This is a genomic window from Enterococcus hailinensis (assembly GCF_045862035.1).
Taxonomy (GTDB): Bacteria; Bacillota; Bacilli; order Lactobacillales; family Enterococcaceae; genus Enterococcus_A; species Enterococcus_A hailinensis.
In genome coordinates this window covers 230,686-288,356 of sequence record NZ_BAAFRV010000001.1, presented here as the reverse complement: position 1 = coordinate 288,356, position 57,671 = coordinate 230,686, and the positions used below count along the sequence as shown (strand labels likewise).

Here is a 57,671-nt window from a genome sequence, read left to right as displayed (position 1 = left end):
ACTTTCTTAGCAAATCTACTTAGTTAAAATCCAGAAAGGATCTTAGAATGAATACGATTAGTTACGTTGTCTTGGCGATGCTGGTCCGTTCGCCGCTGACTGGTTACGAGTTGAAACGCTTTTTGAATCTATTTTGGGAAGCACACCACAGCCAGATCTATCCCACTTTAAAAGAATTACGCAAACAGGAATTGATCGAGATCGTCGATATTCCTGATGGCAAAAGAAAAATCTATGACATCACGCCAGCGGGAAAAAAAATCGTCAAAGAATGGGTCTTCTCTCCTAGCCACACCCCTTCACAAAAAGATGAATTTTTAGCCAAAGTCTTTACGATGTCCGCGCTTGATCGCGATACGGCTAAATTTTTAATCATGGAAAGACAACAATACTTTCATGAACAATTAAATGAATACTCTGGTGTCCTAAAAACACTTGATGCGCTATCGGATATTGAACGACGAAAAAATTTCGGCCGCGAATTGATCTTAGAACGGAAAATTCGCTTATGTAAAGAAGAGCTTGAATGGTGCACTTGGGCTGAAGAAAAAATCGAGCAATATTTTGCCGAATAATTAGTTTGAAGTAAGTCTTTTGAGGCTTGCTTCTTTTTTTCTGAAATTTTTATGTAAAAATTTTTATGTAAATATTGACATAAAATAATTTTATCAGTAGACTATAGAACGGAAAGTGGTGACATAATGGAAAATTTAAATGAAAACTCAGTTACAGAAAAAGAAAATGGCAAGGCCGCTTACGTTGTCGCCTTTGCCTGCATGATCGCCTTTATGGGGATCGGTTTAGTGGATCCAATTTTAAATTCGATCGCTAAATCATTACAAGCAACACCGGCACAAACAACTTTATTATTTACAAGCTATATGATGGTTACTGGTATTGTTATGTTGTTTACTGGTTTTGTGTCAAGTCGTATCGGAACAAAGAAAACGTTGATGTTAGGTCTAGTAATTATTATTTTATTTGCTCTATTTGCTGGTTTATCAAACACGATCGACGCTTTGATTTATTTCCGCGCAGGCTGGGGTCTTGGAAATGCGTTGTTTATCTCAACTGCTCTTTCAGCGATCGTCAGTGTTTTAGTAGGACAAACAGAAAAATCAATCATGCTTTATGAAGCAGCGATGGGTCTTGGGATGTCAATTGGACCACTAGTTGGCGGCTCACTTGGTTCAATCTCTTGGCGCTTACCTTTTGCAGGCGTGTCCGTTTTGATGTTTATTTCATTCTTATCGATCTTTATCATGTTCAAAGAACCAAAAGGCAAAACAGAAAAAGTTGCGTTCTTCGCTGGAGCGAAAGCGTTGAAAAACCACAAATTGCGTTCTGTTGGGTTGATCGCCTTACTTTATAACTTTGGCTTCTTTACATTATTAGCTTACGCACCATTCTTGATGCCGAACTTCTCAGAAATGCAAATCGGTCTGACTTTCTTTGGTTGGGGTATTTTATTAGCGATCTCATCGATTTTCTTAGCAACACGTTTTGAACGTGCGATCGGTACTTTTTATACCTTGATGATCGGCTTTGTCGGTTTTGTGATCTGTCTAGTATTAATGGGGATCAATGCTGATCAACCAACTTTAGTTGCCGCTGCGTTGATCGTTGCTGGTTTCTTCCAAGGGATCATCAATACATTGATGACGACCATCGCAATGGAAATCCCTGGAATCAAACGCAACATCGCATCATCTACTTATAGTTTCGTTCGTTTCTTCGGCGGTTCATTAGCACCGTTTGTAGCCGGTCTGATCGGTGCCAAATTTGGCGGTAATTATACCTTCTACTTTGCGAGTGCGATGGTCTTCATCGGTATCATTTTAGTAATTGTTCACTCACAATACTTTGATACAAAAGAAGAAATAGAAGCTGAAAAAGTTGAAGAAATGGAACAAATTTAATAAATAGCCCAGCTCAAATAAACCGAAAAAGTAGATTCTAGTCTCTAGGATCTGCTTTTTTAGCTTGTGTTCCAATAAATTCCTTGTTTGGCAAACAAATACCTTTTGATCTGCGCGACGATTTCTATTGCTCTTACATGCTTGATTAGCCTTATTTCTTGCACTTGTCTCAGCGCTTGTTCTGGCACCTCACTGATCGACTCTGATTCTTCATCTCTCAGATCAAAAATTGGTGTCTCGATCGTTTGGACCAATGTTGCTGAAAGGACTTTATCGAATAATCGCGCGCCGTTCTTTTCAAATAAGCCTAGCGTCGTCATTTGCTCTAACAATCGTTGGTATTCGTTAGCCGTTTTTGTTGGATCAACGTTTTTGAACTGCCATTTATGAATTTTTCCTGCACTAGTTTGAAACAATACCATTAAACAAAACATCGAACGACCTCCTTTTTTATCCATTGATTGCTTGTCACTTATACTAACGATCAAGCAAAAGAAAATGTTCAATCGACTTGCTAGATGGATACAAAAAAAGGTGCGGTAACTTATGCCTACACCTTTTATCGATTATTCCTGAACGACTTCGCAAGGAATTGATTCAGTTAGATATTCTGGTTCTTGTGAAAATAAACTTGGTATTTTACCTTCGATGATGGCTTGGCGATCTTTTAATTCAGTGATCTTAGCAGTGATCAGCGTGACGACTTGCGTCAATGTCTCGATTGTATCGACTTCACGTTCTATGATCGCGCGACAAAGCAGATTGATTTTATGTGTTTGCTCAAATAATTCTAAATACCGTTCTCTATATTTATCCTCAACTCGCATCGATTGCCAATCCGTTTGATGGTAATGGGAAACAAATAAAGAAAAATCTAGCCGATAGACTGCCAAGATAAATAATTCTCGGACCCGCGGACTTTCCTTTAATAATCTCCCTAATTCTGCCGATCCGCTCGTGATCTCATTTCCTAATTCTGTTAAGATCATGTAATTTTGATCGTATTCATTTTTTAGTTTATCGAATAATAATTGGGTCTGTTTGATTTCTTTACGTCGTTCTTGATAACGTAAAAACTGAAAGACCAATAATGCGGACAAAACCGAAAAGAAACATCCGAAAAAGGCTGTCGATGCATTCACATATGTTTTGATGATATCGATGTGGTCACTAAAAAATTGACGATTGAAATAAATCAAAAAAATACTGACGAACGCAAAAATTTCTCCGATAATAAAAATAGCCACCGCTACGACTGCTAGTTTTTGTTTTTCTGTACTCATACTCACCTATCCATTCGCTTTGAATGCTCTCCTTTGTTTGAATTCATGACAGCTACTTTACACAAATACTTTTTACACTTTAAATTAACATTAAAAATTATTTATAAAACAATTTATGTTCAATAACATTTATTATTGTATCATTTATTCAAGTTTTAATAAAGACTCTCTAAATATTTTGGGTATTATTTGCCTAAAAAAAAATAAAAAACCACGATCAGAACAAACTAATCGTGGTCTATAACTTATTTTAATTTCAATAGTTTTTCGATATTGCCGTGAGCAATTTTTTCTTTATCTTCTTCTGGGATCGGCGTATTCATCAGAAACGTTTTTGCATCCCCTTTAACATAAGGATAGTCTTGCGCCCAGATCACGTGATCGGCGCCCATTTCGGCTAAAACCAATTGCATTTGCGGCCAAGTGTACATTCCACTTGGTGTGATCCACACATTAAATACCTGCGTCAATTTCCTCTGAAATACAAAAAAGCTAAAGATCTAGATTTAGATCCTCAGCTTTTGTTCACTATTCGAGTAATTAGTTACTCGATTACTTCTTTTACTTTAAATTCTTTGGTCCTATCTGACGGTGCTTCTTGATCATTGACCTCAAATAAAATGTGGTCGCCATTTGTTTCATCTTCCACGATGACCAATTTACCTAAAGGACCGCGATTGTCTTTGACGATCTGCGCCTCTTTGATCAATTCTTTCGGGTCACGTTTTGCTGCAATCGCATTTCCTAGATTAAAGAATACTGTTTCTTCCATCCTATTCATCTCCCTTGTCATGCTTGCGTTTGAATAATGGTTCATCCTTACCATTATAATAATCCTTATTGAACTCGTCGTCGATATGCATGCCTAGCGCCGTACCGAACCAAGCACCAAACCCTAAAATCCCCATCACGATAGACATGGTCGTCGCCGCCCAACTCAGATACTTTATGAAGCTACTATTTCCTATTTACTTATTCCTCCTTCATTACATAGGATAAGGAATCAAGCTAAATAATTATTTTATCAAGCCTACCTTCCATGAGATGAAAATGTCCTTCATCAATAAATATGCGATAAAAATTTTTAGTTATAACAAAAGAAGCAACACTTATTTGATTTTCTAATTTTCAACATTCATATTATTTGTTTTACTGTCATTTATTCGTTAAACTAACATTGTAAACGTATTCAAAAATATCTACTAGGAGGCAATTCATATGATGGAAAGAAATCTAACGGTTATTGGTAGTTACAGTACTAGAGAAGAAGCTTTATCCGTTATTGAACAACTTCAAAGAGAAGGCTATAGTCGCGATGACATCATTATCTACACCACGAAAGATGCTGCAAAGAATTTTGGTTTTGCTGGATTGTCAGGAATCGATGTTGAAACAGACGTAAATGACGTAGAAACGACTCACGAAGATCGCTCACTATGGGAAAGAATAAAAGATACGTTTTCTGCTGATACTTATGAATATGATTCAACACTGAATGAAGAAGCCGACTATGCTGGCACAGACCCGCTTTACCAATATAGAGATGATATTTCAGCTGGAAAAATTATTATTACCGTCAATAATTATAAAAACGACACCGCTCAAACAACTGAAAATGTTGCAGGCAGACATGCAGCTGGCGCAACGCGCACAAATGATCTACATGCGTCAGACACTGCACGGGCAACTGATCTAGACACAGACACTGATAGCATCCAGCTTAAAGAAGAAAAATTAGATATTAATACTCACGATGTGACAACTGGTAAAGTTGATATCCATAAAAATGTCGTCAATGAAACAAAAACCGTCGAAGTACCCGTGAAACGAGAAGAAATCGTGATCGAAAGAAAACCGGTAAACGGCGATGTTGCAAATACAGACATCAATGATACTTTAGAAGACGATACGATCACTATCCCGATCAAAGAAGAACAAATCGATGTCAACAAACGTACAGTCGTCCGTGAAGAAGTCGATATTCATAAACAAGAACATGAAGACGTAAAAGAAGTGACTGAAAATGTAAGCCATGAAGAGCTAGATATCGATACTAGCGGCGATGTCCATGTTGAAGACCTTCGTGATAACCCACGGGAAAACCATGATAGACTTTAAAATGTACAGTTGAACAAAATAAAAAAGCTAGAAACACTTTTTCAAGTGCTTCTAGCTTTTTTTCTAGCCTACTGATCCTTCCATTTCGTACTGGATCAAGCGGTTTAATTCGACTGCGTATTCCATTGGTAATTCTTTGGTGAATGGTTCGACGAAGCCCATGACGATCATTTCAGTCGCTTCTTGTTCAGAGATACCGCGACTCATTAGATAGTACAATTGTTCTTCGGAGATTTTTGAGACTTTCGCTTCATGCTCCAGTGAAACATTCCCATTCAAGATTTCATTGTATGGAATCGTATCAGAACTTGATTGATCATCCATGATGATCGTATCGCACTCGATATGGCTGAATGAACCGGCACTATCGCGACCGAAACGAACAGTTCCACGGTAATCCACGGCACCGCCATCTTTGGCGATCGATTTTGAGACGATCGTGCTAGAGGTATTCGGTGCATTATGAATCATCCGGGCGCCATTATCTAAGACGATGTTCTTACCAGCAACGGCAATCGACAACATCGTTCCGCGAGCACCGCGACCTTCCATATAAACACTTGGATATTTCATCGTAACTTTTGATCCTAAGTTGCCGTCGACCCATTCCATCGTTGCGTTTTCTTGGGCTTGTCCCCGTTTTGTTTCCAAACTGTAAACATTGTTCGACCAGTTTTGGATCGTTGTATAACGACAATAGCCATCTTTTTTCACGAAAACTTCTACGACTGCCGCATGCAGACTATCTGAAGAATACGTTGGTGCCGTACACCCTTCAACATAGTTGATGCTGGCGCCTTCGTCCACGATGATCAATGTCCGTTCAAACTGACCGGTATTGGCTGAGTTGATACGGAAGTATGATTGAATCGGAATATCCGTCTTCACACCTTTTGGTACATAGATGAACGTTCCACCTGACCAAGCGGCTGAATTAAGGGCAGCCAATTTATTATCTGACGGCGGTACTAACGTTCCGAAATATTCTTTGAACAATTCTGGGTATTCTTTCAATGCTGAATCAGTATCAGTAAAGACGATTCCTAATTTTTTGAATTCATCTTTCATGTTGTGGTAAACCACTTCTGATTCATATTGAGCTGAAGCACCAGCTAAGTATGCTCGTTCTGCTTCAGGGATTCCCAAACGCTCGAAGGTCGTTTTGATTTCTTCTGGAACATCATCCCAATCACGCGCTGGTTTGTCACTTGATCGAATGAAATAGTTGATTTTATCGTAATCCAAACCAGATAAATCAGGACCATAATCAGGCATCTCTAATTTACGGAATGTTTCTAAGGATTTCAAACGGAAATCCAACATCCATTCTGGTTCTCCTTTTGCGCGGGAGATTTCGCGGATGACTTCTTCCGATAGACCTTCACCAGTCGTAAAGACGGGTTCAACATCATCATGGAAGCCAAATTGATATTCTTCGATTTCTGGTACACTACTCATAGTATCCCGCTCCTTATTCATATTTAAGTATTCATTTTTCTAAAGAACGAAAAATGAGTTTGATTTTCATGCCGTATATCACTCTGCTAAACATCTTTAGTTTCTAGAAAACTGTCAAAAGCAGAGCTGACATCCTTATTCATATTTAAGTATTCATTTTTCTAAAGAACGAAAAATGTTTTATTTAATCTTTATGCAATTGTCCTTCGCGAGCTTTTCCTTCTTCATCTGTCAAAGCTTTTCCTAAGGCTTTCCAAGCCAAAGTCGAGCATTTGATCCGTGCTGGGAATTTTGCCACGCCACTAAGCATCGCTGCATCGCCTAATTCGTTCTCGTCTGCTTCAGGAATCTCATTGCCTTGGACCATTTGAGCAAAAATCACCGCTAAGTGTTCTGCATCTGAAACAGGTTTGCCGATCACTGCATCCGTCATCATTGATGCACTAGCAGTTGAGATCGAACAACCGCTGCCAGTAAAAGCGATGTCTTTGATGATGCCCTCTTCAACGATCAATTCAAGTTCGATCACATCGCCGCACGTCGGGTTATTCATCTCGATCGTTTTAGTCGATTCATCTAATTTGCCATGATGATGAGGATGAGCTGAGTGATCCAAGATTACTTGTCGGTATAAGTTGTCTAATCTAGTTAGCGCCATCTTTGAAAAACTCCTTTGTCGCTTGGATTGCTTGGACTAAACGGTCCGCATCGGCTTTCGTATTATAGAAATAGAAGCTGGCCCGTGCTGTCGCAGGTACATCTAAATAATTCATTAATGGTTGCGCACAATGGTGGCCGGCTCTTACCGCTACGCCTTCCATATCTAGTGCTGTCGCAACATCATGCGGATGAATGCCATCTAAATTAAAAGCGATCACTCCTGTATGATGTTCAGGATCTTGCGGTCCATAGATCGTTACGCCGCCGATTGCTTGTAATTTTGGCAAGACATAAGCAACTAATTCTTGTTCGTACTGATGGATCGTATCCATCCCGATTTCATTCAAATAATCGATCGCACCACCTAAGGCGATTGCACCGGCGATATTTGGTGTGCCGGCTTCAAATTTCCAAGGCAGTTCTTTCCAAGTACTTTCATATAGACGGACAAAATCAATCATTTCACCGCCGAATTCGACCGGTTCCATCTGTTCTAACAATGAACGTTTGCCATATAATACACCGATTCCAGTTGGTCCGCACATTTTATGCCCGCTAAAGGCAAAGAAATCTGCGTCTAACGCTTGTACATCCACTTGCATATGCGGTGTTGCTTGAGCTCCATCGACGATCATGACTGCACCATTGCTATGAGCAAGAGTGGCCAATTCTTTAATTGGATTAATCACACCTAAGACATTTGAGACGTACGCTAAAGAGACGATCGCTGTCTTTTCATTAATAATTGTTTTGGCTTCGTCCAGATCGATAAAGCCTTCCGCTGTCAATGGCAGGTAACGCAGTGTTGCCCCACTTCGTTGCGCTAATTGTTGCCATGGAATAATGTTTGAATGGTGTTCCATATAAGAGATGACGATTTCATCTCCAGCTTTAATAAACGCATCGCCATAGCTGCGTGCCAACCAGTTCAAGCCCGTCGTTGTCCCGCGAGTAAAAAGAACTTCTGCGGTTTCTTTGGCATTGATGAACGCGCGAACTTTCTCACGACTATTTTCGTAGTCCGCAGTTGCACGTTCAGCAAGTGTATGGACACCGCGATGAACATTCGCATTATCTGTTTCGTAGTAATGACGTAAAACGTCCAATACTTGTTTCGGTTTTTGAGTAGTTGCCGCATTGTCCAAATAGACTAACGGTTCGTCATTGACTTCTTGAAAAAGAATCGGAAAATCATTTCTGATCGTAGCAAAATCTTTCATTAGTTCAACTTCCCTTCGATCCGATCAATCAATTGTTCTTGTGTAGCTTTCACTGGGATCGCTGTGATCACTGGCCCTAAGAACCCACGGATCACCAAACGTTCAGCTGCTGCTTTTTCTAAACCACGGCTCATCAAGTAGAATAATTCTTCTGGATCGACCCGACCAACACTGGCCGCGTGACCGGCAGTCACTTCATTTTCATCGATCAAAAGAATTGGATTGGCATCGCCGCGAGATTTTTCAGACAACATCAAGACACGACTTTCTTGTTGTGCATCTGCACCTTTTGCACCTTTTAAGATGTGGCCGATCCCGTTGAATGTTAAAGTTGATTTTTCAAGGATAACACCATGTTGCAAGATGTGACCGATCGTATGAGGCGCTTTGTTTGTTACCCGTGTATCGATTCCTTGGATTTGTTTTCCTGTGCTGATCGCCACGATTTTCACTTCTGAATGTGAACCTTCTCCGACTAGATCTGAATCAAAGTCTGCGATCACATTGCCATCATTCATGATCCCGATCGCCCAATCGATCATTGAGTCGCGCATCAAATAACCACGTCGATTCATATACGTTGCCACATTGGCGCCTAAAGCATCGATCGCTGAGAATTTCACACGTGCTCCTGGTTTAGCGATCACTTCGACAACCACATTCCCAGAAAGTTTTTTGGCTTCTGCACCTTGAGATTCAAAACGTTCTAAATAAGAAAATTCACTGTTGGCTTCCGCTACGATCAAAACATGTTTGAAGAAGTGAGCGTCATCGTTGCCGTTGTGTAAGAATAGACTTTCGATCGGTTCTTCGATCACAACATTTTTAGGTACATATAAGAACACACCGTTATTCATGAAAGCAGCATGTAAAGCGGTCATCGTATTTTCTTCGACCGGTACAGCTTTTTGCATATAATATTCTTGTACCAATTCAGGATATTCTTGAAGTGCCGTCACTAAATCAGTGAAGATCACTCCTTGTTCAACCAATTTTGGCGAGATTTGTTCAAAAATCGTTGTTTCACCAGCTTGGACAATGATCGGATTGTCTTTCATTTCATCAAAACTTGGGATCGTTCCGCCGATTTCTTGATGTTCTGGTTTCACGTTGTACAAATTCCAACGAGCGAATTTGACTTTTTCGATTACAGGCAATGGCAATTCGTCGATTTTATTCAACGCGTTGACACGTAAGTCGGTCATCCATTGAGGTTCGGCCCATTCAGCAGAGTATGCTTTGACGGCCTCAAGATATTCTGTCCATTTTTTCATCTATCTTGCCCTCCTAAACTTCTTCTTTGTATTCGATACCTAATTCAGCAGAGATCCCTGCATAACCTTCAGCTTCTAAACGGCGTGCAAGATCTGCATCTCCAGTTAAGACCACACGGCCTTCCATCATGATATGTACCACATCTGGTACGATGTAGTTCAATAGACGTTGGTAGTGCGTAATGATTAATGCGCCAAATTTTTCGCCGCGCATTTCGTTGATACCGCGAGAAACAACTTTCAACGCATCGATATCTAGACCTGAATCGATTTCATCTAAGATCGCAAATGTTGGTTCAATCATCAATAATTGTAAGATCTCATTACGTTTCTTTTCTCCACCTGAGAAGCCTTCATTTAAATAGCGTTCAGCCATTTCTTCTGGCATATTCAATAATTCCATTTTTTTATCTAATTTTTTCAAGAATTGCATCACTGAGATTTTATCATCTTCATCGCGACGTGCATTCATTGCCGCACGCATGAATTCAGCATTACTGATTCCTGGGATTTCACTTGGGTATTGCATCGCTAAGAACAAGCCTAGACGCGCGCGTTCATCAACTTCTAAGTCTAAAATATTTTTACCGTCAAACAAGATTTCGCCTTGTGTGACTTCATAATTTGGGTTGCCCATGATAGCAGCAGATAATGTTGATTTCCCTGTACCGTTTGGTCCCATGATGGCGTGGATTTCGCCAGTCTTCATTACTAGGTTAACGCCTTTTAAAATTTCTTTATCGTCAATGGCTACGTGTAAGTCTTTGATTTCTAAAACTGACATGAAAGTACCTCCAAATATTTTTTCTCGTTCTCAAACATTTTAATCTAAATGAGAATGGAATACAAATTGATTCGCATAATTTCTTTTCAAAAACGACTATTTATTTAGAATTATTATAATTATGTTCGCTTGCAATTTAAAGCTTCTGTAAGCAGTAAATTCCTTCATTAGTATAACGCTTATTTATGAACCAATTGTGACAAAAAAACACCGAAAGGAAGTTTCCCTTCGGTGTCAGCGATTCTTATTGTTCCACTGGTTTTACAGAACCGTCCCATTTTTTCAAGATCCAGTCTTGAACGTCTTTTTCAAGTAAAACTTTGATCAATTTTTTGATGCGTGCATCATTTTTGTCTTCGGTACGAACAGCGATGATGTTCGCATATGGTGAGTTATCTTTTTCAAGTAACAAAGCGTCGTTGACTGGATTTAGACCTGCACCGTAAGCAAAGTTAGCGTTGATAGCGACTAAGTCACCTTCGTCATTGTTGTAAGTCGTAGCAAGCAACGCTGGGTCGATTGAATGTTCAAATTTCAAGTTTTTAGGGTTTTCAGCAATGTCATCGAAAGTGGCTGTTTCTAGATCAACACCATCTTTAACTTTAACTAAATCAGCATCTTGTAAGATCGTGATGATACGGCCCCAGTCAGATTCAGAATTTGAAGTGATGATCGTTGCGCCATCTTTCAAGTCTTTGATGTCTTTGATTTTTTTAGAATATAAGCCCATTGGTTCGATATGGATCGCACCAGCATCCGTAAATTTGTAGTCATTTTCTTTTACGGCTTTATCAAAGAATGGTTTGTGTTGGAAGTAGTTCGCATCGATGTCGCCATCAGCTAATGCTTTGTTTGGTAAAACATAGTCATCAAATTTTTTGATTTCTAGTTTTACGCCTTCTTTTTCAAGTAAAGGTTTGATGTGTTCCAAGATTTCAGCATGCGGTGTTGGTGAAGCGCCGACGACTAGAGTGTCGCTTTCTTTACTGCTGCTGCTATCAGAAGAGCTTGAGCTGCTGTTCCCACAAGCGGCTAAGCCGACTGTTAATAATGCTACTGCTGCAAAACCTAAAAATTTCTTTTTCATTGCTGGTTCCCCCTAAATTGACTGTTTTTTATTTTTAATAAGAAATAATTCTTACTGTTACCCCACGGTTAAAATTAACGTTTGTCGGTTCTCTTCGTTAAGAAGTCCCCGATCCCTTGAACGATGAATACGATCAATAGAATGATCACGGTAGCCACTAATGTTACCGTATAGTTTCCGCGTTGATAGCCTTCTTGCCAAGCCAACGCTCCCAGACCGCCAGCACCGATCGCACCGGCCATAGCTGTGAATCCGATCATCGAAACCGATGTGACTGTCAAACCAGAAATCAATGCTGGCAGACTTTCAGGAATCAAGACTTTCCAAATCGTTTGGAAATAGCTAGCACCCATCGCATCTGCGGCTTCTAAAACACCCGAGTCGACTTCACGAAAGGCGATCTCAACTAAACGCGCATAAAATGGTGCTGCTGACAGAACTAATGCTGGGATCGCGGCTTTCGCGCCTAACATCGTACCGACCAGACTTTTGGTGAAAGGAATGATCAATACCATCAAAATCATAAATGGTGTTGATCGGAAAATATTACTGATGATTGAAACCAATCCGTATAATATGCTGCGGGCACTTGAATGTTTACGTCCTAGTGAGTAAAGCAGCAAGCCTAATAGTAAGCCTAATACGAAAACAATGATCATTGAAATGATCGTCATGAACAACGTATCATTGATCGCTTCTTTTAATGTATCCCACGATACTTGTTGGAAATTTAAATATGTCTCTGTAAAACTTTTATCCACGGTGCAGCACCTCCACGCCAACTTGTTGACTTTCTATAAAGCGAATCGCTTGATCGACTTCTTTTGGTTCGCCCGTCAATTGGACGGTCAATGTGCCAAAAGAACTTCCGGTTGCTCGCTCGATATTCCCGTAAACGATGCTGATGTTGATTGGGAATTGACGGATTGCTTGTGAAACGACGGGTTCGTTCGCATTATTTTCCAAGAAATTCAAGGTAGCTAAGGTTCCCGTTGGATTTTCTTTGATAAATTCTTCTAATAACGCGGATGGATCTGCTTTTGGTTCCAAATCTTGCTGAACAAAAATCTTTGTCACTTCCTGTTGTGGATGGCGGAAGACTTCGCGAACCGAACCTTCTTCAACGATTTTTCCAAGTTCCATCACAGCGACTTTGTTACAGATTTTACGGATCACGTTCATTTCATGAGTGATCAATACGATTGTTAAACCTAATTTTTTATTGATGTTGGCTAATAATTCCAAAACTTCTTCTGTTGTTTGTGGATCCAACGCACTCGTCGCTTCGTCACAAAGCAGAATATCTGGATCATTGGCTAATGCTCGCGCAATCCCGACCCGTTGTTTTTGTCCCCCGGATAATTGGGAAGGGTAAGCATCTCCTCGTCCATCAAGTCCAACCAGACTCAATAGTTCTTCCGCTTTTTTCTGACGTTGATCTTTAGGTACACCTGCTAATTCTAAAGGTAGCTGGATGTTTTCGATCACTGTCCGTGACCATAAAAGATTGAAATGTTGGAAGATCATCCCAACTTTTTTACGAAAGCTTCTTAATGAAGCCCCTTGTAATTTTGCGACATCTTCACCATTGACGATCACTTGACCGTCTGTTGGTGTTTCTAGTCCATTCAATAAGCGAACCAATGTACTTTTTCCTGCTCCGGAATAACCGACGATGCCATAAACATCTTTTTCCTCGATTGTTAAATTGATTCCATTGACTGCGTGGATCGTTCCTTTTTTTCCGGCGAAACTTTTCCCCACTTGATTTAATTCAATCAATGCCATGTTTCTGACTTCCCTTCTAGATAAGCGGATAGCTTACAGCTAACTCTTAATTATGTAACTATTTTACCAAGTTGTCGGAAAATAGTCCGTTCATTTGCATAAACCGTTTGATACTTGTCTGCCTAAGGCGAACAAAAAAAGCCCTCGTCCATCCATGTACAGCTTGTACACTTAGGACGAAAGCTTTTGACTTCCGTGTTACCACCTAAAATTTATCCTGACCTTGCGATCATGACCTCTGCCAGTACTTGCAACTTGCGCATACTGAGGTGCTATAACGGGCACTCCCGTGATAGACTTAACAGTGTCTCGTCTATCCCGCTCAAAGACCATTTTCCATCTCATTTCCATAACTCCCTCTCAGCATACAGGAGCTCTCTTTGTACTTTAATCAGATGTACTTTTCTTTTCATCGCTTTCTCATGTGTATGAAAGGATTATATCAGGCAATTATTAGCATGTCAAACACGAATTGAAAATTTTCTTTACAAATTTTCAAACTCTGATTCGTCTACTTCACGCAATGATACGATCCACGCATCTAGCTCTTCTTTCACATTCAATGCGGCAGGATCCGCTTGAACTTTTTCACTGACAGAAGATACGACGCCCGTTAATGGGCTTTTGAATTCTTGAACTGCTTTTTCTGCTTCGATTTCAATAAAAGGTTCGCCTGCTTTAACAGTTTGGCCAATTTTTGGCAAAGAGATGAACGTTACTTCACCTAATGTTTCTGACATTTCAGCTGTCAATCCCATGCAATAGTCTTTATCGTTATGTAAAATCCATAGTCCTTCTTGTTTCTTTAAGTAACTCATTTATTTAAACGCTCCTTCGTAAGTGTCTTCTTTGAATCCATTCATTAAAAATTGATCATTTTTAATCAGTAATGGACGCTTAACCAGCATCCCGTCACTTGCTAATAACTCACTTGCTTCGGCTATTGAAAGATCAGCGATTTTATCTTTCAGACCTAATTCACGGTACTTCATACCACTAGTATTAAAGAAACGACGGATCGGCAACTCACTTTGACTGATCCATCGTTCAAAATCCGCTTTTGACGGCGTCGCCTCAATCAAATCGATGGTTTCATATGCGACTTCTTGTTGATCCAGCCATGTTTTGGCTTTACGACAAGTCGAACATTTTGGGTACCAATAAAATTTAAGCACGTCGTGTCCTCCTGATAGGTTGTTTATCAGCGCTTTGGTAACGCATTGAAAGGATCAATCCGATTCCGATCATGTTTCCTAAAATCGAAGAACCCCCTTGACTGATAAATGGCAATGGAATCCCAGTCAATGGCAATAGACCGATGTTTGCCCCGATATTTTCAAATACGTGGAACAACATCATCATAACGATCCCAGATGCAATATAGGCATAAAACTCATTGTTCATATCAAAACATAAGCGAATCATGCGATAAATCAAAATAAAATAAAGCAAAATCACAAATGCCCCACCGACAAATCCAAAGTTTTCACCGATTACGGTAAAAATCATATCTGATTCACGGACAGGAACATAGACATGGCTGACATTATAGCCTGTTCCCAACATTCCACCAGAACCAATCGCCATCAAGGAATGCGCCAATTGGAAACTTTTTCCTTGAGGGTCGTGGAAAGGATCGATCCACGAATCGATTCGGGCAAATTGATAATTTTTAAAACCGACATGTGTCAACAATTCACGTCCAGCATCTGTTGTTACCAAAAAGATCACCGAACCTCCAAGAACCGCTGCTGCAACAATCACTGGAACAACGATCACCCATGAAATGCCTGACATCAAAAACATTCCAGCAAAAATTGCGAGAAAGACTAACATTGTCCCAAAGTCTTTTTGTGCCAAAACTAAGCCAAAGACAGGAATCGATACCAAAAGCATTTTAAAAATCAACCCAAAATCACTTTTCAGTGTCCGTAATTTATGAGCGACACTATGCTTGGTAATGATCAATGCCATCATCAAAATATAAGCGATCTTCATAAGTTCGGCTGGTTGAAAGGTCAATGACCCGATCTTGAACCAGTTTTTCGAACCGGTTGAAGCGGCTAATGTCGGATCATAATACTTCAATAACGCTAACATGACGGCTAAGCCAATCACATACAAAAAGGGCGTTATCCGCCATAAAAGCTTTGCATCAAAACGAATAATAATACCAACTGCTAAAGCTCCGACTACATACCATACACCTTGCATGACCATATTCCGAAAAATATTTGGATCTCTTGGGTCGTGGGACAACGCCACGTATAGGGAAAGCATCCCTATCAAACATAATATGAACACAGGTAAAATAACACCGTAATCAATACGGCTATCATTGTTTTTTCTTAAGCTATCCATTTGTCATCTCTTTTCCACAGTATACTCGCTTTATTATAGACACTTTTTCCAATAAAGAAAAGTCAGCATCGCTGACTTTGCAAAATCTTTATGCTTCTTTTGACATTTTTTGTAAAAAATAAATCAATCCCCAAATACTCACTTGAAGAAAGCTGTACATAAGCACAAATTGGACTTTCGCCTCGCTCCAATTTCCAACCAATAAAGACAGTATTTTTACAGGATGAATGAGTAATTCAATCGAATGGATCCGCTCGAAGCGTCCGATATAGATCGCCATTGCGGATAATACCGCGATAATCATCAAACTAATTACTTGTTTCTTAAAATCTTTGGTCACTGCTTTCAATAATAGGAAGACTTGACTCATCCCGATCAAGACCATGATCAAAATCGGCAACACTAATAATAGAAAAGACCACCAATCTGGAAAAGCCGTCGTGAACAAACCTTTCGGACGATAGATAGACAAACTAGTTAAATGAAAAAGATCGGTCAACAAATATGGGATATTCGGAAAAAATAATAGCCATAATAATCCGATCCCCCAACGTCGCTTACCAGTCACATAAATAAATAATTGACCGAAAACAATCGGCAACCAGGCTAAGAACACATTCAATCCCATAAAAGAGAACGTCACCTGAAAGAAAGTCATTCCTAGGATATAAAGGATGACGACTAAATGAAATCCATAACTCTTTTGCATAACGCTCCTTCGCTCTATTTCTTTTTCTATCTAATACGATAGCATACATTATAAAATTAGGCGCTAAAAATCACTAACAAAAAAACTCCCTACTATTTAAAGTAGAGAGTTGCTTGACTATTTATGCTGATCGACAATTTGTTGTGATTTATCAGCTGTAGTTTTAACGTCCGATTGCGCTTTTTCAAGTTTTTCGATATAACTTCTTAAATCCGTGTTTTCTTGAGTCGCTGTAGCTAATTGTTGTTTGGTTGTTTTTAATTCAGCTTCTACAGCACTTTTACTATTTATTGCTTGTTTCAATTGCTCATTCAATGAATCAATCGTTGTTTGAAGACTAGCTGCCTTAGCATTTCCTTCTTCGATTTTTTGTTGGATTTCTTTTTGTTTATTCGTAATTTCTGATTGTAATTGATTGTCTTTGTCTTTTAATTGATTGTCTTTGTCTTTTAATTGATTGTCTTTGTCTTTTAATTGATTATTTAAGCTGTCCATCACACTAGCTAATTGATCCTTTTCACTTTTCAACTTATCTAATTGTTGTTTATAGTCATCACGATCCTTATTAGCTTGTTCCAATTGTGTTTGAGCAGTTGATGATTGAGTCGTTAAATCTTTGATTTTTTCTTCTTTTGTCGTCAATGAAGTGCTTAATTTATCTAAGTTTTCATTGATCTTCGTGATATTGTCTTCGCCGCCCCAGATGATTATGTTATCTGCATAATTTTTTCCAGCCATACCAATCAATACCATCAACATTACAGCAGCAATCAAGACATAATATTTCTTTTTCATTATTCAGTTTTCTCCTTACAAATATCAAAATATTAAATAGCAAAGATTATATTATAGATATAGTTAGGAATAGTCAACAAAAAATATAATTTTTTAAACTTTTAATCGCTATAAAACATTGGAATAAGATTACTTTATGTTAATTTATACATAAATAAACTTAGACCATTAAAAAAAAGAAATTATTTATTAATTTATGAAAGTGATTTTTACTGCTAGTTTTCAAGAAAAGCTTTCTCATCTTAAATAAACAGCGTTTTTTATTCCTGAACACTTTCGATTCTATTATTAAATAAAAAAAATCGTTCGAATCAATAAATTATTGATTCGAACGATTCTAAAAAGATGCCAGCTGCAGGATTTGAACCTGTGACCTACGCGTTACGAGTGCGTTGCTCTACCAACTGAGCTAAGCTGGCCTTACGTACAAGAAAATTATAAAAAACTTTTGCTCAAAAGTAAAGTAATTTTAATATCAAAAAGCGATTACATGAAAAATTCTTGAAAATATGCTAAAATATATTATGTGATACAAAAGGAGGCGGTTTAGACAGATGGCTACATTTGGCAAAATTGAAACACACGTTGATCCTTCCGAAGCTGGAAAAGATTTTCCAGTCAAGACACACGTCATGTTCACTTTACGTGGCAAATCCCAAACTGGGATCGTCACGAAGCAATTGAAAAACGCAGCAATCGTTGAGATTGATGAAAAACAAGATAATGAAGACTTGATTGTTCATTCCAATGGTGTTGTGGTGGTCAATTACAAACAAATGGAAAAGATTTAATTTTTAAATAAAAAGCGAACCGCTTAGCGGCTCGCTTTTTTTTATTATTTTGTTCCGAATAAACGGTCGCCAGCATCGCCCAAACCAGGAACGATATATCCTTGTTCATTCAAACGTTCGTCTAATGATGCTGTATAGATATCTACATCTGGATGTGCTTCTTGTAAAGCTTTGACACCTTCTGGCGCGGCAACTAAACAAACAAATTTCATGTTTGAAGCACCACGTTTTTTCAATGAATCGATGGCCATAATTGCTGAACCACCAGTCGCTAACATTGGATCAACGATAAATAATTGACGACTGTCAATGTCTTCCGGCATTTTGAAGAAGTATTCATGTGGTTCAAACGTTTCTTCATCACGGAACATCCCGATGTGTCCTACTTTTGCAGCTGGGATCAATTCTAAGATGCCATCTACCATACCGATACCGGCACGTAAAATCGGTACGATTGCAACTTTTTTACCTGATAATGTTTTTTGTGTTGATGGTGTGATCGGTGTTTCGATCTCGATATCTTCTAATGGCATATCACGTGATACTTCATACGCCATCAACATCGCGATTTCATCAACGACTTCACGGAAAACTTTTGTTCCACAATTTTTATCGCGAATAATCGTTAATTTGTGTTGGATCAGTGGATGATCAATTACTTGAAACTTGCCCATAATTAATTGCTCCTTATTCATTTGATTAGTCAATTTTCTGAGCAGAACAAGCCACTCAGAAAGCTAACGTCCTTTATTCTGCATTTCTCCTATTATAAGACAATTATAGCAAGAAAACCAGTCTCTTTTATCCTTGAATTGGATGAGATTCTGTTAATGCTAAAACAGCTTGACGAATTTCCGCTAATTTTTCCTCGTCACCTTTTGAACGTAAAGTTTCGACGATCAATTCCGCCACTTGTTTCGCATCGGCTTCTTTAAACCCACGACTGGTAATAGCTGGTGTTCCGACACGGATCCCGCTTGTTTCTTTAAAACTCTTTGTTTCAAAAGGAATCGAATTTTTATTGACTGTGATATGAACCGTATCTAACAATTCTTCTGCCTCACGACCAGTGATATCAAACCCGCTGACTTCAACTAAGATCAAGTGGTTGTCACTAGCTCCTGAAATCACGCGTGTCTCTGGTGTTTGGTTAAATACTTTGACCATTGTTTGAGCATTTTTCAGCACTTGCTGACTATACTCTTTAAATGATGGTGTCAGAGCTTCTTTGAAAGCTACAGCTTTTGCGGCGATGACATGTTCTAATGGACCGCCTTGTAAACCAGGGAAAACAGCACTATTAATTTTTTTGGCTAACTCTGGATCATTTGTCAAAATCAATCCGCCTCGCGGACCACGTAATGTTTTATGAGTAGTTGATGTCACAATATCTGCATAAGGAACAGGATTTGGATGGAGACCCGTAGCAACTAAACCAGCGATATGCGCCATGTCGACCATCAATTTTGCCCCGATTTCGTCCGCGATTTCACGGAAAAGTGCAAAATCGATCGTCCGACTATAAGCACTAGCTCCAGCTACAATCAATTTTGGTTGATGTTTGCGCGCTAAAATACGCACGACTTCATAGTCGATCGTTTCTGTATGCGGGTCTACCCCATAACTAACAAAGTTATATAATTTTCCGCTGACATTGACTGGTGACCCATGGGTCAAGTGACCGCCTGCTGAAAGATCCATCCCCAAAACCGTGTCGCCTGGTTGGATCAATGCAAAGTAAGCCGCTTGATTGGCTTGAGAACCTGAATGTGCTTGAACATTGACATAATCAGCATCAAACAAAGTTTTTGCTCGATCGATCGCTAGATTTTCTACCACATCCACAAACTCACATCCGCCATAGTAGCGACGGCCAGGATAACCTTCTGCGTATTTATTTGTTAGCACACTGCCTTGTGCTGCTCGAACTGCTTCTGATACGATATTTTCAGAAGCAATCAACTCAATATTTTGCTCTTGCCGCTCTGCTTCTTTTTCAATTGCTCCCCATAGTTCGGGATCTAATGTTTTATAATCCATCCAAACGCCACCTTTTTCCTTTTTATGCTTTAAGTATACGAAAGATTGTTTAGATAATCGAATCTTTTGTCTGACTTTTGAACAAAATACTTGCTGATCTATTTTGTGAAATATTTTTGCCCTGCCGCTTTTTTCAAACGATTCATATAAGCCAAGCCTAAATGATCTTCAGGAAAAACTTGCGCAAAAATCAAATCGACTTTATCGGCCTCATCCAAGGCGCGTAGACCGCTGAATAGACCGCGTGTCGCTGCTTCGATCGTATCATCTTCAAAAACAAAACGATCCATTGAAGGATATTTATCCGCGATTTTTGGTGAAACCAATAAGCCAACTTTTTGATCATTTTCTTTTGCCCAGGCTATCGCTGCTTCCCAGTCCTTCGGTTGAACCATCAAAACATCGGTATCTGGAGAATAATGTTTATATTTCATCCCAGGTGCTTTGGGTGTTTCACTTTCTGATACTAAATGTTTATCCAGAGGGACTTCGATCCCTAAAACTTCTGACAATTTTTCTTGCGTCACCGCTCCTGGCCGCAAAATCGTCGGCAAATCGCCGCTTAGATCTAACACGGTCGATTCGACACCAATTGCCGTAGCACCATCATCTAAAATACCTGCAATTTTTCCTTTTAAGTCATGAAAGACGTGTAAAGCGGTGGTTGGACTTGGCTTACCTGAGGTATTTGCACTCGGACCAACTAAAGGCGCTTGTGTTTTTTCAATTAACGCCAATGTTTTTTTATTATCTGGCATTCGAAAGGCAGCTGTGGATAACCCACCTGTTACAATCGGGCTTAGACTGTCTTTTTTGATTTTAAAAATCAATGTCAACGGGCCCGGCCAAAAGTTTTTAATGATTGTTTCAGTTAACGGATGATAGCTTTCAACAAATTCTTGGGTCATTGCAAAATCTGAGACATGGACGATCAATGGATTGTCGCTCGGCCGTCCTTTGACCGCAAAAACTTGTTTTACCGCGGTTGGCAAAAGCGCATTGGCTCCTAATCCATAGACGGTTTCCGTTGGAAAAGCCACCAATTCTCCTTGGCGTAATAATTCTGCCGTTTTATCTAGTTGATCTGATTGAAAAATTTTCGTTTCCACAGTTTCTCCACAGCTCCTTTTTTTATTTTGATTGGTTTAAAAACATCTGTCTTTTACTTACCCCCACATTGTGGATAGAACAAAAGTCAAGTGTGCATAACCATGTTGATAACTTTTTAGACTTTGTAAGCCTTTTAAATCAATGTTCTTTTATCCTTTATTCTGCTAAAAATAATTTTAGCGAACAACGACCATCCGATCATTGCCCATCATATCAGGATATACGTTGACACTTTTTTCAGGAAATGCTTGTTGGAATAATTTTTTGACCGCTTTGCCTTGTTGAAAACCGATTTCGAGAAAAATCATGCCCTCAGGCTGTAACAATGCCTGACTTTCTTGCGCAATTTTTTGATAGATCGCTAAACCATCATTTTCAGCGAATAAGGCGGTCTTGGGTTCGTAAGTCCGAACACTCTCATCCATCAAATGCCATTCTGTTTGACTGATATAGGGGGGATTACTAATAATGATATCTTGTTTTTCAACGATTGCTGATAGAACATCACTGGATTTAAATGTGACCTCTACACCTATCGTGTCAGCATTTTCTTTGGCGACAGCCAGAGCAGATTCTGAAATATCGACTGCTGTGACTTGCCACTCTGGTCGTGCGGCTTTCAAACTGATAGCGATCGCTCCCGTTCCAGTCCCGATATCAACGACTTTTTTAAAGTCATTGGGATTGCTTTTTAGGCATAGATCCACTAATTCTTCGGTTTCAGGACGGGGAATCAATGTTGCTTCAGTCACTTTAAATCGATGATCAAAAAAATATTCGTACCCTAATAAATATTGTGGCGGAATATTTTTCATCAATGCTGCCACATCGGCCTCGATCTGCTGTTCATCGGCTGAAGAGATTTCTTCTCGCATATGAATCAGCCATTGCGTTTTGTCCCAATGTTTACGTGCCAAAAATAAATATTCGATCGCGTAACCTTCTTTACCCGCAGCTTCTAAAAAAGAAGAAGCCCCTGACAGGACTTCTACATAAGTTTTAGCCATTTTGCATATCTTCCAATTTTTTGGTTTGATCATACATAATCAAGGCATCAATAATCTCATCTAGCTTGCCTGCTAGGATTTGATCTAATTTTTGGATCGTTAAACCGATACGGTGATCAGTCACACGATTTTGCGGGAAGTTATACGTACGGATACGTTCAGAACGATCGCCAGTACCTACCGCTGATTTACGATTAGCATCGTATTCGCTTTGTGCTTCTTGTTGGATCTTATCATAAACCCGTGCGCGCAAGATTTTCATTGCTTTCTCACGGTTTTTGATTTGTGAACGTTCATCTTGCATAGCTACAGCGATCCCGGTTGGCAAGTGAGTCAAACGAACAGCAGAAGCTGTTTTATTGACGTGCTGTCCGCCGGCACCAGATGCATGGTAAATATCTGTACGAATATCTTTGTCCGCCATTTCGATTTCGACTTCTTCAGCTTCCGGCATGATAACGACAGTCGCAGTAGATGTATGGATACGGCCTTGTGATTCTGTTGAAGGAACGCGTTGAACACGATGTGCGCCACTTTCGTATTTTAATTTTGAATAAACATTATCGCCAGAGATCATCATAATGACTTCTTTATAACCACCGATTCCTGTGACGTTGGCTTCCATCACTTCCGTTTTCCAACCTTGGTTTTCAGCATAACGTTGGTACATGTTGAATAGGTCACCCGCAAATAATGCAGCCTCGTCTCCGCCGGCAGCTCCACGGATTTCCATGATGATGTTTTTATCATCGTTAGGATCTTTCGGTAATAAAAGAATTTTGATTTCTTCTTCTAAGACTTCTTTTTCTTTTTTCAAATCAGACAATTCTTCTTTGGCCATTTCAGCCATGTCTGCATCTAGATTTTCCCCTAATAATTCTTCAGTGTCGCTGATACCTTCGACAACTTTTTTATAACGACGATACGTTGCGACCGTATCACGCGTATTCGCTTCTTCTTTTGATAACTGCATGAAGCGTTTTGTATCTGAGATGACTTCCGGGTCGCTTAACAATTCGCCAAGCTCTTCGTAGCGATCTTCGATTGATTGTAATTGATCATACATGGATAAATTTCCTCCTAATTCATTTTCATTTCGATTAAAGACTCTCTAAAAAACAAATGGACTTTCGCCATCAGTATCCTTCACGATCGATTATACGTTAATCAGTGATTTCAGGATGTGAATAATGTTTCCGACAAACAGGGTAATAGGCTTCATTACCACCGATTTGAACTTGGTCGCCTTCGTAGACGGGACGGCCATCGATATAGTGAAGATTCATCGTTGCCTTCTTGTGGCAGAACCAACAAATCGTTTTTAATTCTTCTAATTTATCAGCATACAAGATTAGATACTTTGAACCTTCGAACATTTCATTACGAAAGTCATTTTTCAAACCAAATGCCATTACAGGGATATCTAACTCATCCACTACTTTAGCCAATTGTACGACATGTTCTTTCGATAAAAATTGCGATTCATCGATCAAAATACAATAAGGTTTGTAATCTAGACTTTTGATAAATGTAAAAATATCTGTTTCAGTAAAAATCGGGACAGCTGGACGGCTCAATCCGATTCGACTAGAAATCGTTCCTACACCATCGCGCGTATCTAAACCACTAGTCATCAGTACTACCGGTTTATTTTGTTCTTCATAGTTATGGGCGACTTTTAAGATCTCGATCGTCTTACCACTATTCATCGCACCGTATTTAAAAAAAAGCTGGGCCATTTCTTGTCACCTTTCCCTTTTGTTCCTATCGTATTATAGCGGAAAAGACCAATTATTTACAGTAATAATTTTCATAGAATCCATACTAATCAGAAAATTTCTAACAATTTAAATAGAAGCATCAGTTATCTTTTAAGTTAATAATCCATCAATGATATAATTTAATCGTAATTATTTTTTATTTAATCCCTATTTTTAGGAACTATTTTCATTTTTTTATCTTCCAAGACGCTGAAGATAAAGTTTTTAGTCTTTTTAATAAAAAATAATTGCCACAAACTAACTTAGGAGGTTTTTTTCATGGAACAAACGGCTAAAAAGAAACGCCGCAGTTTCCCTTCCGCGTATACGGTCATCATCATCGTACTGATTTTGGTCCAAGCACTTACATTTTTTATTCCATCAGGAAAATACAGTACCCTGACTTATGATAGCGGAAAAGATCAGTTTGCGATTACGGATGCTCATGACAAAACAACTATGAAGCCCGCGACGCAACAAACACTAGACGATTACAAAATTCGGATCGACGTCAGTAAATTTAGAGATGGTACGATTTATCGTCCAGCAGCGATCCCAAATTCTTATGAACAAATCAATAAACCAAAGCGTGGCGTGACAGGCACGATCGCTCAATTTTTACGTTCACAGGTTGAAGGGATCACCGAAAGTGTCGACATCATGATCTTCATCTTGATCCTAGGTGGTGTCATCGGGATCGTCAACGCTACCGGTGCAATGGATGCCGGAATGATGCGCTTATCTGAAAAGTTAAAAGGCAAGCAAAAATGGCTGATCGTAATCGTGACGACCTTGATCGCGATCGGTGGTACAACTTTTGGTTTAGCCGAAGAAACGATCGCTTTTTACCCGATCTTGATTCCGATTTTCTTACTGGCCGGCTATGATACCTTGACTGCCGTCGCCTCGATTTATTTAGGAACAGCGATTGGAACCATGAGTTCCACGATCAACCCCTTCTCTACGGTGATCGCCTCCAATGCTGCTGGGATCAATTTCACTGATGGTATGCCTTTACGTATTATTATGTGGGTCGCAGCAGTAGGTATCTCGATCATCTATACGATCCGTTATGCAGAAAAAGTGCGTTTAAATCCAGAAGCTTCATTGGTAGCGGACCAAGCTGAAAGTGCTCGCAAGCATTTCTTAGGCGATCAAACAAAATTAGCTAAAGTAGATTTCACCGGCAGACAAAAATTCTCATTGCTTGTTTTTGCTTTAGGTTTTGTCGTTATGATCTATGGGGTACAACAATTGGGTTGGTACTTCACTGAAATCGCCGTTGTCTTCTTAGCAGTGACGTATATTTTGGCATTTGTTTCTGGTCTTGGTGAAAAGAAATTCATCGACAGTTTTGTGACTGGGGCAGCGGATCTTTTAGGCGTGGCGCTGATCGTTGGTCTCGCACGTTCCGTTGGTATCGTCATGGAAAATAGCTTTATCAGTGACACGATCATGAACTTCTTCAGTAATGCGATCAGCGGGATGAATAATGTGATCTTTATCTGGTTCATGTTCTTAGTTTATATCGTATTAGGTTTCTTCATCCAATCTTCTTCTGGTTTAGCCGTTCTTTCGATGCCGATCATGGCACCATTGGCGGATGTCGTAGGAATCGATCGTGCTTTGATCGTCAATGCCTATAACTGGGGACAAGGATTGATTGGCTTAGTCGCTCCTACTGGTTTGATTTTAGTTTCATTATCCGTTGTGAATATCGGATTTGATAAATGGATCAAATTTGTCAGCAAACTGCTAGGAATCATCATCGTCTTGATTTTGGTTCTATTAGCGGTCGGCGTATTGATTTAAATGAAAGAAGCTGAAGCAAAAGTAAAAATTACTTTTGTTTCAGCTTCTTTTTAGCGATTCAAATATTTTTCATGCCACTTGTCATCGACTTGATGTGTCCCCGGTTTGAAAAAGATACTTTCTGTCCCTGCTTCATTGGCCGTTTGGTAATACCATTTTTTCCAGCGTAAAAAGTCGAGCTGGACTTGCAGTTCTTGGATTTTTTTCTCTAAGGCTGCTTCTTGTTCGAGCATAAAGGTATAACGTTGCGGCAAGGTTTGATCCCCTTCCACACACCAAGCCATAAATTTGGCGATTTCTTTGACCGGAATGCCTGAACGTTTCAAGCAATCGATCACTTCGATATAGCCTAGATCATCTTCTGTGAATTCTCTGCGCCCGGCAGCATTCTTTTTTACAAAGGGCAGCAAGCCCGCTTTATCGTAATAGCGTAATGTATCTTGAGAGATACCATATTTCGCTGCAATTTCACCAATCAAATATTTTTTCATTTTTTTCGCTCTTCCTTCTTGACTTGGAGTCAACTCCAAGTAGTACAGTAAGTCTATCATAAATTTGAAAGAAGGCAATCTCTATGGAAAAATCATTAGTCGTAATCACAGGAGCAAGTTCTGGTTTTGGTGCCGAAGTCGCCAAACTTTTTAATCAAGCAGGATTTCCGCTATTACTTTTAGGTCGTCGAGTGGAAAAAATTCAAGCATTACCATTAAACTTTGACAATGTGATGGTAGAAGCAGTCGACGTTACCGACTATCAAGCATTTGAAGCAAGTATTAAAAAAGCAGAAGCTGTTTATGGACCCGTTGATCTCTTAGTCAACAACGCTGGAGTGATGCTATTAGGAAACGTCTTGAACCAAGATCCAAAAGAATGGCAAACAATGATGAATACCAATGTTATGGGTGTGTTAAATGGGATGCAGATCGTTCTTCCTAGCATGAAAGATCGTAAACATGGTACAGTCATCAATATGTCTTCATTAGCTGGTAAGAAAACATTTAACAATCATGCTGCTTACGTTGCTTCAAAATTTGGTGTCCACGGTTTGAGTGAAACAATCCGTGAAGAAGTTTCAAAAGACAATGTCCGCATTGCTTTAGTTGCTCCGGGTGCTACTGAAACGGAATTACTAACACATGTAACGGATCAAGGAGCGTTAACTGATTATGAAGCATGGAAACAAAGCATGGGCGGGATTACATTAAATCCTGTTCACGTCGCTGAAACAGTCAAATTCATCTATGATATGCCGCAAGAAGTAAACATTCGTGAAATCGATATTGCGGCCACTGCTCAAGATGCCTAAACGTTCACTCTTCTTTTCTACTCCTGCCGAAGCGGCGGGAGTTTTTTTTATGGAAGCGTGCTATACTGATTTTATCGATAAAAATCACCTGCAGCTTTGCAGATTTTCTAGATTGCATAAGGAGACGCTATGAATTTTGAACGACGTATCAGTTTTCTAAAAAAAAGTTGGCGCAAGCTCAACAACCGCTTTTCTTCCATTCAAATCATCGTGTTTTATTATTTTGCGATGACAGTCCTAGCAATGATTCTATTCAGTTTACCGGTCTTTCGTGAACCAGGATACCATGTATCTTTTTTAGATATGCTGTTTATGGCGATCTCTACGATCTCAGTGACCGGACTGACAACCTTTGATATCAATTCGGTGTTTAATGATGCCGGGGTCGTCATGCTCGAAGTCTTATTTCATATCGGCGGGCTCGGCATCATGATGATCACGACGTTTTTCTTTATTTTGTCTAAGCGACGGATCACATTAAAACAGCGCCAACTAATCATGACCGATATGAACCAGCCTCGCTTGAGCGGGATCGTCAATTTGATCAAAATCACTTTTACGATGATTTTAGTAGTTGAAGTTTTATTCGGGACGATTTTTGCTTTTTACTTTTATCTGATGGGGTATTACCATAAACTCTCGCAAGCCTTTTTTTACGGTTTTTATCAGTCGATTTCAGCGGTCACCAACTCTGGTTTTGATGTGACCGGAGACTCGATCATCCCTTTTTCTCACGATGCCTTTTTTATTTTGACGATCATGCTATTGATCTTTATCGGCGGAATCGGCTTTCCAGTCTTGATGGATTTCCATGGCTGGCTGTTGCATAAACGCTCTAAGGCGAAAATCCCTTTTCGTTTCAGTCTGTTCTCAAAGATCGCTCTTTTAGCATTCGTGATTCTATTTGTCGGCGGAACGATCATTATTTGGTTATTGGAAAAAGACCACAGCTTTATTGATATGAGCTTCTTTGATCAATGGTTAAACTCCGCTTTCTATTCGATGACGACCCGAAATGCCGGATTACAGATCCATGATTTGAATAATTTTCAAAATACGACTCTGATTATTTTCTCATTGCTGATGTTCATCGGGGCTTCACCAAGTTCTGTCGGTGGCGGGATTCGAACGACAACGATCGCAATCATCGGCTTATACCTTTACTCTTTCTTGAAAAATGAGAATGACATCAATATCTTTGGCCGCAAAATCGCTCCCGAAGATGTCCGTAAATCGGTTGTCGTCTTCATGCTTTCAGCGGGCATGTGTTTATTCAGTATTTTATTTTTGACTGCGACCGAGGATCATTCCTTGATCTCGATCATTGTCGAAGTCACTTCCGCGTTTGGGACGACCGGTTTGTCCCTCGGAATCACTCCAGATCTTTCAAATACGGGAAAAATCATGATCGCTATCTTGATGTTCATCGGACGAGTCGGCATGTTGTATACATTGATGCTGTTCGTTCCTAAAGAAACCCGTGACTTAGGCTATGAATTCCCAGAAGAAAAGATTATTATTGGCTAGGAGCTTTTGCTCCAGCCTTTTTTTGTCGGTTCATTGATATCCTTCAATGAATTTTGGTATCATTAGAGAGTTCCCACTGAAATACAGTTGAAACATTAAGAAAAAGGAAAGCTATTTAAACTTTTTTTTTAAATATGATAAGATAAATTAAATTTGTAACAGACATGGAGGATGTGTAATGGGGTTAAGAAGTCAACTGGCGATCTCTGCCGGCAAGACCGCCCAATGGGTATTAAAAACTTTCTTTAAAGGTGGTTCTAGCTACCCAGGACAACTGGCGTTGAAATTAGATCCAAATATTTTAGATACTTTAGTCAAAGACTATCAAGTCGTCGTCGTTACCGGAACCAACGGCAAGACCTTAACGACTGCTTTGACTGTAAATATTTTAAAACAAGAATACGATTACGTTTTGACCAATCCGACTGGGGCCAATATGGCTCAAGGGATCGTCTCAACGTTTCTAAATGCTAAAGCTAAAAAAGGCGACAAAAAAATTGCCGTTTTAGAAATCGACGAAGCTAGTTTAAGCAAAGTCACGGAATATGTGAAACCAGAACTCTTTTTATTCACCAACATTTTCCGCGATCAAATGGATCGTTACGGCGAAATCTATACGACCTATAAATTGATCGTTGATGGAGCTGCCAAATCACCGAATGCGCCGATTCTTTGCAATGGAGATTCTCCGATCTTTAACTCATTAGAAACCGTCAATCCAAGAAAATATTATGGTTTTGACCACCTACCCGATCAAGAACAAGATGCTCATTACAATACGGACGGATTACTGTGCCCTAATTGTCAGCACATCTTAAAATACAAAATGATCACCTATGCAAACTTAGGGAAATATTATTGTCCAAACTGCGGCTTCCATCGTCCAGCGTTGGATTACAAATTAACTGAGATGAAAGCAATGGATAATAAGTCTTCTGAATTTGTGATCGACGGCCAAGACTACAAGATCGAAGTCGGTGGGATGTACAATGTTTACAATGCCTTAGCTGCAACAGCTGTAGCCGAGTATTACGGCATTTCAAAAGAAAATATCAAACGCGGTCTTGGTTACGATGAAAAAGTTTTTGGTCGCCAAGAAGAATTCGAGATTGATGGAAAAAAATGTACATTAGTCTTAGTCAAAAATCCGGTTGGTTTGAATCAAGTCATCGATATGATCGGCCTTGCGCCTTATCCCTTCTCTCTTGTTTCATTATTGAATGCCAACTATGCCGACGGGATCGATATCAGCTGGATCTGGGATGGTAATCATGAAGCCTTTGCTGAAATGGATGTCCCTGCAGTAATCGCTGGCGGCGATCGTCACATGGATATGGCTTTGCGTTTGCGTGTAGCAGGTATTCCTGATGAAAAACTAACTGAAGTTGAAGGTTTAACTGGCGTAATCGATGAAATCAAAAAATTACCGACCGAACATGTCTACATTTTAGCAACCTACACGGCAGTCTTACAATTACGAAAAGAATTAGCTCAAAAAGGCTATATCAATGGAGGGATGGATCGTGGCTAAATATGAATTGAACTTGGCACATTTATATGGAAATCTACTAAACACTTACGGTGATAATGGAAATTTGCTGACATTGAATTATTATGCCAAGCAAATGGGCATTGAGATCCATTCAGAAATTGTCAGCATCTATCAAGAATTTGATCCTGACAAATATGACTTTGTCTTTATCGGCGGCGGTCAAGATTATGAACAAGTGATCGTTTCAAAAGATATCCAAGACAAAAAAGAAGCGTTGACGCAATACATTGAGAACGATGGTGTGATTTTGTCGATCTGCGGCGGCTATCAATTACTTGGCCACTATTATATCGGTGCAAATGGCGAAAAGATCGAAGGCATCGGTGCCTTGGACCACTATACATTAAGCCAAGATAATAATCGCTTTATTGGCGATATCGAAATCTACAATGAAGAATTCAACGAAACTTATTATGGCTTTGAAAATCATAATGGTCGGACATTTCTAGGTAAGGGTGAACGTCCGTTAGGGACTTTAGTAAAAGGCAATGGGAACAACGGTGAGGACCAAGGTGAAGGTGTGATCTACAAAAACACTTACGGTTCGTATTTCCATGGACCGATCTTAGCTCGTAACAAAAGCTTAGCTGTTCGCTTGCTGCATACAGCTTTGCAAAACAAATATGGTAAAGAGATCGAATTACCACAATTACCTTAAATAAAAAAGCGCTCAGCCTGACAACAGACTGAGCGCTTTTTCTTTCACTTTATTTTGTTCCTGGTGTTGAGGCAATGATTTTCATTTCGCCTTCAACTTTCCATTCATTGATTTGAGCTGGCAAGATACAACTTGTCCCAGGTTTCATTTCATAACTTTGACCATCAACGATCAAATGACCATAACCTTCTACAACCGTTACTAAGGTGTAATCCCCATCTTTTTTCAATGACAATTCACCAACAACGTCCCATTCATACACATTGAAGAAATCCGTTTTTAAGTACGTGATCACTGATGACGAACCTTTTTTCGTTTCAGTCATTTCAAGTGCTGGACTGATAGCTGGAACAGTCGTCACATCGATTGATTGTTGGATATGCAATTCACGGGTATTGCCTTGATCATCTTTACGATCATAATCATACACGCGGTAAGTCGTATCCGAACTTTGTTGAGTTTCTAAAATCATGATTCCTTTTCCGATCGCATGAATCGTACCACTTGGCACATAGAAGAAGTCACCTTTTTTTACTGGCACACGACGTAATAAATCATCCCAACGTTCATCTTTGATCATTTCAGCTAACTCTTCACGTGAATTAGCATTGTGACCGTAGACGATTTCTGAACCTGGTTTTGCATTGATGATATACCAGCATTCTGTTTTTCCTAATTCGCCTTCGTGTTTTAACCCATAACTGTCATCTGGATGGACTTGAACTGACAAATCATCTTCTGCATCCAAAATTTTTGTTAGCAATGGGAAAGCATCTCCCTGAGCATCACCAAACAATTCACGGTGTTCACTCCAAAGGTCGCTGACTTTCCAACCTTTGTATGGTCCGTTTTCAACGGTACTGACACCGTGGGGATGACCGCTGATCGCCCAATCTTCTCCGATTTTATCGTTAGGGATATCAAAACCAAAAACCGTATGTAATTGGTTGCCTCCCCAAATTTTTTCTTGAAAAACTGGTTTTAGAAATAGTGGTTCCATAAAAGTATTGCTCCTTTATTTTTGATAGATTTTTGTTCGCTCATTCAAATAACATGCTAAAATCTCATCGCGCTGTTTTACATAGCTTGCTCGATGATCATTTGGATGGACACGATTCGACAGAAAAATGAAGGCCGATTTTTTTTCGACATCCAATAAAAGAAAGGTTCCAGTGTAGCCAGTATGAAAAAGGAGCGGACTTTGATCTAACGGACTATGCTTTAAATCCCAGCCGATAGACCGCTTTCCTTTTTTAGTCGGCGTTTGATCATGGAGCAATTCTTTGATCGTCTTGTCATGCAAGTAAATCATATCGCTAACGCTTCCAAGATTCAAATACATTTTTACAAATTTACTCAAATCATTCAAATTCGTAAACAGTCCAGCATTGCCGGCATGGCTTGCTAAAACACGAGCTTTCGGATCATGAGTGATCCCCTTTAAGATCGTTCCATCTGCCTGCATTTCAGTCGGAACAATCTGATCATAGGGTGGTTGCGGTAAAAATTGACTATCCATCATGCCGAGCGGTATTAAGATCTCGGTTTGAAAAATTTCTACTGCTGGTTTTTGATAGATTTTTTCAAGTAAAAAAGCTAATAAGATCGTGCCTGCATCCGTATATTTAACAACTTTCCCCAAGTCATCACCCGGTTGTAATTTCAGATAAGCTGCTCGCAAAGCTTGCGCATCTAATTGATCACGATTCGGGATATACGTTTGGATATCAGACGTATGAGTCAATAAATGCCGTAGCGTGATCGTCTCATTTTCAAACTCTGGCAACAACTCATGTAAAGATTGATCCCAATCTAATTTTCCCGCTTCAGACAATTTCAATAAAACGCTCGTCGTACAAACGACTTTTGTCAATGAAGCGACATCGAATAAATAGTTTTCTTGCATTGATACCGTAAACGGATCTATTTGTGCTTGACCAAATGTATAGGTCTGCTCTTGGGGCCCTTCGATCAATTGGAAAACGACTCCGGGAAAGACACCTGCTTGCATTTTTGTTTGGATCAATTGGACGGTTTCAGGATACATCCGCTCACCCTTTCTCTCAATCATGGATTGATTTTCATCAAAAAGTATAGCATAGATTCGACTGCCTCTTCACGCCTTTTCTATTCGATCAACGACACAAAAAAAGCTGAAACAAAAGTCATTTCAACTTTCATCTCAGCCTCTTTTCATTTATTTTACGACAAACCACCATTCGATCCCGGCAGCATCGTAGATCGTGATCAAACTTTGTTTTTTATCACAGAAAAACTCACTCTTTTCTGCTTGCAGATGTTCCGATAACTCCAATAAGTTTTCTTTGGATACGCTGAATTGTAAAAAGTCTAATCCTAAAACCTTATCGGTTGGCAAATCGATCGTGCCACCCGTTGCAGTAGTCAAACCAACATTGAACTCGCCACGATTCAGTAATAATTCTTCGTCATTTTCGTTATGGACTTGTAGACCTAAGATATCTGCTAAAAATGCTTCTTGTTTCTTCAGATCACTAACATTCAAATGGATCTTATCAAAAAATGCACCATGGATTTTTTCTTCTTCAGTCGCCAATTCACTAAGTTTTTTGGCATCCAAATCAAAAGGTGTCGATGTTGAACGTTTTTTACTTGGTCCATAGAAAATCTCGATCTCGTTTCCTTCCGGATCTTCAAAAAGCAGTCCTTTTTCTTCTTCTGCTGAGAGCGCAGACTTTACAGGATAGTTTTCTTTTTCTGCCCGATAATAAACATTCGCTAATTCCTTCTCATTTGGAACAACTAATGAAAAACGCTGCATTTTTTTGATTTCACCTCGGTGTTCATCTGCCCGAGGACTCTCTTCCAACCATAATAGTTCACTGGCTGGATCTTTATACCCTAGAATCGCTAGTTCATTTTCTTCGCGCAATAAATGCAATCCGATGATATCCCTATAAAAATGGATCATTCCGTCTCGATCACGTACTCGAATGGCGATCGTTTTTAAATCAAGTTTCCCTAAATGAAAATTTCCCATTGTCCTCTTCCCTTCTTCTTCTTCATTCTAACGATGGCGACCCTTTCACGCAAGCAATATCCTTTGATTGAACGAAAAAATGTGAATTTTCTGACAAATAACGGTACTCTTTAGCCGTTTTAGGTGTGGATTTTTTATCATTTCGATTCATTATAGCGAATAAAGAAGAGGTTACCTATGACATTTCTGATCAATCTTTTTCTTTTTTGAAAACATTTTAGTAATTTTCAATGAATTGATTAAAAAATTCTCAAGAGTGGTTGTAATTCCAAAACAAATAGATTAAATTGGAGTCAATCTTAATAAAGAAGAGGTCATAAGAAAGATGAATAACTCGTTAACTGCAAAAGAATTTGTTGCCCTTGCTGCCAAAGAAAATGTGAACGTATTGGATTTAAGAGATGCTGAAGTTTTTGACACTAGCGACACGATCGAACATGCGAATGTTTTGCACCTGTCTTTGACTCAACTGCCGAACTGTTTGCACAAGTTAGATAAAGATAAAACCTATTATCTATTCACGCAATTTGGCCAACGAGCGAAAACGATGGCACAACATTTAAGAAATGAAGGTTTTGATGTCATTCGTGTCACAGGCGGTACTTCAGCCTATCAACAATACCTTGCAAGCTAAATTTCTTTAGCTCTTATGAGCAAATAAATTGTTTGTTGCAACTATTTTATGTACGATTCGATAGTATGAAAAAATAAGGAGGACTAACAGTGGCAAATGTCTTAGTAGTAAACGCACACCCACTCGCTGCAGAAGATTCACAAACAGTAACTGTTTTAGAAGCTTTTTTAAATGAACACGAAGCAACTCATCCGGAAGATGTTATCACGATGTTGGATTTGTATTATACCGATATCCCTGAGATTGACGGAGAATTATTATCCGCTTGGAAATCATTGCAAAAAGGAACAGAATTTACGGAATTAAGTAATTCACAACAAGAAAAAGTTCGTTTATTCAATGAATTTACGGATCAATTTCTAGCAGCTGAAAAAATCGTTATCGCGAATGCTTTATGGAACTTGAATATTCCAACAAAATTAAAAGCATGGTTCGATACAATCAATGTTGCCGGTAAAACTTTCCGTTACACAGCTGAAGGGCCCGTTGGATTGATCACAGATAAAAAAGCAATCCACATCCAATCTAGCGGCGGTACTTACAATGGTCAAGATTTCGCTTCACAATATGTTAAAGGCATCATGAACTTTATCGGTATTACTGATTTTGATGCAGTTTACATTGAAGGCGCTGATTATGATCCAAGTAAAGCATCTGAAATCATTGATGCAGCCAAAGAAAAAGCAAAAAAATTAGCGGCACAATTTTAATTAAAAAAAGACCGAGCGACTATTCGTCGACCGGTCTTTTTTCTTCGTCTTCATAGAGATTAGAAACACCTTTATACCATTCGAAAACGTGGATGATAATCACTTTAGCTACCGCATAGAATGGAATCCCTAAAATCACACCGACGATCCCAAAGATTTTTCCAGCAGTCAATAAGACAAACATGATCGTAACTGGATGAATCTCCAGCTGATTACCTAAAACTAATGGTGAAACGATCCGTCCTTCGATCGTTTGCTCAATCGCAAAGACAATAATCACCTTGACTAACATGATCGGTCCAGTCACTGCAGCGATAAAAATCACTGGTACCATCGCTAAGAAGGAACCCAAATACGGAACTAAATTCAACACACCAGCTAAGATTCCCAAAGTGATCGCATAGTTCATCCCGACGATTGAAAAACCGATGATAAACATTATCGCGACCGCGAAAGCGACCGTCAACTGGCCTCTAATATAAGAAGCTAACTGTGAATTCATCTCTGTCATCACCCGCAGCGTCGGCTTACGAGTCTTTGTTGGTAAAAATTGTAAAATATAAGGCGCTAACTTATCGCCATCTTTTAGTAAGAAAAACAAGATAATCGGTGCTGTGATCAAAGCGATCAATACTGTAGCCAAAGTTGATACCACATTTCCTAATCCTTGAATCGTCACTCGTGAAATATTTTGTGCGGTCTCAGTCAATGACTCTAATAACTTTTGTAAGCTATTGTCCAAATGCTGCTGCACCGGTTTAAACGATGGATCTTTGAAAATTTCACTGACTTTATCACTGACTGTATCGAAATACGCCGGCAAACTTTGAATCATCGTCGCTACTTGCTGACGAATCTGCGGAATGATCACCACGATACCCCAAATAATCAAGGCTACAACGACGATGAATAGCAAAATGATCCCAATCGTTCGATTCATTCCTTTTCGCTCCAAAAAATTAACGACTGGATTCATCAAATAATACAAAATCCCAGCAATGACGACCGGCAATCCAACGATAGCAAAAAACTGACCAACAGGTTCAAATATATAGGAAACTTTTGTGAAGACCAAAGTGATCAGCAATAACAATAATACGATGATCAAAGCAACAACCACTTGACTATTCAAAAACCATTTCCAAAACCAAGACGTTTTTTGCGTAAATTTCTTTTTATCCAAACACTCACGTCCTATTTATAAGTAATTTTCATCCCTACTTCTAGTTCAGGTAATTTTTCTGGTGTTACATAGATACCATTTGGGATCATACCGACTTCTTTTTGGAAAAATACAGTAGCATGTCCGATTTCATTTAAATTTTGATTGGCTAAGTGCCCAATACCCTGCACTTGATAAACTTGATTGCCAAAAAATAGCTGACTTCCTTCTTTAAGCGTGATTGGTTCATCTCCGCTCTTTTTTTGAACGATCGATACATCTAATAGATCCGACGGAATTGCTTCGCCAAAAAGCACTAAAAGATTTTCATCGTTGATTGCATCTTTGCCAATTTGAGTAATTTCAGTCACTGTCATAATTCACGCTCTTTTCCTGTTTATTTTTCAATTATATCATAAAGTTAGCGCTATCCAAGAGCCAATAAAATTGCTAGAATATAGATACAATGAAGGAGGTTTTTCCATGATCCACAAAATACTTTTAGGTACCTATACCCGACGCATCAGTCAAGGGATCTATCAAATCGAGTTAGATACGACGAATGAAACGTTGGAAAATTTATCATTAGTACTGGCAGAAACAAGCCCTACCTACTTAGCAAAAAGTAAATTGAATCGTTTATACGCTGTGACCAGCCGCAATGATCAAGGAGGCGTTTCTAGCTATGATAATGAAAACAACTTTTTGAATGCGGTAACAGAAGCAGGTGCACCTCCTTGTTACGTGGCAGTCGACGATGAGCGTCAACTTGTTTATGCAGCTAACTACCATAAAGGTGCTTTAAACACTTATAAAATTCAAACAGATGGTTCGCTTGAAGCAAAATCTGCTGTAGAGCATAAAGAACCGACTGGCCCTCATAAAAACCAAGATCATGCCCATACACATTATACTGATCTAACACCAGACCAACGTTTAGCCGTCTGTGATCTAGGAACTGATCGTCTTTATACTTATGATGTCAGTACCGATGGCGCAGTTGAAGAAACCGCCGTTTATGTAGCTGAAGCAGGAACTGGTCCACGCCACCTGGTCTTTCATCCAAATGAAACAACGGCGTATTTATTCGGCGAGTTAGACAGCAGTGTCACTGTACTTGCCTACGATGCTGCAGATGGCAGCTTTACGCAAAAGCAAAAACTTTCTACATTACCGGCAGATTTTGATGGTGAAAACGGCGGTGCCGCGATTCGCATTTCTAAAGATGGTCATTTCTTATACGCTTCAAATCGCGGTCATAACTCAATCGCAGTCTTTGCGATCACAGAAAATGGATCAAAACTTGAATTGATTCAAATTATTTCGAGTGAAGGTGATTTCCCGCGCGATTTTGCTTTGAGTCCTGATGATGCTTACATCGTCTGTGCAAACCAAAATACCGATAATCTAACACTTTATCGCAGAGATCAAACAACGGGTCTCTTACAAATGATCCAAAAAGATATTTATGCCCCAGAAACCGTTTGTGTTTATTTCGAATAAAAGGAAGCGATTTGTTAAATGGATAAAGAAGCTGTGATCGAACGTCTAAAAACAGAGTTGGGATTGCCGAACTTCAAAGGACGTTTAGAAGAAAAAGAATACACAGAAGCAGAATATCAAAAAATCAAGAATGATTTGAATGATTATTTCGAAAACTATGTACGAAACATAGAAAATTAATAAAAAAACTCTTTAAGCAAATTGCTTAAAGAGTTTTTTTATTGTATGAATCCATGACTTAAAAAAGAGCACCGATCGGCAAATCGGTGCAAAGGAGTATTACCTAAATGCAATGAAAAAGAAAAGGTTGTTATTGGTTATGAATTAATCATACCTGATTCTCTATCCACTGTACTTAAAATAACGTTATAATAAAATTAGAAAACCTTTGTTCTTTTAGAATTTGTATTGTTCACTATTTCAATAACAAATTAGTAATTTTTTGGATCGTTTTATAAATTGTATCTGTTGCAGCATCTTGTTTTTTTTCAGCAGCATCGAACGCTTCTTCATTAACTTGCGGCAATAGACTATCGGTCATTTCTTGGCAACCAGCTACATAGTCAACATATGCCTTTTGGAAACTTTTATGGTTTCCCATTACTTTTGCTGGTGGTTTAAGCAAACTAATTTTTTCTAGATTCAATTTATAGAATTGTGTTCCTTCTTTGAATAGTTCATGGATTTCTGATAAATGACTTGGATCAAAATCAGCCATTGTTTTTTCATCTAACGCTGTCCGAATTTCTTCGTAACTTGGGTGTAAACGTTCGCCCATTTGCTCTGTTGCTTGAACGATTTCGTTGATTTCTCTTGCATAAAATCCTGTATTAGGTCGCATTCATTTATTCCTACTTTCTATTTTAGATACTTTCATTTTACCCATTTTTACTGATTAAGCAAAGTTGTAGTAAAAATGAACACTAAATTTAATTGTTTTTAAAAATGAAAAGCGTCATTATCTTACTTCAAGATAATGACGCTTTTCTAATTAATTCTTATTCTTCATACTTGCACGTTGGAAGAATTTTACGATTTCAACAATTGGAATGATCGCAAAGGATGAACCAATCACGATGCCCCATTGATATAAATCTAAGTGAGCAACTCGGAAAATATCATTCAATCCCGGAACGATGATGATGACCATCATCAAAGCAAAGGATAAAAGAATCGCCCAGTTGAAAGCTTTGTTTCTAAATGCTCCTACAGTAAACAGTGATTGATGAATTGATTTCACATTGAAAGCATGGAACAATTGCATCAAGCCTAAAGTTGCAAAAGCCATTGTCAAAGCATCCGAATGAATTTCTGCATAAACGGTATGGACTGGCCATTGAATCGCTGACCAATATACGAACAAGACTGTTGCCGCTTCTAAGATCCCTTGATAGATGATACTTGAGAAGACACCGCCTGAGAATAAGTTCGAACTACGACCACGAGGTTTGTGGCTCATCAGATCTTTTTCTGCCGGCTCCATTCCAAGGGCAATTGCTGGGAATGTATCTGTTACTAAGTTGATCCATAACAGATGGATCGGTAATAAAGTATCCCAACCAAGAAGGGTCGCGATAAACAATGTCAATACTTCGCCTAAATTAGCAGCCAATAGATATTGAACAGATTTTTGGATATTTGAGAACACTTTTCGGCCTTCTTCAACAGCCACGACGATTGTTGCGAAGTTATCATCCGCTAAGACCATATCTGATGCGCCTTTTGAAACTTCTGTACCAGTGATCCCCATTCCGATCCCGATATCGGCTTGCTTCAAGGCCGGTGCATCATTGACACCGTCACCAGTCATCGCCACCACTTTGCCTTCTTTTTGCCAAGCTTTAACGATACGGACTTTATGTTCTGGCGAAACACGTGCATAAACTGAATAGTGTTCCACTTTTTGAGCAAACTCTTCATCAGTCATTTCATTTAATTGTGCCCCTGTCAGTACAGCATCATCGTCGCCTTTAGCGATGATACCTAAACGAGCTGCGATTGCTTCGGCAGTGTCCTTGTGATCTCCAGTGATCATGATCGGACGAACACCCGCTTCTTTAGCAATCCGAACTGCTTCTGCTGCTTCGACACGTTCTGGATCGATCATACCAACTAAACCAGCAAAAATCAGATCCGTTTCGATGACTTCTGATTCTAACTCAGCAGGTATGTGATCCACATACTTATAAGCCATCCCTAAAACACGTAATGCTTGTTGCGCCATATCTTTATTATTAGTTAAAATATCTTGTTTTTCTTTTTCAGTCATAGGAACGACTTGGCCATTCAATAAAATGTGCGTTGCACGATTCAATAAAACATCTGGCGCACCTTTAACTGCAACTAAAATTTTTCCATCTTGTTCTTCATGTAATGTACTCATCAATTTACGGTCAGAATCAAAAGGTAATTCTGCGACTCGAGGTTCTTTTGCTACTTTTTCTCTCACATCAAACTGATTGTCTAACCCAAATTGGACTAGGGCTGTTTCTGTTGGATCACCAATCAAATCGCCTTCTTGAGAAATTTTTGTATCATTAGCATAATTCATGACTTTCATCGCCATGCTGTCTACAGGCAATTCCCCATTGGCAGCAAATTGTTGATTATCGACATATAATTTTTCAACTGTCATTTGATTCAATGTCAATGTCCCCGTTTTATCAGAGGCAATAATATCAGTTGAACCTAATGTTTCGACTGCCGGTAATTTACGGATCACTGAATTTCGCTTAGCCATCACTTGTGTGCCTAAAGCCAAGATAATCGTAACGATTGCCGGCAAGCCTTCTGGTATCGCTGCAACAGCTAACGAGATTGAAGTCAATAACATATCGACCCAAGAAGTACCATTGAAGACAATTCCAACTACGAACATTACAACGGCAATCACAATGATTGCTAACGTTAAAAATTTTCCTAATTGATTCAAATTGGTTTTCAATGGTGTTTCTGTTTCATCGGCTTGGGCTAACATTCCAGCGATTTTACCGACTTCAGTATTCATACCAGTATTAACGACGATCCCTTTTCCGCGACCATATGTGACATTACTATTTGAATAAGCCATATTCACACGATCACCGATACCAACATCCGTTCCCTCGATCACAACCATTTCTTTTTCGACGGGAACAGATTCTCCCGTCAAAGCAGCTTCCTCGATTTTTAGTGAGGCGATTTCAATCAAACGTAGATCAGCTGGTACCACATCGCCTGCTTCTAACATGACAATATCTCCAGGTACTAGTTCAGTTGATTTGATTGAGCTGATGTGACCGTCGCGTAACACATTAGCATTAGGTGTCGACATTTCCCGCAATGCCTCGATAGCTTGTTCCGCTTTTGATTCTTGCACCACACCCATTACTGCATTGATGATCACAACAGCTAGAATAATGATCGAATCAACAACTTCATGAGAGACGACTGCCGAGATCACTGCTGCTGCTAGCAAAACAATGATCATCAAATCTTTGAATTGTTCAAAGAAGCGCACTATCATACTCTTCTTTTCGCCCTCTTCTAATTCATTCGGGCCATAAGCTGCTAAACGTGTTTGTGCTTCCGACTTTGTTAACCCATCCTCAGTCGTTTGCACTTCTGCTAAAACCTGTTCTGTCTCTTCAGCATAAAAAGGCTTTATTAGTTGTTGCTTTTTCTCTTCTGACATTTTTATCCTCCTTAAAATAAGTGCTGTTGGGAGTAAAAAAAATAGACTCGTGTATGCGAAAAAACACATACATAAGTCTCACTATTTAAGACAACACCAGAAATTTCTTTTCTTGTTGGTGGCGTTGCCACAGCTTATGCTGCCAGTTACTCCCCTATGAATACTAGCTGAATTATAGCATGAGAAATCATAAAAAGACAAACAATAGTTATGGAAAAAACTTTTGTAAAGGCTTTCTTAATCGACTTTTGGCCAAAAATCTGCTGCCGTTCCTTGCTCCATCCCGACGATGAATCGTTTCCGAATATCTGGATGTTCGATAGAAAGAGTCGTGACTAACTTTTTTATCTCTTCCCGTTTAGTCTTTTTATCCACAGGACAAGGATTGAAAACAACTGGTAACTCAGAGCGTTTCACAAATTGAATGATTTGTTTTTCCTCTAAATAGATCATCGGACGAATTAAAGTCACGTTTGTCTTCGATAAATAGCTAGTTGGCTCAAAACTGTTTAACCGGCCGTGAAACAAAAAGTTCATAAAATAAGTTTCGATTGCATCATCAACATGATGGCCTAAAGCAACTTTCTGACAGCCTAATTCCTGCGCTCGTGTATACAAAATTCCCCGTCGCAACTTAGCACATAGCGAACAGGGAGATCGTTCCTCCCGAATATCAAATACGATTTTTGCAATCTTAGTGGGAACGATTTCTAGCGTATAGCCTAATTCCTCCACCAATTGTTTCATCGGTGTAATATCGCAGTCTTCAAATCCCATATCCAAACAGATCGGAACGATTTCAAAATCAAAACCCAGCCGTTTTTGTCTGCGCAATTGATCTAATATTACCAATAGAGTCGTACTATCTTTCCCGCCACTCATCCCAATGGCGACCCGATCGCCGGCTTGGATCATGTGATGATTCAAAATCGCTCGGCGAACAGGATTAAAATAAGTCTGATTGTCTTTCTTTTTAAATTCCATAAAGCCTCCCACACGTCTTTTTAGTCAAAAAATTTCTCTTTTAAGCTGTATTGTTCACCAGTGGTAATATCATATTGGATCAATTGATATTCTTGATAAAGTTCTTCTTGGGATTGATTGAGGCGCGCTTCCTTAAACCACTGACCATCTTGATAATACATTCCCTTTTCAAAAGCCGGAAGCTCTTCTTGAAGGGCTAATAATAACTTCTGAAAACCGGTTTGTTGAATACCGGTTTGCTGGAAAAGATCCGCTGCAAAATAAAATGGACTGGTAACCGTCTTTTCATTCGTCAATTGATGTTGATTATCATAAAACAAGAATTCTGTTTCGTGTAGTTGATGTCCCTCATTTGCTTCTTGTGTCGTATTAGAATAAATTCCTGGCAAATGATCGCCCCAGAAAACAACTAACGTCCGTTCAGGTAGTTTATCGATATCAGCTAAAAAGTCTTTCAATGCTTCACTGCTGTAAGCCACATCTTGAAGATAACTTCGAACCGAAGACGTATCGTCGCCTTTCACCAGATAAGGTACCTCGTCATATTTATTTTCATACGGCATATGTGTCTGCATCGTCACTAAATGTAAAAATTGTGGTTGTTGATTTTTCTCCAGCTGATCCATCACTTCTTGATAGGCGGACGCATCAGAGATATAAGGATTGTTCTCGATTTTATCCGTGTGGGTCATCGTATCTTCATTTAAAAATTGATCAAAACCAAACGTTTGATAGACATCTTTGCGTTTATACATCGATGTATTATATGGATGGATCGCCGTTGTCTGATAGCCGCGATTTTTTAATGTTGAAACGAGTGAAGGAAAAGTCTTGAATCCTGGTACTAACATCGTGTAAGGTGTGGTCATTTGACTGTTGAATAATTCCATTGAAAAACCGGTCAATGCTTCAAATTCAATATTCGCCGTACCGCCGCCATAGTTTTGTGACAACATCTGACCACTATAGGTGTTATCAGCTACAGTTCGATAATCTTTTAACGGATCTCCGCCGATAATATCCAACCCTTTCAAACGGCTTGTATCAGAAAAACTTTCACTCATAACATAGACGATATTTGGTTTTTCCTCAGATGTCGCCTGCTTTTTCACTTGATACTTTTCGGTGATTTTTTTGATCGTCGCTTCGGAATAGTTATCCGGCTTATCCATTGCATCGACTGAAAGATTATATAAAAAGCCACCCATAAATCCCGTATTGTAATAATTCATTTTTTGACTATAGGGAATCCACAAAGCGGTTTTATTATAGGCTTTACGCAAAAGATTATTTGGTTGATTAAATCCGCCAACATAAAACAGCAAACCGCTCGTCACCAACAATAATCCAAAACGAATCCATTGTTGCCGCTTGGTCAATTTTAAGCTTTGCTTCAAACTAAAAATGATCAAAAATATTCCGACTACTAATAATAGAAGAAATAGGATAAACAGTGGCAAGCCAATAATGTCTTTGATCATGTTAAATTCTGTCACCATCTTCAGATCACTAGGATAAATCGGCTCCATCCGATACTTCATTTTCATAAAATTCGCACTACCGATACCAATGATCACTAGCGAATAAAAAATGCTTCCTATTTTTAACGAACCTAAAAGGCTAGTAAGCCACCCATAAAAAAGAAGTAATACAAAACACCCTAAGAAAAATTTCTCGGTATGCCAAGAAAAAGCAAACTTAAAGGCTAATTCAAATGAAAAATTATTTTGGGTCAATTGAAAAAAAAGATTCGAAACTATGATTAGAGTTGCCACGCCTAGAACGATCAGAATCTTGCTCCAAGGGAGCCGTTTTATTTTTTGCATACGTCGCTCCTATTCCATGAATTACTAAATATTTTAGCGATAATCCGAAAAAAAGTAAAGATAACAAAAAAGCTCAGCAGCTAGATCAGCTGCTGAGCCGTTTGGCATCTGCTTATTTCCAAAAATCATCAAAGATCGTGATCGGTAAATGACGTTTATGCTGTGTTTTGTTCCACCAGTTTTCGATCGTTGCTTGGGCGTTTGAATCAATTGTTTTACCTTCTAGATAATCATCGATATCATCATATGTGACGCCTAATGCGACTTCATCCGCAACCAATGGTTTACCGTCTTCAAGATCGGCAGTCGGCACTTTTAAGTAAATAGCTTCTTCAGCGCCTAATTCTTTCAATAACATTTTACCTTGTCGTTTATTCAAACGGAACAATGGTAAAATATCTGCACCGCCGTCACCGAATTTAGTGAAGAAACCTGTAATATTTTCGGCTGCATGATCCGTTCCGATGACTGCGCCAGAATTGCCGCCAGCGATTCCATATTGGGTGATCATCCGTTGCCGCGCTTTGATATTACCTTTATTGAAATCAGTGATCGTCACGCCGGCTTCTTCCAACGCTGCTACTTGTGCATCAACCGCTGGTTTGATATTGACACTCAAACTAACGTCTGGTTGAATAAAATCCAATGCTCGTTTGGCATCTGCTTCATCTGCTTGCGTACCGTAAGGCAAGCGAACAGCAATAAAACGATAGCTGTCATCACCAGTTTCATCACGCATCTCAGTCATTGCTAACTGAGCTAAACGCCCTGCTAATGAAGAATCTTGCCCGCCGCTGATCCCTAAGACCAAGGTTTTTAAAAACGGATATTTTTTTAGATAGTCTTTAAGAAAGTCGACACTTTTGCGGATTTCTGCTTTTGGATCGATTTCTGGTTTTGTTCCTAATTCTTTGATAATTTCTGCTTGCAATGTCATCAGACATCCACTCCCTAATCTTCTTGGTCTATTTTTACCACTGAATTACGTACTTTTTCCATAATTCTATTTTTGTGGTTCCAACATTCCGTAGACAAATCTACTGGATATTTTTGCGGGTTCAAATCCCGTTTGTATTCTTCCCATAAAGAGTCCAAACTATTTTTGGCTGTTTGTTTGACTTCTTCCAAATCAGGAAGTTCATAAATCAATTTTCCATCAACAAAAATCTCTTGCAGAATCGGACGGGCTTCAAAATTTTTCACCGTCTTATTGATATATGGATAGACTGGATGGAACATGAAGATCTCATCTTCTTTTCGAGGATCTTCATTCCACAAAGTCACGTAATCTCCTTCAGATTTCCCATCTGATTTACGTGTGATACGCCATACTTGTTTTTTACCCGGTGTCGTCACTTTTTCAGCATTACTTGAAAGTTTAATCGTATCGATCATTTCACCGTTCTCATTTTCAATTGAAACCAATTTGAAGACTGCTCCTAACGCTGGTTGGTCATAAGCCGTGATCAATTTTGTTCCGACACCCCAAACATCGATTTTTGCATGCTGCATCTTCAAGTTTAAAATCGTGCTCTCATCTAAATCGTTGGAAGCATAGATTTTTGCATCTGGAAAACCTGCTTCGTCTAATTGTTGACGTACTCGTTTGGAAATATAAGCCATATCTCCGCTATCGATTCGGACGCCTAAGAAATTGATTTTATCACTCATTTCCCGCGCGACTTTGATAGCATTCGGCACACCCGATCTGATCGTATCGTAAGTATCAACTAAAAAGACACAATCGCGATGTGTTTGAGCATAAGCTTTAAACCCGTCGTAGTCATTTCCGTATGATTGGATCAAGGAATGCGCATGTGTTCCGCTGTCAGGAATTCCAAAAATTTTCCCTGCACGAACATTACTCGTTGCATCCGCACCGCCAATATAAGCTGCTCGCGTACCCCATAGTGCCGCATCCATTTCTTGCGCTCGACGTGTCCCAAATTCTAATAATGGATCCTCGCCGATCACTGATTTGATCCGTGCTGCTTTTGTAGCAATCAAAGTTTGGAAATTAACGATATTCAAAAGTGCTGTTTCGACTAATTGACAATGTAATAGCGGTCCTTCCACTTGGATCAAAGGCTCATTGCTGAATACCAGCTCTCCTTCGATCACTGAACGGACAGTACAAGAAAATTTAAACTCGCGTAAATAGTCGATAAAATCAGCTGGATAATGTTCGACCTCTGATAAATAAGCAAGATCGCTCTCACTGAAAGTCAGATTTTCTAAATATTTTACAAGCCGTTCCAATCCGGCAAAAATTACATATCCATTGTCGAATGGCATATTACGAAAATAGCATTCAAATACCGCATGAAGATCTGCTCGACCCGTCTCCCAATAAGTTTTCATCATATTGATCTGATACAGGTCCGTATGAAGGGTCAAACTGTCATCTTCGTACAACTTTTTCATAGTCCATGCTCCTCATTTGTTTTTAGTGAATTAAACTAATTTGTCTTATTATATCATAAGAGCTTAGCACGAGTAGTATTAGCTCCCTTAGCTATGAATAAATTTCATTTTAAATTTGAAACAAAAAAAAGAGAGCAAGACAAAAGTTTTTTCCACTTTTGTCTCGACCTCTATGAATCAATCTTTAGGCACAGTGTACTTGATAGAAATGATATCTTTATAGGAATTTTTGGGTCTGATTCCTGCTTCATCGATTTGTTTTTTATATCCTACATTGATCGATACATCTTTACGATCCACTTTCAATAAACGATGGATGATCGTATCGACTTCTTTATGGTTGATTTTACGTTGACGATTTAGTAGCAATAATTCGATCGTATCAAAACGATCTGCATAGATGATCTTCGTCCGATCATACGCATACAATTTAAAATATTTTACTGCTTGACGATTATCAAAGGCATACTTCGTCAAATTTGGGTAAAGTGTTTCGATATTTAGGTTGCTATTTAATGGTGTTTCGATTAATTTCATCCAATCAGCTCCTCTACGCTCACAATTGTTTAGTTAAAAAATAACTAACTCTCACTAATTATTTTACCATAATTATGCTGTGATTTTTCTTCATAATCGAAATTTTTTTGAAAAAAATGACTATTAAAATGCTTTAAATGCCTTTTTTAGTGAAAAAAAATCATCGGAAAGTTTTTCCGATGATTTTTAAATTGTTTTTACATCATACCGCCCATCATTGATGGATCCATTGCTGGAGCAGCTGCGCCACCTTCGACAGGTTTGTCCGCAACAACAGCTTCAGTCGTTAATAATAATGCAGAAACAGATGCTGCATTTTGCAAAGCTGAACGAGTTACTTTAGTTGGGTCGACGATTCCGGCATCGATCATATTCACATATTCACCAGAAGCGGCATTGAAACCAGTTCCGTGTTCAGCATTTTTTAATTTATCAATCACAACTGATCCTTCAAAGCCAGCATTTTCTGCGATTTGACGAACAGGTTCTTCTAACGCACGAACCACGATCTTGATCCCAGTCGCAACATCGCCTTCAGCTGCTAATTCAGAAACTTTCTTGATGACGTTGACTAAAGCAGTTCCCCCACCAGATACGATTCCTTCTTCAACTGCTGCACGCGTTGAATTCAATGCGTCTTCGATTCGTAATTTCAATTCTTTTAATTCTGTTTCAGTTGCTGCACCGACTTTAACGACCGCCACTCCGCCAGCAAGTTTTGCTAAACGTTCTTGTAATTTTTCACGGTCAAAATCAGAAGTTGTTTCGCCGATTTGACGTTTGATCATTTCTACCCGGTCAGCTAAGGCCGCTTTGTCGCCAGCACCTTCAACGATTGTTGTATTGTCTTTATCAACGACTACTTTACCAGCAGTACCTAAGTTTTCGATCGTTGCATCTTTTAATTCTAAACCTAGATCTTCAGTGATCACAGTTGCACCAGTTAAAACAGCGATATCTTCAAGCATTGCTTTACGACGGTCACCAAATCCTGGAGCTTTAACAGCTACAACATTGAACGTTCCACGAATTTTATTCAAGACTAATGTTGGTAGAGCTTCACCGTCTACATCATCAGCAATGATCAATAATGAACGAGATTGTTGTAAGACTTGTTCTAACAACGGCAAGATATCTTGGATGTTAGAGATTTTTTTGTCAGTGATTAAGATATATGGATTTTCTAGAGCGGCTTCCATTTTATCGTTGTCTGTTACCATGTATTGAGACAAGTAACCACGATCAAATTGCATTCCTTCAACTACATCTAATTCTGTATCGATCCCTTTTGATTCTTCGATCGTGATAACACCGTCGTTACCGACTTTTTCCATTGCTTCAGCGATCAATTTACCAACTTCTTCGCTGCCAGAAGATACAGCAGCTACTTGTGCGATAGCATCTTTTGAATCAACTACTTTAGAGATACTGTGTAATTCTTCTACAGCAGCTTTTGTTGCCAATTCGATCCCACGACGAATGCCCATTGGGTTTGCACCGGCAGTGACGTTTTTCAAACCTTCGCGAACGATAGCTTGAGTTAAAACAGTCGCTGTCGTCGTACCGTCACCCGCGATATCATTTGTTTTTGAAGCAACTTCAGAAACAAGTTTTGCACCCATATTTTCAAAATGATCTTCTAATTCAATATCTTTTGCGATAGTTACACCGTCATTTGTAATCAATGGTGAACCATAAGATTTTTCTAAAACAACATTACGTCCTTTAGGTCCTAATGTTACTTTTACTGTGTCTGCTAATTTGTCTACACCGCGTAGCATTGCTGCACGTGCATCTTCAGAAAATTTAATATCTTTTGCCATGATTTCTTCACCTCATTAATTTTTTATTCAACGATTGCCATGATATCTTTTGCAGCGATGATCAAGTATTCGTTGCCTTCATATTTCACTTCAGTACCAGAATATTTTTCAAACATTACCATATCGCCTACTGCTACCGGCATTGGACTTTTTTCACCGTTTTCCAGTACATTGCCTTCACCCACAGCCACAACTTTTGCTGTTTGTGGTTTTTCTTTGGCAGCAGATGCCAATACTAGGCCTCCAACTGTTTTTTCTTCTTCTTGAGCAACTTCAAGAATGACACGATCACCTAATGGTTTTAACACGATAAATCCCTCCAACTAGTAATGATTTTCAAACGTTAGCACTCTTTACTTCTAAGTGCTAACTCACAATTATTATCATACTCATTTTTACTTCTTTTTGCAAGTCCTTGGTTTATCTTTTTCGATTTTTCTGCTGCAAAGCTTTTATCCAACTTATGGTATACTTGAAAACAACACGGTTTAGAAAGGAAGAAAGATGGACGCAAAAAAATATAGTTTTATTACCATTGCTACTTACGGATTTGTCTTATTTTCGCCATTGCTTTTTCAGCGCTTTTTTAATGCCGGTCAATCTCAAATTATTCAGCTGACTACCTTGGCTTATTTTTTAGGGGCTGTATTAATGATAGTTTATCGTTACAAGTCACAGCCTTTCAAAATTGAAAACAAACAAAAACCATGGATCTTAGCTGGACTGATCGGATTGATCGGTATCCCAGTCTCACTTTTGTTACAAGTAGCGATCCTACAAATCGAACAACACCTTTTAGGCCAAACGGCAGCTTCTCAAAATACTGAGAATATCGTTCAATTGATCATGAACAACATGGTCTTTATTTTGGCCACTACGATTGCTGGTCCAATTATGGAAGAATTTGTTTTCCGTCGCGCGATTTTTGGAGCGCTAGAAATAAAATTCGGCTTTTTCATTCCTGCACTGATCAGTTCTTTACTATTTGCTTTTGCTCACAATGATGGCCATTATCTTTTATATGCAGGTCTAGGTTTCTTGTTCTGCGGAATGTATCGTTATAGTGGTCGCATCTGGACATCGATGATCACCCATGTTGTTATGAATTTATTAGTGGTGATCACACAACTAGCTTTACAATCAAAATAATCACAAACCTAATCTTTTGCCTTTTACGTAAAACCTCCCTAGACTGAAAGTATCATAATGTCTAGGGAGGTTTTAGTTTATGAAAATAGGAATTATCGGTGCAACCGGAAATGCTGGCTCATTGATTTTAAAAGAAGCATTAGCTCGTGACCTATCCGTCACCGCCATTGTCCGGCATCCAGAAAAGCTCCAAGTAAAAGTCCCCATCTTAGTTAAAGATTTATTCGAACTTACACCAAAAGATGTCGCATTTTTTGATGTCATTGTCGATGCCTTTCGACCACCGATCGGACAAGAAGAAATGCACCAGACATCGCTTAAACATTTAGCCGATATTTTACGTAATAGTACTACTCGATTGATCGTAGTCGGCGGTACTTCTTCTTTATTTATCAATGATAATGAACGAATGATCGATGTTTCTGATCCAAAAGCGGATTATTATCCAACTGCCTATAATATGTATCAAGCCTTTTTGAACTTAAAAATAGAGGAACAAGTCAATTGGACGTATTTAAGTCCAGCAGCAAATTTCATTCCTGCTGGCGAACGGACCGGCCATTACTTTACTAGCGATGATCACTTAAAGAAAAATGAAGCTGGTAAAAGCGAGATCAGTATGGCTGACTATGCGATTGCAGTAATCGACGAAGCCATCGAACCGCGTCATCTAAAACAACAATTCAGCGTTTATAGTTAATCACAAAAAACAGCGAACCTAAAAATAGGCTCGCTGTTTTTTTAGATTGCGAATAAATCCGTCGCACTGTCGGGATCTGTATCAAAAATCTGGAACTGATGATTGACACCTAGATCATAACGTGTCAATGTTTCTTCCATCGTCATATGTGCCAATTCTTTCATATTGTTTTCTCGGCTCAAATGGCCTAGATAGATCCGTTTTGTTCGATCACCTAGGATATCTGTCATTACTAATGCACCATCGTCATTAGATAAATGGCCGCGATCGCCCAAGATCCGTTGTTTTAAACTCCACGGATACGCACCCATTCGCAGCATCTCTAAATCATGATTGCTTTCAACTAGATAGGCATCTGCATCGCGGATCGTTCCTCTCACATGTTCGCTCGCATAGCCCGTATCCGTCAGCATCACAAATGAATGGCCGTCTTTATAAAAACGATAAAACTGCGGTGCCGCAGCATCATGCGACACGCCGAAACTTTCGATATCTAAGTCCCCAAACGTCAAGACTTTTCCCATATCAAAAATTTGTTTTTGTTCCAGATCGACTTTTCCGATCAACGGAGCCATCGCTTCCCACGTTTTTTCGTTGGCGTAGACTGGTAATTTATATTTTCTTGCTAGAACACCTACACCATGGATATGATCGCGGTGTTCATGCGTGACTAAAATCGCATCAAGATCTTCAGGTTTTCGATCGACCTCTGCCAATAATGAAGTAATTTTTTTTCCACTCAATCCAGCATCGACTAAAATTCTTTTTTGCGGCGTTTCTAAGTACAAAGAATTCCCTGAACTTCCGCTCGCTAAGATGCTGACTTTGAAGGCGTGATCCATTTCTAACATGAGCAATTGGTCCTCTCTTTCAAAACTGTTCCCAGTATACAACCCTTTTTATGGATTTTCCACCTTTGGAACCAAATTGTTCGTAATCACTTGGTTGTTCAATGCATTGACTTTTTCAATTTGTGTCGTTTTATCTGATGTTCTGATATTGACGAACCAGACCGGTACGTAGACATTTTTTTCTTGCACTTCCAACGTCCGGAAGTACCCTAGATAAACATTTGTGATCGTTGATTTGGCTGGAATATTATTATTGATATACAATGTGTTCAAAATTTCTTTTTCTGAATATAGGCTCATCTTTTCTCGTAAAGGTTCGATTTCTTTGAGATGTGTCTGAGTGTATTTCATGACTTGCTCAGCGCCATCCTCTTTTTCGATATCCATCGTCACACGAGACGTTTCATCGATAAAAGGAATCCCTTCATACGATTGTGCGCCAATGATTTTTCCAAGATCTTCATCTTTTTTAGAAAGATATGAAAGATACATGTATTCATCACCTTTTAAAATAAACTCATTATCGGCCATCAAACGTTTGAAGCTGCTTGCTGATTTCTTTAAATCAAACTTGGTTCCAGCACTAGGATAACTCGTCAACACTTTGTCTAACGCATTCGATGTACGTGCGACCGCTTGTCCAGAAGACTCGCTAAGCAAAGAAACAAAATTGTCTTGTTCTGCACTTAAATAATAGCCCTCACGATGCTCATCTGAAATATTGCCTTCGACCTTGATGTTATCATTTTCTAAACGCCGCAAGATATCTTCTCGTTGATTCGAGGTCGTGACCAGCCGCTGTTCATGCTGATTGCTCCAATAGATACTAAAAAGAAAAATATTCAATCCAATAAATACGAGAAAAAAGATCTGTTCAATTTTTCTAAAGTCCAATTAGTTTGCCCCCGTCTCTAGATTTCCTTGCATCAGCTGATCAGCTGAATACCAGTTATCATCGTATTTGACAAACCATTCTGGCATCAGTGAAACCAGTTTGTTGACGCCATCGACATCCTGCCAAGTATAACCAATGATAAAACTTTTGATACGAGTCAAATCAATCCCCGCAGCTGCTAAATTATTTTCCACTTCTAAAGTGCTCGGTAATTCGACTTCTTCATCAGAAGGAATCGGCACTTGGACAGTATCCATACTGATCTGGATACTGACTTTGGCATCTGCATTATTAGGTTGCGGCTCTACCGAAATACTCATCTTGCCTTTTGAAGACGTACTGAATATCGGATAGCCTTCAACAAAAATACGGTAATTGATCATTTTATCTTTCTGATCAAAATAACGCAGATTTCCAACGGCGGTACCTAAACGACTAATATAATGAAACGTTTGACTATAAATACTGTCATTCTTCAAACTTTCCGGTAATTCACCGTTGAAGGTAACCAAACGTTTTTGCTCATCCATCATTAGTTCTTCGTGTCCGCTGATAAATGAACGTGTCCCGCTGGCCTCCTCTTCGCCTTTTGCTTGGTCAGGATTTTGGAAAAAGGCATTTCTAAATAGAGAATACGATTGCGTCGTTAAAATATAACTATATTTTTTCAACCGAACCCGTTCTTGCGTTTCTAACAATCGAGGAAACGTTGGATTGTCACTCGACATACTCAAGTAGCGTCCTTGATTCTTCTCATAAATCTCTTTGATATTTGAGACATCTACAGAAGCCGTTGCTTCATAGACGATGTTTTCTTTGTAGTTCAAAAAGCGAATCTTTTTTCTAGCAAAATCGACTTGGATTTTAGAAAATGTGATCGTATCTGAATTTTTCAGTGCCTTCAAACTAATTGGCATATCGAATACTTTTACGTATTCTGCTAGTGAAAAATCACCTTCATAATTCAACTCGACCCCATCAGATAAGCTGTAATAGTTCTGGATTTCTGTTTCACCGCTAGCCACTTGCTGCAATTGACCATAGGTGCTTTCGGTCAAACGAGCTTGGGTAGTAGCCAATAAATTTTCACTGCTAGTTTGATATTTTCCACTATGGATATCCCAAATGCCTCGTAAAGGCAAAAAGGCATCCGTTGCTTTGGCATAATTTTGAGCATTTTTCACGGTTTGTTTCGTTGTATTGACTTCAGTTGTCTTAACCGTTGGGCTGAGCCAAATGGCATACGTCAATACCAAACTTAACAAAATCAAAGCTAAAAGCGCGATTCGGATAATTTTTTCTGATAATCTCATTCCCAAATATCCTCCTCATACGGCTCGTAAGGTAAAGAAATATAAAATGTCGATCCCTTGCCTTCAACACTTTCCACCCAAATTTGACCATTGTGAGCTTTCATAACTTCTTTTGAAATGGCTAGTCCCAGACCGGTACCGCCTTGTTGACGTGCCCGAGCCTTATCTACTCGATAGAAACGTTCAAAGACTTTATCCAGATCTTTTTTAGGAATTCCTAGACCTTCATCCGAGATACCTAAAACGACATTGTTATGAGTCTCCATCAACTGAGCCGTAATTTTTCCGCCATCTGGTGAATACTTGATCGCATTGTTCATGATATTATCGAGCACTTGCATGATTTTATCAGTATCGATCTCTACCCACAGATCACGTTCAGTAAATTCACGTACGATCCGATAATTTTTTTCTTGCCCCGTTACCATCATATCGAAGCGATCTAAAATATAATCGACCAATTCGTTGAAATTGACCAATTCAAGATCCATTTGCTGTGCACCGGAGTCCATCCGCGAAAGATTCAATAGATCATTGATCATACGGATCATTCGATCGGTTTCGCCTAAAGTTACTTGAATAAAATTCGGTGCGATATTCTCATCTTGCCAAGCACCTTCTTCTAACGCTTCTAGATAGCTACGCACACTAGTCAATGGTGTCCGCAATTCATGAGAGACATTCGATACAAATTGACGGCGTTCTTCATCGGTTTTTTCTTGTTCAGTTACATCATGTAACACGACGACCAACCCACTGATAAAACCAGATTCACGACGAATCATCGCAAAGTCTGAACGTAAAGTGATCTGTTCTTCTTCTTTTGAACGGTCGATCAAAATTTCTCCCGGTGCTTCTAATAATTTACGTAAAGTATATTCTTCTTCTAAATCTAATAACGTCAAGATCGATTGTCCGATTGCTTCTTCATTATCCATATCTAATAATGATAACGCCATCTCGTTGATCGTGATGACTTTTCCGCGTCGATCGGTGGCAATAACGCCATCGGTCATATGGGTCAGAACGCTGTCTAATCGATTTCGTTCTGCTTCCATCGTGTCTTGTGCATCTTCTACTCGGTCAGATAATTTATTGAAGGTCTCGGCTAGCTGACTTAATTCATCGTGCCCATGGATTTCAACTTTTTCTGAATAATCCCCTTGGGCGATCCGCATAGCTTGTTTTTGCATTTCTTTGATTGGTTTAGTGATCGAACGAGCGACCAATAAAGCCACGATGATCGATATCAGCCCGGCAATAACGGAGGCCGTAAAGAAGATCAAAGCGGTATTGCTTATTTCGGTATATTTTTGCTCAATATCACTCTTAACATAAAGAGCCCCGATCACAGCCGAATCGCCGGTCGGGGACTGAATAGGTTGAACATTAATATATACCCGTTGATTATTGTCATCGAGTGTCACATATTGTTTCAATGAAAAATCATCGATCTCGCTGGAATCATTTTTCTTTCCGACGATCGAATCCTTTTGACCGACATCATTAGTCGCCAAAACAATTCCCTTATCATCTACGACCCACATTTCTTTGATGTCCGATGCCGTATTATTTTCTAAGATCCGTTGCAACTGATCGGCTTCATTTTCGCTATTTTCAGCCATCGTCGAAGCAATCGTCGTGCTTAATAAAGCGACCCGTTGATTCATATCTTTTGTAAAACTATTGATCGTTGATTTTTCAAGGCCACGAATAAAGTACGCACCGATAAGTTCGATTGAAATCAGTAAAATTAAAATAAATGAGAATGCGACTTTAAAATTTACTGATCGATAAAAACGGACTTTCTTTTCCATGTTCTCTTCCTTTAATCCTGTTCAGGATTGCGTAGGTAATAGCCTACGCCACGTCTGGTTACTAAATAAGTCGGATGACTTGGGTTGTCTTCAATTTTTTCGCGTAAACGACGAACGGTCACATCAACTGTCCGAACATCCCCAAAATAATCATAGCCCCAAACCGTTTGCAATAAATGTTCACGTGTCATGACTTGGCCAATGTGTTTGGCTAAATAATGCAATAATTCAAATTCACGATGCGTCAATTCGATCGTACCGCCATGTTTTGTGACCATATACGCATCTGGATGAATCGTTAAATCACCGATTGTCAGATCCGTTTGGGTCGTTGTTTCTTCTTCTTTTGGAGCTTGTCCGCCACGACGTAAATTAGCTTTTACTCGTGCGACTAATTCACGATTAGAAAAAGGTTTCGTTACATAATCATCGGCACCTAATTCTAACCCTAAAACTTTATCGATTTCAGAATCTTTTGCCGTCACCATAATGATCGGCATCTCATGTGTTTTGCGTACTTCACGAGCTACTTCTAAACCATCTTTTTTTGGTAACATCAAATCCAAAATAATCAAATCTGGATTTACTTCTTCTACTTTCTCTAAAGCTTCCTCACCATCATAAGCGGTAAAGACTTCATAGCCTTCTTTCGTCAGATTGAACTTAACAATATCGGAAATCGGTTTTTCATCATCAACAACTAGAATTTTTTTCACTAAGAGTCACCTCATACCTTTTTTAAGATTGTATGCACGCCTTACCATTATACAATAATTTCAATAGTGTTTCATCTTTTCAATAATACTACCGTTCTTTTACAATAATTACTTAAGAAAAAAAGCAAAAAAATTGACGATTATCCGGTCAGCCAAGAAAAGTACCATCTTATATAGGAAATAAAAAAGACGAGCAACAGCTCGTCTCTCATTATTAATCAAGTACTTGACACACCACACCTAGCGAACCTGGACCCGTATGGACGGCTAGTGCTGGTGAGACTTTACCAAAATAAATATTCTCAGCAGTAGGAAATAATTCGTGTAAACGCGCACGCATCTTTTCTGCGGTTTCTAACGCATCTGCTTGTGTGATTGCTAGATTAAAACGCTTATGTGTACCGATTTGGTCTTTCACCAATTGGATCGTTTTATCGATACTTTTGTTCAAGCCTCGTACTTTAGCAACAGTATAATAAATACCTTCTGGATTACATGAAATAATCGGCTTTAATTTTAGGGCGCTACCTAATAATGACGCCACTAATCCAATTCGACCACCTTTTTGTAAATATTCAAGGGTATCAACATTAAAGAAGATTTTAGTATGGGGAATTTTACTTTCAACTTCAGCGATCACATCGTTGAAATTTTTTCCTTGTTTGATCAAATCGCCTGCATAAATTGCTAGAATGCCTGCGCCGATCCCGACATTTTTGGTATCGATCGAATGGAAAGTCAGGCCTGCATAATGCTCACCTAATACACGTAAAGCATTATACGTTCCGCTTAATCCGCTTGAGATCGTCACCATGATCACCTGGGTATAACCTTGAGCTTTGATTTGATCAAAAACTTGATGGATCAATTCTCCATCTGGTAATGATGTTTTAGGTAATTCTTTTTTTATCAAGGG

Annotated in this window: 60 protein-coding genes, 1 tRNA gene and 1 other annotated feature (1 of these 62 running past the window's edge); of the genes, 15 read left to right on the top strand and 46 right to left on the bottom strand. The window is 39.1% G+C overall.

Annotation, left to right across the window (positions count from 1 at the left end; genetic code table 11):
• Nucleotides 1-47: 47 nt before the first annotated feature.
• Together ACKTSC_RS01360 and ACKTSC_RS01355 are read left to right on the top strand one after the other, a co-directional pair.
• Nucleotides 48-575, top strand: coding sequence for a PadR family transcriptional regulator (locus ACKTSC_RS01360; RefSeq protein ID WP_407856625.1), 528 nt, complete (start codon nt 48-50; stop codon nt 573-575).
• 126 nt (nt 576-701) lie between these two features.
• Nucleotides 702-1,919, top strand: a complete 1,218-nt coding sequence (locus ACKTSC_RS01355) for an MFS transporter (RefSeq protein WP_332580602.1) — start codon at nt 702-704, stop codon at nt 1,917-1,919.
• A gap of 59 nt (nt 1,920-1,978) precedes the next feature.
• On the opposite strand, the gene ACKTSC_RS01350 is transcribed toward ACKTSC_RS01355, so the two are convergent.
• From ACKTSC_RS01350 to ACKTSC_RS01330, 5 genes are all read right to left on the bottom strand, one after another.
• A complete protein-coding gene (locus ACKTSC_RS01350) occupies nt 1,979-2,353 on the bottom strand; it encodes a DUF2922 family protein (RefSeq protein ID WP_407856624.1) in 375 nt (124 codons plus the stop codon).
• A gap of 132 nt (nt 2,354-2,485) precedes the next feature.
• Nucleotides 2,486-3,202 carry a hypothetical protein gene (locus ACKTSC_RS01345; RefSeq protein ID WP_407854788.1) on the bottom strand — a complete coding sequence of 239 codons (717 nt, stop codon included), beginning with the start codon at nt 3,200-3,202 and terminating at the stop codon, nt 2,486-2,488.
• A 245-nt stretch (nt 3,203-3,447) separates the two neighbouring features.
• A complete protein-coding gene (locus tag ACKTSC_RS01340; protein ID WP_407856623.1) occupies nt 3,448-3,654 on the bottom strand; it encodes an amidohydrolase family protein in 207 nt (68 codons plus the stop codon).
• Nucleotides 3,655-3,746: 92 nt separating this feature from the next.
• Nucleotides 3,747-3,974 carry a hypothetical protein gene (locus tag ACKTSC_RS01335; RefSeq protein ID WP_332580606.1) on the bottom strand — a complete coding sequence of 76 codons (228 nt, stop codon included), beginning with the start codon at nt 3,972-3,974 and terminating at the stop codon, nt 3,747-3,749.
• A 1-nt stretch (nt 3,975) separates the two neighbouring features.
• Nucleotides 3,976-4,122: a hypothetical protein gene (locus ACKTSC_RS01330; RefSeq protein WP_407856622.1), complete on the bottom strand. Its 147-nt coding sequence runs from the start codon at nt 4,120-4,122 to the stop codon at nt 3,976-3,978.
• Between the two features lie 298 nt (nt 4,123-4,420).
• On the opposite strand from ACKTSC_RS01330, the gene ACKTSC_RS01325 reads away from it, so the two are divergent.
• Complete coding sequence (locus tag ACKTSC_RS01325) at nt 4,421-5,320, top strand: DUF2382 domain-containing protein (protein ID WP_407856621.1); 900 nt, start codon at nt 4,421-4,423, stop codon at nt 5,318-5,320.
• 63 nt (nt 5,321-5,383) lie between these two features.
• Here the strand turns inward: ACKTSC_RS01325 and sufB are convergent, their stop codons facing one another.
• From sufB to ACKTSC_RS01255, 14 genes are all read right to left on the bottom strand, one after another.
• The gene (sufB, locus tag ACKTSC_RS01320; protein WP_332580787.1) at nt 5,384-6,778 is read right to left on the bottom strand and encodes a Fe-S cluster assembly protein SufB; all 1,395 of its coding nucleotides are present in this window, start codon (nt 6,776-6,778) and stop codon (nt 5,384-5,386) included.
• A gap of 184 nt (nt 6,779-6,962) precedes the next feature.
• Nucleotides 6,963-7,436: a Fe-S cluster assembly sulfur transfer protein SufU gene (gene sufU / locus ACKTSC_RS01315; protein ID WP_332580786.1), complete on the bottom strand. Its 474-nt coding sequence runs from the start codon at nt 7,434-7,436 to the stop codon at nt 6,963-6,965.
• A complete protein-coding gene (locus ACKTSC_RS01310; protein ID WP_407856620.1) occupies nt 7,423-8,658 on the bottom strand; it encodes a cysteine desulfurase in 1,236 nt (411 codons plus the stop codon). The genes sufU and ACKTSC_RS01310 overlap by 14 nt, the downstream gene beginning before the upstream one ends.
• Nucleotides 8,658-9,932 (bottom strand): Fe-S cluster assembly protein SufD, encoded by a 1,275-nt coding sequence (gene sufD, locus ACKTSC_RS01305; protein WP_332580784.1) that lies wholly within the window; start codon nt 9,930-9,932, stop codon nt 8,658-8,660. Before sufD ends, ACKTSC_RS01310 begins: the two co-directional genes overlap by 1 nt.
• Before the next feature lie 13 nt (nt 9,933-9,945).
• Nucleotides 9,946-10,716 (bottom strand): Fe-S cluster assembly ATPase SufC, encoded by a 771-nt coding sequence (gene sufC, locus ACKTSC_RS01300; RefSeq protein WP_332580783.1) that lies wholly within the window; start codon nt 10,714-10,716, stop codon nt 9,946-9,948.
• A 244-nt stretch (nt 10,717-10,960) separates the two neighbouring features.
• On the bottom strand, nt 10,961-11,803 hold the full coding sequence (locus tag ACKTSC_RS01295) for a MetQ/NlpA family ABC transporter substrate-binding protein (protein ID WP_407856619.1): 843 nt from the start codon (nt 11,801-11,803) through the stop codon (nt 10,961-10,963).
• A 74-nt stretch (nt 11,804-11,877) separates the two neighbouring features.
• A complete protein-coding gene (locus ACKTSC_RS01290; protein ID WP_332580781.1) occupies nt 11,878-12,564 on the bottom strand; it encodes a methionine ABC transporter permease in 687 nt (228 codons plus the stop codon).
• Complete coding sequence (locus ACKTSC_RS01285) at nt 12,557-13,591, bottom strand: methionine ABC transporter ATP-binding protein (protein ID WP_407854820.1); 1,035 nt, start codon at nt 13,589-13,591, stop codon at nt 12,557-12,559. Before ACKTSC_RS01285 ends, ACKTSC_RS01290 begins: the two co-directional genes overlap by 8 nt.
• 169 nt (nt 13,592-13,760) lie before the next feature.
• Nucleotides 13,761-14,013 (bottom strand) — a binding site (T-box leader).
• 63 nt (nt 14,014-14,076) lie between these two features.
• Nucleotides 14,077-14,409 (bottom strand): glycine cleavage system protein H, encoded by a 333-nt coding sequence (locus ACKTSC_RS01280; RefSeq protein ID WP_332580779.1) that lies wholly within the window; start codon nt 14,407-14,409, stop codon nt 14,077-14,079.
• The gene (locus ACKTSC_RS01275) at nt 14,410-14,766 is read right to left on the bottom strand and encodes an arsenate reductase family protein (RefSeq protein ID WP_332580778.1); all 357 of its coding nucleotides are present in this window, start codon (nt 14,764-14,766) and stop codon (nt 14,410-14,412) included.
• On the bottom strand, nt 14,759-15,952 hold the full coding sequence (locus tag ACKTSC_RS01270) for an FtsW/RodA/SpoVE family cell cycle protein (RefSeq protein WP_407856618.1): 1,194 nt from the start codon (nt 15,950-15,952) through the stop codon (nt 14,759-14,761). The genes ACKTSC_RS01275 and ACKTSC_RS01270 overlap by 8 nt, the downstream gene beginning before the upstream one ends.
• Nucleotides 15,953-16,040: 88 nt before the next feature.
• Complete coding sequence (locus tag ACKTSC_RS01265) at nt 16,041-16,661, bottom strand: DUF1361 domain-containing protein (protein WP_407856617.1); 621 nt, start codon at nt 16,659-16,661, stop codon at nt 16,041-16,043.
• A 117-nt stretch (nt 16,662-16,778) separates the two neighbouring features.
• Complete coding sequence (locus ACKTSC_RS01260; RefSeq protein ID WP_407856616.1) at nt 16,779-17,456, bottom strand: DNA-directed RNA polymerase subunit omega; 678 nt, start codon at nt 17,454-17,456, stop codon at nt 16,779-16,781.
• A gap of 346 nt (nt 17,457-17,802) precedes the next feature.
• Nucleotides 17,803-17,875, bottom strand: a tRNA-Thr gene (locus ACKTSC_RS01255).
• A gap of 135 nt (nt 17,876-18,010) precedes the next feature.
• Here ACKTSC_RS01255 and ACKTSC_RS01250 point away from each other — a divergent pair.
• Nucleotides 18,011-18,247: a hypothetical protein gene (locus ACKTSC_RS01250; protein ID WP_332580774.1), complete on the top strand. Its 237-nt coding sequence runs from the start codon at nt 18,011-18,013 to the stop codon at nt 18,245-18,247.
• A gap of 44 nt (nt 18,248-18,291) precedes the next feature.
• Here ACKTSC_RS01250 and upp read toward each other — a convergent pair whose 3' ends face one another.
• From upp to ACKTSC_RS01220, 6 genes are all read right to left on the bottom strand, one after another.
• Entirely contained in the window at nt 18,292-18,921 is a 630-nt protein-coding gene (gene upp, locus ACKTSC_RS01245; RefSeq protein WP_332580773.1) for a uracil phosphoribosyltransferase, read from the bottom strand.
• 127 nt (nt 18,922-19,048) lie between these two features.
• Nucleotides 19,049-20,287, bottom strand: coding sequence for a serine hydroxymethyltransferase (glyA, locus tag ACKTSC_RS01240; protein ID WP_407856615.1), 1,239 nt, complete (start codon nt 20,285-20,287; stop codon nt 19,049-19,051).
• A 98-nt stretch (nt 20,288-20,385) separates the two neighbouring features.
• Nucleotides 20,386-21,396, bottom strand: coding sequence for an L-threonylcarbamoyladenylate synthase (locus ACKTSC_RS01235; protein ID WP_407856614.1), 1,011 nt, complete (start codon nt 21,394-21,396; stop codon nt 20,386-20,388).
• Between the two features lie 177 nt (nt 21,397-21,573).
• Entirely contained in the window at nt 21,574-22,404 is an 831-nt protein-coding gene (gene prmC / locus ACKTSC_RS01230) for a peptide chain release factor N(5)-glutamine methyltransferase (protein ID WP_332580770.1), read from the bottom strand.
• Nucleotides 22,397-23,470 carry a peptide chain release factor 1 gene (prfA, locus tag ACKTSC_RS01225; protein WP_332580769.1) on the bottom strand — a complete coding sequence of 358 codons (1,074 nt, stop codon included), beginning with the start codon at nt 23,468-23,470 and terminating at the stop codon, nt 22,397-22,399. The genes prmC and prfA overlap by 8 nt, the downstream gene beginning before the upstream one ends.
• A 97-nt stretch (nt 23,471-23,567) precedes the next feature.
• Nucleotides 23,568-24,143: a thymidine kinase gene (locus tag ACKTSC_RS01220; RefSeq protein ID WP_332580768.1), complete on the bottom strand. Its 576-nt coding sequence runs from the start codon at nt 24,141-24,143 to the stop codon at nt 23,568-23,570.
• A gap of 300 nt (nt 24,144-24,443) precedes the next feature.
• On the opposite strand from ACKTSC_RS01220, the gene ACKTSC_RS01215 reads away from it, so the two are divergent.
• Nucleotides 24,444-25,976: a YfcC family protein gene (locus ACKTSC_RS01215; protein WP_407856613.1), complete on the top strand. Its 1,533-nt coding sequence runs from the start codon at nt 24,444-24,446 to the stop codon at nt 25,974-25,976.
• 50 nt (nt 25,977-26,026) lie between these two features.
• On the opposite strand, the gene ACKTSC_RS01210 is transcribed toward ACKTSC_RS01215, so the two are convergent.
• A complete protein-coding gene (locus ACKTSC_RS01210; RefSeq protein WP_407854828.1) occupies nt 26,027-26,467 on the bottom strand; it encodes a MerR family transcriptional regulator in 441 nt (146 codons plus the stop codon).
• A gap of 83 nt (nt 26,468-26,550) precedes the next feature.
• On the opposite strand from ACKTSC_RS01210, the gene ACKTSC_RS01205 reads away from it, so the two are divergent.
• The 4 genes from ACKTSC_RS01205 (at nt 26,551) to ACKTSC_RS01190 (ending at nt 31,019) form a co-directional block, all read left to right on the top strand.
• The gene (locus ACKTSC_RS01205) at nt 26,551-27,282 is read left to right on the top strand and encodes an SDR family oxidoreductase (RefSeq protein WP_407856612.1); all 732 of its coding nucleotides are present in this window, start codon (nt 26,551-26,553) and stop codon (nt 27,280-27,282) included.
• Nucleotides 27,283-27,411: 129 nt separating this feature from the next.
• On the top strand, nt 27,412-28,809 hold the full coding sequence (locus ACKTSC_RS01200; RefSeq protein ID WP_407856611.1) for a TrkH family potassium uptake protein: 1,398 nt from the start codon (nt 27,412-27,414) through the stop codon (nt 28,807-28,809).
• Nucleotides 28,810-28,987: 178 nt separating this feature from the next.
• Complete coding sequence (locus ACKTSC_RS01195; RefSeq protein WP_407856610.1) at nt 28,988-30,340, top strand: MurT ligase domain-containing protein; 1,353 nt, start codon at nt 28,988-28,990, stop codon at nt 30,338-30,340.
• On the top strand, nt 30,333-31,019 hold the full coding sequence (locus ACKTSC_RS01190; protein WP_407854832.1) for a type 1 glutamine amidotransferase: 687 nt from the start codon (nt 30,333-30,335) through the stop codon (nt 31,017-31,019). The genes ACKTSC_RS01195 and ACKTSC_RS01190 overlap by 8 nt, the downstream gene beginning before the upstream one ends.
• 49 nt (nt 31,020-31,068) lie before the next feature.
• Here ACKTSC_RS01190 and manA read toward each other — a convergent pair whose 3' ends face one another.
• The 3 genes from manA to ACKTSC_RS01175 form a co-directional block, all read right to left on the bottom strand.
• On the bottom strand, nt 31,069-32,019 hold the full coding sequence (gene manA / locus ACKTSC_RS01185) for a mannose-6-phosphate isomerase, class I (protein WP_332580761.1): 951 nt from the start codon (nt 32,017-32,019) through the stop codon (nt 31,069-31,071).
• Between the two features lie 15 nt (nt 32,020-32,034).
• A complete protein-coding gene (locus ACKTSC_RS01180) occupies nt 32,035-33,066 on the bottom strand; it encodes a serine hydrolase domain-containing protein (protein WP_407856683.1) in 1,032 nt (343 codons plus the stop codon).
• A gap of 150 nt (nt 33,067-33,216) precedes the next feature.
• Nucleotides 33,217-34,038, bottom strand: coding sequence for a VOC family protein (locus ACKTSC_RS01175; protein WP_332580760.1), 822 nt, complete (start codon nt 34,036-34,038; stop codon nt 33,217-33,219).
• Between the two features lie 325 nt (nt 34,039-34,363).
• On the opposite strand from ACKTSC_RS01175, the gene ACKTSC_RS01170 reads away from it, so the two are divergent.
• Both ACKTSC_RS01170 and ACKTSC_RS01165 read left to right on the top strand, forming a co-directional pair.
• A complete protein-coding gene (locus ACKTSC_RS01170; RefSeq protein WP_407854834.1) occupies nt 34,364-34,672 on the top strand; it encodes a rhodanese-like domain-containing protein in 309 nt (102 codons plus the stop codon).
• Nucleotides 34,673-34,761: 89 nt separating this feature from the next.
• Complete coding sequence (locus ACKTSC_RS01165) at nt 34,762-35,382, top strand: NAD(P)H-dependent oxidoreductase (RefSeq protein ID WP_332580758.1); 621 nt, start codon at nt 34,762-34,764, stop codon at nt 35,380-35,382.
• A gap of 19 nt (nt 35,383-35,401) precedes the next feature.
• On the opposite strand, the gene ACKTSC_RS01160 is transcribed toward ACKTSC_RS01165, so the two are convergent.
• Nucleotides 35,402-36,565: an AI-2E family transporter gene (locus ACKTSC_RS01160; protein ID WP_407854835.1), complete on the bottom strand. Its 1,164-nt coding sequence runs from the start codon at nt 36,563-36,565 to the stop codon at nt 35,402-35,404.
• A gap of 11 nt (nt 36,566-36,576) precedes the next feature.
• Nucleotides 36,577-36,921, bottom strand: coding sequence for a PTS glucitol/sorbitol transporter subunit IIA (locus ACKTSC_RS01155; protein ID WP_332580756.1), 345 nt, complete (start codon nt 36,919-36,921; stop codon nt 36,577-36,579).
• 106 nt (nt 36,922-37,027) lie between these two features.
• On the opposite strand from ACKTSC_RS01155, the gene ACKTSC_RS01150 reads away from it, so the two are divergent.
• Entirely contained in the window at nt 37,028-38,047 is a 1,020-nt protein-coding gene (locus ACKTSC_RS01150; RefSeq protein WP_407856609.1) for a lactonase family protein, read from the top strand.
• Between the two features lie 18 nt (nt 38,048-38,065).
• Entirely contained in the window at nt 38,066-38,227 is a 162-nt protein-coding gene (locus ACKTSC_RS01145; RefSeq protein ID WP_332580754.1) for a hypothetical protein, read from the top strand.
• A 235-nt stretch (nt 38,228-38,462) separates the two neighbouring features.
• Here the strand turns inward: ACKTSC_RS01145 and ACKTSC_RS01140 are convergent, their stop codons facing one another.
• From ACKTSC_RS01140 to groES, 9 genes are all read right to left on the bottom strand, one after another.
• Nucleotides 38,463-38,888, bottom strand: coding sequence for a hypothetical protein (locus tag ACKTSC_RS01140; protein WP_332580753.1), 426 nt, complete (start codon nt 38,886-38,888; stop codon nt 38,463-38,465).
• Nucleotides 38,889-39,038: 150 nt separating this feature from the next.
• On the bottom strand, nt 39,039-41,720 hold the full coding sequence (locus ACKTSC_RS01135) for a calcium-translocating P-type ATPase, SERCA-type (RefSeq protein ID WP_407854837.1): 2,682 nt from the start codon (nt 41,718-41,720) through the stop codon (nt 39,039-39,041).
• A 237-nt stretch (nt 41,721-41,957) separates the two neighbouring features.
• On the bottom strand, nt 41,958-42,704 hold the full coding sequence (locus tag ACKTSC_RS01130) for a tRNA 2-thiocytidine biosynthesis TtcA family protein (RefSeq protein ID WP_407856608.1): 747 nt from the start codon (nt 42,702-42,704) through the stop codon (nt 41,958-41,960).
• Nucleotides 42,705-42,724: 20 nt separating this feature from the next.
• On the bottom strand, nt 42,725-44,530 hold the full coding sequence (locus tag ACKTSC_RS01125; RefSeq protein WP_407856607.1) for an LTA synthase family protein: 1,806 nt from the start codon (nt 44,528-44,530) through the stop codon (nt 42,725-42,727).
• Between the two features lie 112 nt (nt 44,531-44,642).
• The gene (gene nadE, locus ACKTSC_RS01120; protein ID WP_407854840.1) at nt 44,643-45,467 is read right to left on the bottom strand and encodes an ammonia-dependent NAD(+) synthetase; all 825 of its coding nucleotides are present in this window, start codon (nt 45,465-45,467) and stop codon (nt 44,643-44,645) included.
• Nucleotides 45,468-45,481: 14 nt separating this feature from the next.
• Complete coding sequence (locus ACKTSC_RS01115; RefSeq protein WP_407856606.1) at nt 45,482-46,954, bottom strand: nicotinate phosphoribosyltransferase; 1,473 nt, start codon at nt 46,952-46,954, stop codon at nt 45,482-45,484.
• 177 nt (nt 46,955-47,131) lie between these two features.
• Entirely contained in the window at nt 47,132-47,491 is a 360-nt protein-coding gene (locus ACKTSC_RS01110; protein WP_332580747.1) for a DUF1827 family protein, read from the bottom strand.
• Between the two features lie 197 nt (nt 47,492-47,688).
• Complete coding sequence (gene groL / locus ACKTSC_RS01105) at nt 47,689-49,314, bottom strand: chaperonin GroEL (protein ID WP_332580746.1); 1,626 nt, start codon at nt 49,312-49,314, stop codon at nt 47,689-47,691.
• A gap of 23 nt (nt 49,315-49,337) precedes the next feature.
• On the bottom strand, nt 49,338-49,622 hold the full coding sequence (gene groES / locus ACKTSC_RS01100) for a co-chaperone GroES (protein WP_407856605.1): 285 nt from the start codon (nt 49,620-49,622) through the stop codon (nt 49,338-49,340).
• Between the two features lie 196 nt (nt 49,623-49,818).
• Here groES and ACKTSC_RS01095 point away from each other — a divergent pair, with 196 nt between their 5' ends.
• Nucleotides 49,819-50,463 (top strand): CPBP family intramembrane glutamic endopeptidase, encoded by a 645-nt coding sequence (locus ACKTSC_RS01095; RefSeq protein ID WP_407856604.1) that lies wholly within the window; start codon nt 49,819-49,821, stop codon nt 50,461-50,463.
• Nucleotides 50,464-50,542: 79 nt separating this feature from the next.
• Nucleotides 50,543-51,163 (top strand): NAD(P)-dependent oxidoreductase, encoded by a 621-nt coding sequence (locus tag ACKTSC_RS01090; RefSeq protein ID WP_332580744.1) that lies wholly within the window; start codon nt 50,543-50,545, stop codon nt 51,161-51,163.
• A 41-nt stretch (nt 51,164-51,204) separates the two neighbouring features.
• Here ACKTSC_RS01090 and ACKTSC_RS01085 read toward each other — a convergent pair whose 3' ends face one another.
• From ACKTSC_RS01085 to ACKTSC_RS01060, 6 genes are all read right to left on the bottom strand, one after another.
• The gene (locus ACKTSC_RS01085; protein ID WP_332580743.1) at nt 51,205-52,014 is read right to left on the bottom strand and encodes an MBL fold metallo-hydrolase; all 810 of its coding nucleotides are present in this window, start codon (nt 52,012-52,014) and stop codon (nt 51,205-51,207) included.
• 48 nt (nt 52,015-52,062) lie between these two features.
• A complete protein-coding gene (locus ACKTSC_RS01080) occupies nt 52,063-52,908 on the bottom strand; it encodes a two-component system regulatory protein YycI (protein WP_407856603.1) in 846 nt (281 codons plus the stop codon).
• On the bottom strand, nt 52,909-54,222 hold the full coding sequence (locus tag ACKTSC_RS01075) for a YycH family regulatory protein (protein WP_407856602.1): 1,314 nt from the start codon (nt 54,220-54,222) through the stop codon (nt 52,909-52,911).
• Nucleotides 54,219-56,039: a cell wall metabolism sensor histidine kinase WalK gene (gene walK, locus ACKTSC_RS01070; RefSeq protein ID WP_407854846.1), complete on the bottom strand. Its 1,821-nt coding sequence runs from the start codon at nt 56,037-56,039 to the stop codon at nt 54,219-54,221. The genes ACKTSC_RS01075 and walK overlap by 4 nt, the downstream gene beginning before the upstream one ends.
• Nucleotides 56,040-56,050: 11 nt before the next feature.
• Nucleotides 56,051-56,755, bottom strand: coding sequence for a response regulator YycF (gene yycF, locus ACKTSC_RS01065; RefSeq protein ID WP_332580739.1), 705 nt, complete (start codon nt 56,753-56,755; stop codon nt 56,051-56,053).
• A 214-nt stretch (nt 56,756-56,969) separates the two neighbouring features.
• Nucleotides 56,970-57,671 carry the 3' portion of a DegV family protein gene (locus ACKTSC_RS01060; RefSeq protein WP_407856601.1) on the bottom strand. The gene runs 153 nt beyond the window's last position, so only the last 702 of its 855 coding nucleotides appear in the window; the start codon falls outside the window, past its right edge; it ends in the stop codon at nt 56,970-56,972.

Bases quoted from the DNA above. Each gene is read 5' to 3' on its own strand.
- ACKTSC_RS01360 (WP_407856625.1), top strand. From the start codon at position 48: ATGAATACGATTAGTTACGTTGTCTTGGCGATGCTGGTCCGTTCGCCG.
- ACKTSC_RS01355 (WP_332580602.1), top strand. From the start codon at position 702: ATGGAAAATTTAAATGAAAACTCAGTTACAGAAAAAGAAAATGGCAAG.
- ACKTSC_RS01350 (WP_407856624.1), bottom strand. From the start codon at position 2,353: ATGTTTTGTTTAATGGTATTGTTTCAAACTAGTGCAGGAAAAATTCAT.
- ACKTSC_RS01345 (WP_407854788.1), bottom strand. From the start codon at position 3,202: ATGAGTACAGAAAAACAAAAACTAGCAGTCGTAGCGGTGGCTATTTTT.
- ACKTSC_RS01335 (WP_332580606.1), bottom strand. From the start codon at position 3,974: ATGGAAGAAACAGTATTCTTTAATCTAGGAAATGCGATTGCAGCAAAA.
- ACKTSC_RS01330 (WP_407856622.1), bottom strand. From the start codon at position 4,122: ATGTCTATCGTGATGGGGATTTTAGGGTTTGGTGCTTGGTTCGGTACG.
- ACKTSC_RS01325 (WP_407856621.1), top strand. From the start codon at position 4,421: ATGATGGAAAGAAATCTAACGGTTATTGGTAGTTACAGTACTAGAGAA.
- sufB (WP_332580787.1), bottom strand. From the start codon at position 6,778: ATGAGTAGTGTACCAGAAATCGAAGAATATCAATTTGGCTTCCATGAT.
- sufU (WP_332580786.1), bottom strand. From the start codon at position 7,436: ATGGCGCTAACTAGATTAGACAACTTATACCGACAAGTAATCTTGGAT.
- ACKTSC_RS01310 (WP_407856620.1), bottom strand. From the start codon at position 8,658: ATGAAAGATTTTGCTACGATCAGAAATGATTTTCCGATTCTTTTTCAA.
- sufD (WP_332580784.1), bottom strand. From the start codon at position 9,932: ATGAAAAAATGGACAGAATATCTTGAGGCCGTCAAAGCATACTCTGCT.
- sufC (WP_332580783.1), bottom strand. From the start codon at position 10,716: ATGTCAGTTTTAGAAATCAAAGACTTACACGTAGCCATTGACGATAAA.
- ACKTSC_RS01295 (WP_407856619.1), bottom strand. From the start codon at position 11,803: ATGAAAAAGAAATTTTTAGGTTTTGCAGCAGTAGCATTATTAACAGTC.
- ACKTSC_RS01285 (WP_407854820.1), bottom strand. From the start codon at position 13,591: ATGGCATTGATTGAATTAAATCAAGTGGGGAAAAGTTTCGCCGGAAAA.
- ACKTSC_RS01280 (WP_332580779.1), bottom strand. From the start codon at position 14,409: ATGAGTTACTTAAAGAAACAAGAAGGACTATGGATTTTACATAACGAT.
- ACKTSC_RS01270 (WP_407856618.1), bottom strand. From the start codon at position 15,952: ATGGATAGCTTAAGAAAAAACAATGATAGCCGTATTGATTACGGTGTT.
- ACKTSC_RS01265 (WP_407856617.1), bottom strand. From the start codon at position 16,661: ATGCAAAAGAGTTATGGATTTCATTTAGTCGTCATCCTTTATATCCTA.
- ACKTSC_RS01260 (WP_407856616.1), bottom strand. From the start codon at position 17,456: ATGAAAAAGAAATATTATGTCTTGATTGCTGCTGTAATGTTGATGGTA.
- ACKTSC_RS01250 (WP_332580774.1), top strand. From the start codon at position 18,011: ATGGCTACATTTGGCAAAATTGAAACACACGTTGATCCTTCCGAAGCT.
- upp (WP_332580773.1), bottom strand. From the start codon at position 18,921: ATGGGCAAGTTTCAAGTAATTGATCATCCACTGATCCAACACAAATTA.
- glyA (WP_407856615.1), bottom strand. From the start codon at position 20,287: ATGGATTATAAAACATTAGATCCCGAACTATGGGGAGCAATTGAAAAA.
- prmC (WP_332580770.1), bottom strand. From the start codon at position 22,404: ATGGCTAAAACTTATGTAGAAGTCCTGTCAGGGGCTTCTTCTTTTTTA.
- prfA (WP_332580769.1), bottom strand. From the start codon at position 23,470: ATGTATGATCAATTACAATCAATCGAAGATCGCTACGAAGAGCTTGGC.
- ACKTSC_RS01220 (WP_332580768.1), bottom strand. From the start codon at position 24,143: ATGGCCCAGCTTTTTTTTAAATACGGTGCGATGAATAGTGGTAAGACG.
- ACKTSC_RS01215 (WP_407856613.1), top strand. From the start codon at position 24,444: ATGGAACAAACGGCTAAAAAGAAACGCCGCAGTTTCCCTTCCGCGTAT.
- ACKTSC_RS01210 (WP_407854828.1), bottom strand. From the start codon at position 26,467: ATGAAAAAATATTTGATTGGTGAAATTGCAGCGAAATATGGTATCTCT.
- ACKTSC_RS01205 (WP_407856612.1), top strand. From the start codon at position 26,551: ATGGAAAAATCATTAGTCGTAATCACAGGAGCAAGTTCTGGTTTTGGT.
- ACKTSC_RS01200 (WP_407856611.1), top strand. From the start codon at position 27,412: ATGAATTTTGAACGACGTATCAGTTTTCTAAAAAAAAGTTGGCGCAAG.
- ACKTSC_RS01195 (WP_407856610.1), top strand. From the start codon at position 28,988: ATGGGGTTAAGAAGTCAACTGGCGATCTCTGCCGGCAAGACCGCCCAA.
- manA (WP_332580761.1), bottom strand. From the start codon at position 32,019: ATGGAACCACTATTTCTAAAACCAGTTTTTCAAGAAAAAATTTGGGGA.
- ACKTSC_RS01180 (WP_407856683.1), bottom strand. From the start codon at position 33,066: ATGTATCCTGAAACCGTCCAATTGATCCAAACAAAAATGCAAGCAGGT.
- ACKTSC_RS01175 (WP_332580760.1), bottom strand. From the start codon at position 34,038: ATGGGAAATTTTCATTTAGGGAAACTTGATTTAAAAACGATCGCCATT.
- ACKTSC_RS01170 (WP_407854834.1), top strand. From the start codon at position 34,364: ATGAATAACTCGTTAACTGCAAAAGAATTTGTTGCCCTTGCTGCCAAA.
- ACKTSC_RS01155 (WP_332580756.1), bottom strand. From the start codon at position 36,921: ATGACAGTGACTGAAATTACTCAAATTGGCAAAGATGCAATCAACGAT.
- ACKTSC_RS01150 (WP_407856609.1), top strand. From the start codon at position 37,028: ATGATCCACAAAATACTTTTAGGTACCTATACCCGACGCATCAGTCAA.
- ACKTSC_RS01145 (WP_332580754.1), top strand. From the start codon at position 38,066: ATGGATAAAGAAGCTGTGATCGAACGTCTAAAAACAGAGTTGGGATTG.
- ACKTSC_RS01140 (WP_332580753.1), bottom strand. From the start codon at position 38,888: ATGCGACCTAATACAGGATTTTATGCAAGAGAAATCAACGAAATCGTT.
- ACKTSC_RS01135 (WP_407854837.1), bottom strand. From the start codon at position 41,720: ATGTCAGAAGAGAAAAAGCAACAACTAATAAAGCCTTTTTATGCTGAA.
- ACKTSC_RS01130 (WP_407856608.1), bottom strand. From the start codon at position 42,704: ATGGAATTTAAAAAGAAAGACAATCAGACTTATTTTAATCCTGTTCGC.
- ACKTSC_RS01125 (WP_407856607.1), bottom strand. From the start codon at position 44,530: ATGCAAAAAATAAAACGGCTCCCTTGGAGCAAGATTCTGATCGTTCTA.
- nadE (WP_407854840.1), bottom strand. From the start codon at position 45,467: ATGACATTGCAAGCAGAAATTATCAAAGAATTAGGAACAAAACCAGAA.
- ACKTSC_RS01115 (WP_407856606.1), bottom strand. From the start codon at position 46,954: ATGAAAAAGTTGTACGAAGATGACAGTTTGACCCTTCATACGGACCTG.
- ACKTSC_RS01110 (WP_332580747.1), bottom strand. From the start codon at position 47,491: ATGAAATTAATCGAAACACCATTAAATAGCAACCTAAATATCGAAACA.
- groL (WP_332580746.1), bottom strand. From the start codon at position 49,314: ATGGCAAAAGATATTAAATTTTCTGAAGATGCACGTGCAGCAATGCTA.
- ACKTSC_RS01095 (WP_407856604.1), top strand. From the start codon at position 49,819: ATGGACGCAAAAAAATATAGTTTTATTACCATTGCTACTTACGGATTT.
- ACKTSC_RS01090 (WP_332580744.1), top strand. From the start codon at position 50,543: ATGAAAATAGGAATTATCGGTGCAACCGGAAATGCTGGCTCATTGATT.
- ACKTSC_RS01085 (WP_332580743.1), bottom strand. From the start codon at position 52,014: ATGTTAGAAATGGATCACGCCTTCAAAGTCAGCATCTTAGCGAGCGGA.
- ACKTSC_RS01075 (WP_407856602.1), bottom strand. From the start codon at position 54,222: ATGAGATTATCAGAAAAAATTATCCGAATCGCGCTTTTAGCTTTGATT.
- walK (WP_407854846.1), bottom strand. From the start codon at position 56,039: ATGGAAAAGAAAGTCCGTTTTTATCGATCAGTAAATTTTAAAGTCGCA.